At 72.7% G+C, this 56629-nt stretch carries 49 protein-coding genes (2 of these 49 only partly in view); 33 read left to right on the top strand and 16 right to left on the bottom strand.

Features of this window, described 5'->3' with window-relative positions:
* The 12 genes from N4G63_RS25030 to N4G63_RS25085 form a co-directional block, all read left to right on the top strand.
* Window positions 1–473, top strand: the end of a protein-coding gene (locus N4G63_RS25030) for an L-idonate 5-dehydrogenase (protein ID WP_260789692.1). It extends 553 nt beyond the left edge of the window; 473 of the gene's 1026 nt are visible here — the last part of the coding sequence; the start codon falls outside the window, past its left edge; it ends in the stop codon at window positions 471–473.
* 78 nt (window positions 474–551) lie between these two features.
* On the top strand, window positions 552–1334 hold the full coding sequence (locus tag N4G63_RS25035; RefSeq protein ID WP_260789693.1) for an SDR family oxidoreductase: 783 nt from the start codon (window positions 552–554) through the stop codon (window positions 1332–1334).
* Between the two features lie 25 nt (window positions 1335–1359).
* Window positions 1360–2223: a fumarylacetoacetate hydrolase family protein gene (locus tag N4G63_RS25040; RefSeq protein ID WP_260789694.1), complete on the top strand. Its 864-nt coding sequence runs from the start codon at window positions 1360–1362 to the stop codon at window positions 2221–2223.
* Between the two features lie 21 nt (window positions 2224–2244).
* A complete protein-coding gene (locus N4G63_RS25045) occupies window positions 2245–3774 on the top strand; it encodes a D-arabinonate dehydratase (RefSeq protein WP_260789695.1) in 1530 nt (509 codons plus the stop codon).
* Window positions 3775–3880: 106 nt separating this feature from the next.
* Window positions 3881–5017 (top strand): Ldh family oxidoreductase, encoded by a 1137-nt coding sequence (locus N4G63_RS25050; protein ID WP_260789696.1) that lies wholly within the window; start codon window positions 3881–3883, stop codon window positions 5015–5017.
* A gap of 25 nt (window positions 5018–5042) precedes the next feature.
* Complete coding sequence (locus tag N4G63_RS25055; protein ID WP_260789697.1) at window positions 5043–5291, top strand: SlyX family protein; 249 nt, start codon at window positions 5043–5045, stop codon at window positions 5289–5291.
* A gap of 215 nt (window positions 5292–5506) precedes the next feature.
* Complete coding sequence (locus N4G63_RS25060; protein ID WP_314600282.1) at window positions 5507–6394, top strand: DMT family transporter; 888 nt, start codon at window positions 5507–5509, stop codon at window positions 6392–6394.
* A gap of 249 nt (window positions 6395–6643) precedes the next feature.
* Window positions 6644–8182: a methyl-accepting chemotaxis protein gene (locus N4G63_RS25065; RefSeq protein WP_260789699.1), complete on the top strand. Its 1539-nt coding sequence runs from the start codon at window positions 6644–6646 to the stop codon at window positions 8180–8182.
* A 70-nt stretch (window positions 8183–8252) separates the two neighbouring features.
* On the top strand, window positions 8253–8999 hold the full coding sequence (locus N4G63_RS25070) for a c-type cytochrome (protein WP_260789700.1): 747 nt from the start codon (window positions 8253–8255) through the stop codon (window positions 8997–8999).
* 2 nt (window positions 9000–9001) lie between these two features.
* Window positions 9002–10330, top strand: coding sequence for a c-type cytochrome (locus N4G63_RS25075; protein WP_260789701.1), 1329 nt, complete (start codon window positions 9002–9004; stop codon window positions 10328–10330).
* A 29-nt stretch (window positions 10331–10359) separates the two neighbouring features.
* Complete coding sequence (locus N4G63_RS25080) at window positions 10360–12309, top strand: B12-binding domain-containing radical SAM protein (RefSeq protein WP_314600283.1); 1950 nt, start codon at window positions 10360–10362, stop codon at window positions 12307–12309.
* A gap of 191 nt (window positions 12310–12500) precedes the next feature.
* Window positions 12501–13532, top strand: a complete 1032-nt coding sequence (locus tag N4G63_RS25085; protein ID WP_260789702.1) for a catalase family peroxidase — start codon at window positions 12501–12503, stop codon at window positions 13530–13532.
* A gap of 49 nt (window positions 13533–13581) precedes the next feature.
* Here N4G63_RS25085 and N4G63_RS25090 read toward each other — a convergent pair whose 3' ends face one another.
* The 7 genes from N4G63_RS25090 to N4G63_RS25120 all read right to left on the bottom strand — a co-directional run bounded on the left by N4G63_RS25090 (window position 13582) and on the right by N4G63_RS25120 (window position 22169).
* A complete protein-coding gene (locus N4G63_RS25090) occupies window positions 13582–14076 on the bottom strand; it encodes an anthrone oxygenase family protein (protein WP_260789703.1) in 495 nt (164 codons plus the stop codon).
* Window positions 14077–14132: 56 nt separating this feature from the next.
* Window positions 14133–14732, bottom strand: a complete 600-nt coding sequence (locus N4G63_RS25095) for a Crp/Fnr family transcriptional regulator (protein ID WP_260789704.1) — start codon at window positions 14730–14732, stop codon at window positions 14133–14135.
* 84 nt (window positions 14733–14816) lie between these two features.
* Window positions 14817–15707: a maltose ABC transporter permease MalG gene (malG, locus tag N4G63_RS25100; protein WP_260789705.1), complete on the bottom strand. Its 891-nt coding sequence runs from the start codon at window positions 15705–15707 to the stop codon at window positions 14817–14819.
* A 33-nt stretch (window positions 15708–15740) separates the two neighbouring features.
* Complete coding sequence (malF, locus tag N4G63_RS25105) at window positions 15741–17378, bottom strand: maltose ABC transporter permease MalF (RefSeq protein ID WP_260789706.1); 1638 nt, start codon at window positions 17376–17378, stop codon at window positions 15741–15743.
* Complete coding sequence (gene malE / locus N4G63_RS25110; protein WP_260789707.1) at window positions 17375–18574, bottom strand: maltose/maltodextrin ABC transporter substrate-binding protein MalE; 1200 nt, start codon at window positions 18572–18574, stop codon at window positions 17375–17377. The genes malF and malE overlap by 4 nt, the downstream gene beginning before the upstream one ends.
* Complete coding sequence (locus N4G63_RS25115; RefSeq protein ID WP_260789708.1) at window positions 18571–19746, bottom strand: ABC transporter ATP-binding protein; 1176 nt, start codon at window positions 19744–19746, stop codon at window positions 18571–18573. The genes malE and N4G63_RS25115 overlap by 4 nt, the downstream gene beginning before the upstream one ends.
* Window positions 19746–22169, bottom strand: a complete 2424-nt coding sequence (locus N4G63_RS25120; RefSeq protein WP_260789709.1) for a beta-galactosidase — start codon at window positions 22167–22169, stop codon at window positions 19746–19748. Before N4G63_RS25120 ends, N4G63_RS25115 begins: the two co-directional genes overlap by 1 nt.
* A 477-nt stretch (window positions 22170–22646) precedes the next feature.
* On the opposite strand from N4G63_RS25120, the gene N4G63_RS25125 reads away from it, so the two are divergent.
* The 5 genes from N4G63_RS25125 (at window position 22647) to N4G63_RS25145 (ending at window position 30769) form a co-directional block, all read left to right on the top strand.
* Window positions 22647–24779: a beta-galactosidase gene (locus N4G63_RS25125; protein WP_260790207.1), complete on the top strand. Its 2133-nt coding sequence runs from the start codon at window positions 22647–22649 to the stop codon at window positions 24777–24779.
* Window positions 24780–25182: 403 nt separating this feature from the next.
* On the top strand, window positions 25183–27864 hold the full coding sequence (locus tag N4G63_RS25130) for a TonB-dependent receptor (protein WP_260789710.1): 2682 nt from the start codon (window positions 25183–25185) through the stop codon (window positions 27862–27864).
* A gap of 61 nt (window positions 27865–27925) precedes the next feature.
* Window positions 27926–29179 carry a glycoside hydrolase family 53 protein gene (locus N4G63_RS25135; RefSeq protein WP_314600284.1) on the top strand — a complete coding sequence of 418 codons (1254 nt, stop codon included), beginning with the start codon at window positions 27926–27928 and terminating at the stop codon, window positions 29177–29179.
* Window positions 29180–29273: 94 nt separating this feature from the next.
* Window positions 29274–30305: a LacI family DNA-binding transcriptional regulator gene (locus N4G63_RS25140; protein ID WP_260789712.1), complete on the top strand. Its 1032-nt coding sequence runs from the start codon at window positions 29274–29276 to the stop codon at window positions 30303–30305.
* Entirely contained in the window at window positions 30302–30769 is a 468-nt protein-coding gene (locus tag N4G63_RS25145; protein ID WP_260789713.1) for a GNAT family N-acetyltransferase, read from the top strand. The genes N4G63_RS25140 and N4G63_RS25145 overlap by 4 nt, the downstream gene beginning before the upstream one ends.
* A 4-nt stretch (window positions 30770–30773) precedes the next feature.
* Here the strand turns inward: N4G63_RS25145 and cadR are convergent, their stop codons facing one another.
* Entirely contained in the window at window positions 30774–31178 is a 405-nt protein-coding gene (cadR, locus tag N4G63_RS25150) for a Cd(II)/Pb(II)-responsive transcriptional regulator (RefSeq protein ID WP_260789714.1), read from the bottom strand.
* A 137-nt stretch (window positions 31179–31315) separates the two neighbouring features.
* Between cadR and N4G63_RS25155 the strand changes: the two genes are divergently transcribed.
* From N4G63_RS25155 to N4G63_RS25185, 7 genes are all read left to right on the top strand, one after another.
* Window positions 31316–31963, top strand: coding sequence for a cation efflux transmembrane domain-containing protein (locus N4G63_RS25155; protein ID WP_260789715.1), 648 nt, complete (start codon window positions 31316–31318; stop codon window positions 31961–31963).
* Between the two features lie 26 nt (window positions 31964–31989).
* The gene (locus N4G63_RS25160; protein ID WP_260789716.1) at window positions 31990–32445 is read left to right on the top strand and encodes a hypothetical protein; all 456 of its coding nucleotides are present in this window, start codon (window positions 31990–31992) and stop codon (window positions 32443–32445) included.
* Between the two features lie 164 nt (window positions 32446–32609).
* Entirely contained in the window at window positions 32610–34007 is a 1398-nt protein-coding gene (locus N4G63_RS25165) for a TolC family protein (protein WP_260789717.1), read from the top strand.
* 47 nt (window positions 34008–34054) lie between these two features.
* Window positions 34055–34663, top strand: coding sequence for a hypothetical protein (locus N4G63_RS25170; RefSeq protein ID WP_260789718.1), 609 nt, complete (start codon window positions 34055–34057; stop codon window positions 34661–34663).
* A gap of 131 nt (window positions 34664–34794) precedes the next feature.
* Window positions 34795–35871 carry an efflux RND transporter periplasmic adaptor subunit gene (locus tag N4G63_RS25175; protein WP_260789719.1) on the top strand — a complete coding sequence of 359 codons (1077 nt, stop codon included), beginning with the start codon at window positions 34795–34797 and terminating at the stop codon, window positions 35869–35871.
* A gap of 10 nt (window positions 35872–35881) precedes the next feature.
* Window positions 35882–39016 (top strand): efflux RND transporter permease subunit, encoded by a 3135-nt coding sequence (locus tag N4G63_RS25180; protein WP_314600285.1) that lies wholly within the window; start codon window positions 35882–35884, stop codon window positions 39014–39016.
* 107 nt (window positions 39017–39123) lie between these two features.
* Entirely contained in the window at window positions 39124–39525 is a 402-nt protein-coding gene (locus N4G63_RS25185; protein WP_314600286.1) for a hypothetical protein, read from the top strand.
* Between the two features lie 42 nt (window positions 39526–39567).
* Here the strand turns inward: N4G63_RS25185 and N4G63_RS25190 are convergent, their stop codons facing one another.
* Window positions 39568–40077, bottom strand: coding sequence for a diguanylate cyclase domain-containing protein (locus N4G63_RS25190; protein WP_260789723.1), 510 nt, complete (start codon window positions 40075–40077; stop codon window positions 39568–39570).
* 76 nt (window positions 40078–40153) lie between these two features.
* On the opposite strand from N4G63_RS25190, the gene N4G63_RS25195 reads away from it, so the two are divergent.
* Complete coding sequence (locus N4G63_RS25195; RefSeq protein WP_260789724.1) at window positions 40154–41170, top strand: Gfo/Idh/MocA family protein; 1017 nt, start codon at window positions 40154–40156, stop codon at window positions 41168–41170.
* 194 nt (window positions 41171–41364) lie between these two features.
* Here N4G63_RS25195 and N4G63_RS25200 read toward each other — a convergent pair whose 3' ends face one another.
* Window positions 41365–42735, bottom strand: coding sequence for an iron-containing alcohol dehydrogenase (locus N4G63_RS25200; RefSeq protein WP_260789725.1), 1371 nt, complete (start codon window positions 42733–42735; stop codon window positions 41365–41367).
* 48 nt (window positions 42736–42783) lie between these two features.
* On the opposite strand from N4G63_RS25200, the gene N4G63_RS25205 reads away from it, so the two are divergent.
* A complete protein-coding gene (locus N4G63_RS25205) occupies window positions 42784–44958 on the top strand; it encodes a DUF8754 domain-containing protein (RefSeq protein WP_314600287.1) in 2175 nt (724 codons plus the stop codon).
* A gap of 104 nt (window positions 44959–45062) precedes the next feature.
* Window positions 45063–46172, top strand: coding sequence for a response regulator (locus N4G63_RS25210; RefSeq protein WP_260789727.1), 1110 nt, complete (start codon window positions 45063–45065; stop codon window positions 46170–46172).
* A gap of 24 nt (window positions 46173–46196) precedes the next feature.
* On the opposite strand, the gene N4G63_RS25215 is transcribed toward N4G63_RS25210, so the two are convergent.
* Window positions 46197–46988, bottom strand: a complete 792-nt coding sequence (locus N4G63_RS25215) for an IclR family transcriptional regulator (RefSeq protein WP_260789728.1) — start codon at window positions 46986–46988, stop codon at window positions 46197–46199.
* Window positions 46989–47107: 119 nt separating this feature from the next.
* On the opposite strand from N4G63_RS25215, the gene N4G63_RS25220 reads away from it, so the two are divergent.
* The 3 genes from N4G63_RS25220 (at window position 47108) to N4G63_RS25230 (ending at window position 49628) form a co-directional block, all read left to right on the top strand.
* Window positions 47108–48115 (top strand): tetratricopeptide repeat protein, encoded by a 1008-nt coding sequence (locus tag N4G63_RS25220; RefSeq protein WP_260789729.1) that lies wholly within the window; start codon window positions 47108–47110, stop codon window positions 48113–48115.
* A gap of 80 nt (window positions 48116–48195) precedes the next feature.
* A complete protein-coding gene (locus N4G63_RS25225; protein WP_260789730.1) occupies window positions 48196–48618 on the top strand; it encodes a VOC family protein in 423 nt (140 codons plus the stop codon).
* 29 nt (window positions 48619–48647) lie between these two features.
* The gene (locus N4G63_RS25230) at window positions 48648–49628 is read left to right on the top strand and encodes a 2-dehydropantoate 2-reductase (RefSeq protein WP_260790208.1); all 981 of its coding nucleotides are present in this window, start codon (window positions 48648–48650) and stop codon (window positions 49626–49628) included.
* Between the two features lie 43 nt (window positions 49629–49671).
* On the opposite strand, the gene N4G63_RS25235 is transcribed toward N4G63_RS25230, so the two are convergent.
* The 3 genes from N4G63_RS25235 to N4G63_RS25245 all read right to left on the bottom strand — a co-directional run bounded on the left by N4G63_RS25235 (window position 49672) and on the right by N4G63_RS25245 (window position 52399).
* The gene (locus N4G63_RS25235; RefSeq protein ID WP_260789731.1) at window positions 49672–50379 is read right to left on the bottom strand and encodes a glutathione S-transferase N-terminal domain-containing protein; all 708 of its coding nucleotides are present in this window, start codon (window positions 50377–50379) and stop codon (window positions 49672–49674) included.
* A 78-nt stretch (window positions 50380–50457) separates the two neighbouring features.
* Complete coding sequence (locus N4G63_RS25240) at window positions 50458–51741, bottom strand: MFS transporter (protein WP_314600288.1); 1284 nt, start codon at window positions 51739–51741, stop codon at window positions 50458–50460.
* On the bottom strand, window positions 51734–52399 hold the full coding sequence (locus tag N4G63_RS25245) for a MarR family winged helix-turn-helix transcriptional regulator (protein ID WP_314600289.1): 666 nt from the start codon (window positions 52397–52399) through the stop codon (window positions 51734–51736). The genes N4G63_RS25240 and N4G63_RS25245 overlap by 8 nt, the downstream gene beginning before the upstream one ends.
* A 104-nt stretch (window positions 52400–52503) precedes the next feature.
* Between N4G63_RS25245 and N4G63_RS25250 the strand changes: the two genes are divergently transcribed.
* Window positions 52504–53070: a PaaI family thioesterase gene (locus N4G63_RS25250; protein ID WP_260789733.1), complete on the top strand. Its 567-nt coding sequence runs from the start codon at window positions 52504–52506 to the stop codon at window positions 53068–53070.
* A 122-nt stretch (window positions 53071–53192) separates the two neighbouring features.
* Here the strand turns inward: N4G63_RS25250 and N4G63_RS25255 are convergent, their stop codons facing one another.
* Window positions 53193–54107: a site-specific integrase gene (locus N4G63_RS25255; protein ID WP_314600290.1), complete on the bottom strand. Its 915-nt coding sequence runs from the start codon at window positions 54105–54107 to the stop codon at window positions 53193–53195.
* Window positions 54108–54440: 333 nt separating this feature from the next.
* Between N4G63_RS25255 and N4G63_RS25260 the strand changes: the two genes are divergently transcribed.
* Entirely contained in the window at window positions 54441–54773 is a 333-nt protein-coding gene (locus N4G63_RS25260; RefSeq protein ID WP_260789735.1) for a hypothetical protein, read from the top strand.
* On the opposite strand, the gene N4G63_RS25265 is transcribed toward N4G63_RS25260, so the two are convergent.
* Entirely contained in the window at window positions 54774–55739 is a 966-nt protein-coding gene (locus tag N4G63_RS25265) for a LysR family transcriptional regulator (RefSeq protein ID WP_260789736.1), read from the bottom strand.
* Window positions 55740–55850: 111 nt separating this feature from the next.
* Here N4G63_RS25265 and N4G63_RS25270 point away from each other — a divergent pair, with 111 nt between their 5' ends.
* On the top strand, window positions 55851–56629 hold the 5' portion of the coding sequence (locus N4G63_RS25270) for a tripartite tricarboxylate transporter substrate binding protein (RefSeq protein ID WP_260789737.1). Its footprint extends 202 nt past the window's final position; the window shows 779 of its 981 coding nt (coding positions 1–779); it begins with the start codon at window positions 55851–55853; its stop codon lies beyond the right edge, outside the window.

The raw sequence follows: 56629 nt of genomic DNA on the forward strand, positions 1-56629 counted from the left end.
TGACGGCGCTGGCCGCGCGCCTGGCCGGCGCGGCGCGCGTGATCGTGGCCGATGTGCAGCCGCGCGCGCTCGAGGTGGCGCTGCAGTGCGGTGCCGACGAAGTGCTGCGCAGCGACCAGGTCGACATCGCGGCCTGGGCCGATGTGGCCGAGGTCAGCCTCGAGTGCGCCGGCCACCCCGGTGCGCTGCTGAGCTGCCTGACGGTCACCCAGCGCGGCGGCCGCATCATCCAGGTGGGCACGCTGCCCGACGAGATCGCGTTTCCGGCCAACAAGATCATGGCCCGCGAGCTGGACTACCGCGGCGTGTTTCGCGCCCACCTGGCCTTTGACTGGGCGGTGCAGGCCATCCGCAGCCGGCGTGTGGATGTGCGCCCGCTGATCAGCGCCCAACTGCCGCTCAGCCGTGCGCAAGAGGCCTTCGACCTGGCACTCGACAAGACCCGCAGCACCAAGGTGCAGCTGGTGACCTGACCCACCCGCCGAAGCGCCGGCGTCGGCTGGGCTGCTTCGCCGACCTGCCCTGACTTCCACGCTGGAGACCCCGATCCCATGACCACGACCCAGCCCGGCCGCCTGGCCGGCAAGACCGCCCTCGTCACCGCCGCCGGCCAGGGCATCGGCCGCGCCACCGCGCTGGCCTATGCGGCCCAAGGTGCGCGCGTGATCGCCACCGACATCAACACCGCGCTGCTCGACAGCCTGGCCGCCGAGCTGGCGGGCCTGGGCCCGGGCCACGCCGTGCAGCGCCTGGATGTGACCGACCCCGAGGCGATCCGCGCGCTGGCCCAGGCCCACCCGCAGGTGAACGTGCTGTTCAACGGCGCGGGCTTTGTGCACGCCGGCAGCGTGCTGCAGTGCACCGAGGCCGATTTCGACATGGCCGTGACGCTGAACGTGCGCTCGATGTTCCGCACCATCCAGGCCTTTGCACCGGCCATGCTGGCGGCCGGTGGTGGCGCCATCGTCAACGTGGCCTCGGTGGCCGGCAGCATCAAGGGTGCGCCCAACCGCTTCATCTACGGCACCACCAAGGCGGCCATCATCGGCCTGACCAAGGCAGTGGCGGCCGACTTCATCACCCAGGGCGTGCGCTGCAACGCCATCTGCCCGGGCACGGTGGAGTCGCCCAGCCTGCGTGACCGCATCGCCGCCCAGGCCGCCGCCAGCGGCCAGACGCTTGCGCAGGTGGAGGCCGCCTTCGTGGCCCGCCAGCCCATGGGACGCCTGGGCCAGGTGAGCGAGATCGCCGCGCTGGCGGTGTACCTGGCCAGCGATGAATCCTCCTTCACCACCGGCACGGCCCAAGTCATTGACGGCGGCTGGAGCAACTGACCTCTCTCGACAGAAAGCACCGAGCATGAAACTCCTCCGCCACGGCCCGCGCGCCAACCCCAAACCCGGCCTGCTCGATGCGCAGGGCCAGGTGCGTGACCTGTCGGGCCTGATCGGCGACATCACGCCGGCCACGCTGTCGCCCTCGTCGCTGGCGGCGCTGGCCAGCATGGACGCCGCCACGCTGCCGGTGGTGCCGCAAGGCGAGCTGCAGGTGCCGTTCACCGGCATGAGCAAGTTCATCGCCATCGGCGTGAACTACGCCGACCACGCGGCCGAATCCAACCTGCCCATCCCGGCCGAGCCCATCGTGTTCCAGAAGACGGTCGAAAGCGCCGTGGGCTGCAACCACCCGGTGGTGCTGCCCAAGGGCTCGGTGAAGACCGACTGGGAGGTCGAGCTGGGTGTGGTGATCGGCAGCCGCGCGCGCTACGTGGCCGAGGCCGATGCGCTGCAGCATGTGGCCGGCTACTGCGTGATCAACGACGTGTCCGAGCGCGAGTACCAGATCGAGCGCGGCGGCACCTGGGACAAGGGCAAGGGCTGCGACACCTTCGGCCCCATCGGCCCCTGGCTGGTGACCGCCGACGAGGTGGGTGACCCGCAGAACCTGGCCATGTGGCTGGAGGTGAACGGCCATCGCTACCAGAACGGCAACACCAAGACGATGATCTTCTCGGTGGCCAAGATCGTGGCCTACGTCAGCCAGTTCATGACCCTGAACCCCGGCGACGTGATCACCACCGGCACGCCGCCGGGCGTGGGCATGGGCGTCAAGCCCAACCCCGTGTTCCTGAAGGCCGGCGACGTGATCCGCCTGGGCATCGAGAAGCTGGGCGAGCAGCAGCAGACCGTGCACGCCTGGGATGCGGCCCTGATCGACCGCTGACCGCACCGCAAGGCATCGCCCATGAGCACCGGTCCCGTGATCCGCATCCATGCCGATGACAATGTCGTCATCGCGCGCCAGCAATTGGTGGGCGGCCTGGCGCTGCCGGCCGAGGGCATCACCGTGGCCGGCCTGGTGCCGCCAGGCCACAAGCTGGCCACGCAGCCCATCCGGCAGGGCCAGCCGGTTCGGCGCTACGGCCAGATCATCGGCAGCGCCACGCGCGACATCGCGGCCGGCGAGCATGTGCACACGCACAACCTGGCCTTCAGCGCCTTCGAGCGCGCCCACGAGCCTGGCGCCGCGGCCACGCCCACCGCCTATGAGGCGGCGCCGGCCAGCTTCATGGGCATCGTGCGCGCCGATGGCCGCGTGGCCACGCGCAACTACATCGGCGTGCTCACCAGCGTGAACTGCTCGGCCACCGCGGCGCGGGCGATTGCCGACCACTTCCGGCGCGACATCCGACCGGAGGCCCTGGCCGACTATCCCAACGTCGACGGTGTGGTGGCGCTGACCCACGGCATGGGCTGCGCCACCGCCAGCGACGGCGAAGAACTGCAGGTGCTGCGGCGCACGCTGGGCGGCTATGCCCGGCACCCCAACTTTGCCGCCGTGCTGGTGGTGGGCCTGGGCTGCGAGACCAACCAGATCCAGGGCCTGATCGCGCAGGAAGGCTTGCAGGAGGGTGCGAAGCTGGCCGCCTTCAGCATTCAAGACACCGGCGGCACGGCCAAGACCGTGGCGCGTGGCATCGAACTGGTGAAGGCCATGCTGCCCGAGGCCAACCGCGTGACGCGCCAGCCGGTGCCGGCCCGTCACCTGGTGGTGGGCCTGCAGTGCGGCGGATCGGACGGCTACAGCGGCATCAGCGCCAACCCGGCGCTGGGCGCCGCGGTGGACCGCCTGGTGCGCCACGGCGGCACCGCCATCCTCAGCGAGACGCCCGAGATCTACGGCGGCGAGCACCTGCTCACCCGCCGCGCCGTGAGCGCCGAGGTGGCCGCCAAGCTGCTGCAGCGCATTGCCTGGTGGGAGGCCTACACCGCGCGCAACCAGATGCAGATGGACAACAACCCCTCGGCCGGCAACAAGGCCGGCGGGCTGACCACCATCCTCGAAAAAAGCCTGGGCGCCATCGCCAAGAGCGGCACCACCAACCTGGTGGACGTGGTCGAGTACGCGCAGGCCGTCACCGCCCAGGGCTTCGTGTACATGGACACGCCGGGCTATGACCCGGTGTCGGCCACCGGCCAGGTGGCCGGCGGCGCCAACCTGATCTGCTTTACCACCGGGCGCGGCTCGGCCTATGGCTGTGCGCCCAGCCCGAGCCTGAAGCTCTCGACCAACAACGCGCTGTACACGCGCCAGGCCGACGACATCGACATCAACTGCGGCGACATCGTCGAGGGCGCCGAGACGGTGGACCAGGCCGGCGAGCGCATCTTCCGCATGATGTTGGCGGCGGCTTCGGGCGAGAAGACCAAGAGCGAGCTGCACGGCTACGGCCAGAACGAGTTCGTGCCCTGGCAACTCGGCGCCGTGATGTGACCCGACAGCACCCGGCCTCGCAGGTCTGCGAGGCCACCCGCCGGGCGGGTGGGCCGGCCGGCTTCGGGCGGCCCAGCGCGCGTCCGGCCCTTCTTCGATCAGCCTCATGAGCCATCCCATTGCTGCCGGGTCGATCCCGGTTCAACACGACACGCTGCGCACCTGGGCCAGCGCCTGCCTGCAGGCCGTGGACATGCCGCCCGACGACGCGGCCGAGCTGGCCGACAGCCTGGTGCAGACCAGCCTGTGGGGCGTGGACAGCCACGGCATCGCCCGGCTCACCCACTACCTCGACCGGCTGAGCCGCGGCTCGATCAAGGCCAGGCCGCAGCTGCAGATCACCCGCAGCGGGCCGTGCACGGCCCAGGTGGCGGGTGATGCCGGCCAGGGCATCGTGGTGGCGCACAAGGCCAACCGCCTGGCCATGGAGATCGCGCGCGAGAACGGCATCGCGGCCGTGGGAGTGAACGATTCGTCGCACTGCGGCGCCATCGGGCTGTACACCCGCGCCGCGGCACGCCAGGGCTTCGTGGCCTTCGCGTTCACGCATGCCGACAGCATTGCGGCGCCGCACGGCGGCACGCGGCCCTTCTTCGGCACCAACCCGATCAGCATCGCGTTCCCCCGGGCCCGGGCCGGCGCCGAGCCGCCTCAAGACGGCCCGGTTCCCCTTGGGGGGCAGGCGCAGGGCGCCGTGGGGGCTGACCTCTATGGTGAACCCACCTGCCTGGACATGGCCACCACCTCGATCCCCTGGAACCGGGTGATGAACGCCCGGCGCGAGGGCCACCCGCTGCCACCCGATGTGGCCATCGACGGCCAGGGCCGGCCCACCACCGATGCCGACGCCGCCATCGCCGTCACGCCGCTGGGCGGCGAGCAGTACGGCCACAAGGGCTATGCCATGGCGCTGATGGTCGACCTGCTGTGCGGGCCGCTGAACGGCGCACCGTTCGGCGCCCACATTCCGCCGATGTTCAAGGATCTGGACGCGCCGCGGCGCATCGGCGCGTTTTTCATCGTCATCGATCCGGCACGCTTTGCCGGCGGCGCGATGCTGGCCGCCGTGGTGGCGCAGCTGGCCGGCGAGCTGGCCGCCGAGCCCGGCAGCCCACGTTTGCCCGGCGACCCCGAGCGCGACCATGATCGGCAGCGCCGCGCCCAGGGCATTCCCATCGAGCCGGCGCTGGCCGAGCAGATGCGCGCCTGGAGCACGCGGCTGGGCGTGACGCCGCCGCTGTAGCCCGCGCATCGTGTCCAATCGGGCCATGCCCGACGATCTGACCGACCTGACCGACCCCATTGACCCCACCGACCACCGGCTGACCGAGCTGGAGATCAAGCTCAGCTACGCCGAAGACGCGCTCGACCGCCTCAACGAGGTGATCGTGCGCCAGCAGACCCAGATCGACGCCCTGGTGCGCGAGGTGCTGTCGCTGCGCAGCCAGGCGGGCTCGGCCGATGCGGGCAGTGGCGCGATGCGCAGCCTGCGCGACGAGTTGCCGCCGCACTATTGAGTTGCCGCCGCACTATTGAGTTGCCGCCGCACGACTGAGCCGGTGGGCGGGGCGGCGGGCCGAGCGCGCGCACGGCCGGCTGTCCCCGGGTTGACTGCGCACCAGGCCCTCGATCACCGACGCTCGGCGCTTTGCTGTCCGTGGCCGCGCAGGCGGCCTGCCCTGTGCCTGTGATCACCCTTGCCACGCGTTGGCGCAGCCTGTCCGAGCGGGCCGTGCGGCGCACCGCCCACTGGAGCCCCACCACCCGCGGCCTGCTGTGGGTCAGCAGTTCGGGCCTGATCTTCAGCATGCTCAATGCCGTGATGCGCGGGCTCACGCAGCAGGTCGATCCGTTCCAGGCGCAGTTTCTGCGCTACTTCGTCGGCCTGCTGGTGCTGCTGCCGGTGGTGTTGCCGGCCGGCTGGGCGGCCTATCGGCCCAAGGACGTGACGGCGCAGTTCACCCGCGGTGCGGTGCACACCCTGGGCCTGGGCCTGTGGTTCATGGCCTTGCCGCGCATTCCGCTGGCCGACATGACCGCCATCGGCTTCACCGGGCCGATCTTCATCATGATCGGCGCGTGGCTGGTGTTCCACGAGCCCATGCGCTGGGAGCGCTGGCTGGCCACGCTGCTGGGCTTTGGCGGCGTGCTGATCATCGTGGGGCCCAAGCTGTCGGGCTCGGGCGGGGTGTGGCACCTGGTGATGCTGGCCTCGGCGCCGGTGTTCGCAGCCTCGTTCCTGCTGACCAAGGCCATGACCCGGCACGAGAGCGCGGGCGTGATCCTCGTCTGGCAGTCGATCAGCGTGTCGGTCATCAGCCTGCCGCTGGCCCTGTGGCACTGGCAGTCGCTGAGCCTGGTGCAGTGGGGCCTGTTCGGGCTGTGCGGCGTGCTGGGCAGCGCGGGCCACTACTGCCTGACCCGCGGTTTTGCCGCGGCCGACATCTCGGCCACGCAGTCGGCTCGGTTTCTCGACCTGGTGTGGTCGGCGGTGATGGGCTGGCTGCTGTTTGCCGATCTGCCCAGCGCGGCCACGCTGCTGGGCGGCAGCGTGATCAGTGCCGCCACGGTGTGGCTGGCGCGGCGGGAATCCCTGCGGCGCCAAGGCGCCGCAACTTAGGCAGGCCGGGCGCCAAGGCGCCGCAACTTAGGCAGGCCGGGCGCCAAGGCGCCGCAGCTTAGGCAGGCCGGGCGCCTTGGCTCCCTGGCCGCCTGGGCCGTGCGCTAGTTCACGGTCTGGCCGGTGTGTGCACTCCATGCCGGCGATCGGGGGGCCGAAGACAAAGCCATGGATCGTCCACGGCGCAAGGGCAGTTGCGCGCTGGTGAGACCGATCACGCCTTGTCGTTCAACGTTTGAAAGCCTTCTCATGTCCTTCACTGCCCATTGGCGCATCGGTCAGCGTCTGGCGCTGGCCTATGGCCTGATCGTGGCCCTGCTGCTGGCCGTCACCGCCGTCACGCTGCCGCAGCTGGCGTCCACCCAGGCGGCCACGCACAGCCTGGTGACCGAACAGGCCGAACGCCTGGCCCTGGCCAACGAGTGGCGCGAAGCCATCGCCACCAATTCGCAGCGCGCCCTGGCGCTGGGCCTGAGCGCCGACGAGAGCCTCAAGGAACACTTCGCCGACAAGATCAAGGCCACCAGCGCCCGCACCAGCGAGGTTCAGAAGCGCTACGCCGAGCTGGAGACCACGCCCGAAGGCCGTGCCGGCCAGGAGCGCCTGGCCGAGGTGCGCAAGCGCTACCTGGCCACCCGCGACGAGATGCTGGCCGCGCGCGGCGATGCCTCCAAGCTGGCCCAGACCGGCGCCAGCTTCAAGAAGATCGCCGAGGAGTACATGGGCGTGGCCACCGATGTGGTCAAGTTCCAGCAAGAGCGCGCCAAGGCCATGGGGGCCACGGTGGACCAGGCCATCGTCACCGCGCGCAGCGTGTTTCTGGGCGCGGTGCTGCTGACGGTGGTGCTCTGCGTGGTCTCGGGCCTGCAACTGGCGCGCTCGCTGGCCGCGCCGCTGGGCCAGCTGCAGGCCTCGGCCCAGCGCATTGCCGACGGTGACCTCAGCGAAAGCCTCAACACCACCGGCGAGCGCAGCGAGCTGGGCCGGCTGCACGACGCCATGGCCAGCATGCAGTCGGCCCTGCGCCGGCTGGTGCAGCAGGTGCGCGAAAGCAGCGATTCGATCCGCATCGCCAGCACCGAGGTGGCCTCGGGCAACACCGATCTGAGCCACCGTACCGAGTCGACGGCCAGCAATCTGCAGCAGACCGCTTCGTCGGTGCAGCAGCTCACCGGCACGGTGCGCCAGAGCGCCGACACCGCCGCCGAGGCCAACCGCATGGCCGACAGCGCCCACCACGTGGCCCGCCAGGGCGGCGAGGCGGTGCGCAGCGTGGTCGACACCATGGCCGGCATCCAGGAGTCGTCGCGCAAGATCGCCGACATCATCGGCACCATCGACGGCATCGCCTTTCAGACCAACATCCTGGCGCTGAACGCGGCGGTGGAAGCCGCCCGTGCCGGTGAGCAGGGCCGCGGCTTTGCCGTGGTGGCCGGTGAGGTGCGCACGCTGGCGCAGCGCTCGTCGGCGGCCTCGCGCGAGATCCGCGGGCTGATCGATTCGTCGGTGCAGCGGGTCGAGCAGGGCACGCGCGCCGTCGAAGGCGCCGGCCGCACGATGACCGAGATCGTCACCGGCGTGCAGCAGGTGGGCAGCCTGATCGCCGAGATCAGCGTGGCCACCCGCGAGCAGAGCCAGGGCCTCGACGTGGTCAACCAGTCGGTCGCCGCACTCGACCAGGCCACGCAGCAGAACGCCGCGCTGGTGGAAGAAGGCGCCGCCGCCGCCGAAAGCCTGCAGGAACAGGCTCAGCGCCTGCACGCCCTGGTGGCCGACTACCGCGTGTGAGCCGGCGCGGCACGCCGGCCACGCCGCGTGGCGGCAGGCTACAGTGCCGCGGCCGATGAACGCCCTGCCCATGCCCCGTCTGCTGGCCGCCCTGGTGGCGGCCTTGGCGTTTGCCTGGGCCTTGGCGTTTGCCTGGGCCATGGCGCCGGGCCTGGCGGCGGCGCAGCCGGCCGCTGCGTCGCCACCGCTCGACTCGATGGCGCGCCGGGTGATGGCCTGCACCGCCTGCCATGGCGCCGAGGGCCGGGCCGTGGGCAGCGCCTTCGTGCCGCGCATCGCCGGCAAGCCGGCCGGCTACCTGCACCGGCAGATGCTGAACTTTCGCGACGGCCAGCGCCGTCATGACGGCATGGCCCGCCTGATGGCGCCGCTGGGCGACGCCTACCTGGGCGAGATCGCGCAGCATTTCGCCTCGCTCGACCTGCCCTGGCCGCCACCGGCGCCGGTGGCCGCCACGCCGGCCCTGCTGGCGCGCGGCGAGCAGTTGGTGCGCCAGGGCGACGCCGCGCGCCGCCTGCCGGCCTGCACGGCCTGCCATGGCAGCGCTCTCACCGGCCTGGCGCCGGCCGTGCCGGGCCTGCTGGGCCTGCCGCAGGCCTATGTGAGCGCGCAGCTGGGCGCCTGGCGCGCCGGCACGCGGCGGGCACTGGCGCCCGACTGCATGCACCAGGTGGCGCAGGCGCTGCACGCCGACGAGGTGGCGGCGGTGGCCACCTGGCTGGCGGCACAGCCGATGCCGGCCGATCACCGCGCCGTGGCCGCGCTGCCGGCACCGATGCCGCTGCGCTGCGGCGCGGCACCCGAGCCGGCGCGTTGAGCATGGCCGGCCATCGCCCTCATCGTTACCGTCACCCTCTGCGCGGCCGCCTGGCCGTGCTGGGCGCGCTGCTGGCCGTGCTGCTGGCCACCGCGGCCGCGGCCGTGGCCTGGCTGGACCGCCTGCCGGCCGAGCCGGCCACACCCGCCGCCGGGCCGCCGCCGGCCGATGCCGCCACGCTGGCCCGCGGTGCGGCGCTGGCCCGGCTGGCCAATTGCGCCGGCTGCCACACCGCCCCGGGGGGGGCCGCCTTGGCCGGGGCCCGCGCCCTGGCCACGCCCTTCGGCACCGTGTTTGCCGGCAACCTGACGCCCGACCCGGCCACCGGCCTGGGCCACTGGAGCGCCGACGACTTCTGGCGCGCACTGCACCATGGCCGCGGGCGCGATGGCCGGCGGCTGGTGCCGGCCTTTCCGTACACCAGCTTCACCCACATCGGCCGGGCCGACAGCGATGCGCTGTTCGCCTGGCTGTGCGCGCAGACGCCGGTGGCGGCAGCGCGCCCGCCGCACGCCCTGCGCTGGCCCTTCGGCAGCCAGCCGGCGCTGGCGGTGTGGCGCGTGCTGCACTTCCGCCCGGCCGAGGCCGCGGCAGCCCCGGCGCCCGGCCCCAGCGCCGAGCGGGGTGCCTGGCTGGTGCGCGGCCCTGGCCATTGCGCCGAATGCCATGCCGCACGCAATGCGCTGGGCGGCCGCATCCAGCCCGAGGCGCTGCGTGGCGGCCTGATGCCGATGGGCGACTGGGAGGCGCCGGCGCTGGCCTGCCTCACCGCCCGGCCCGGAGCCGAGGGCAGCGGCCCGCCCGATGCCGCGCGCAGCGCTGGCCTGGTGAGCCTGCTGCGCACCGGCCGCCATGGCCCCGACAGCGTGGCCGGCCCGATGGCCGAGGTGGTGCTGGCCAGCACCCAGTACTGGCCCGAAGACGATCTGCGCGCCGTGGCTGCCCACCTGGCCCGCCTGCCCTGCCCGGGGCCCGCCGAGCGCCCGGCCCCGCCCAGCCCCCTGAGCGACGAGCGCCGCGCCCTCGGCCAGCAGCTCTACACCCGCCACTGCGCCGATTGCCACGGCGCGCGCGGCGAGGGCGTGGCCGGCATCTACCCGGCGCTGGCCGGCAACCGCAGCGTGAACCTGCCCACCGCGCTGAACCTGGTGCAGGCGCTGCGGCATGGCGGCTTTGCGCCGGCCACCGCCAGCCACCAGCGGCCGCATGGCATGCCGCCGCAGTTTCTCAATGACGACGAGATGGCTGCCGTGGCCAGCTGGGTGCGCCAGGCCTGGGGCAACCAGGGCCAGCCGCTGGGCTGGCTGGAGGTCTCGCGCGTGCCGCGCTGAGCGGCGGCCGCGGCACCGACAATCGCGCCATGTCCGTGCCCGTGCCGCCTGCCGCCCCGCCATCGCCGATGCGTGTGCTGTCGCTCATCGCCCCGATGACGCAGCTCAACACGCCCTACCCGTCCACCGCGTACCTCACCGGCTTTCTGCGCAGCCAGGGCCTGCATGCCCAGCAGGATGACCTGGCCCTGGCGCTGGCCCTGGCGCTGCTGTCGCCCGGCGGGCTGGAGGCCCTGCGCGCCGAGGCCGAGGCCCAGGCGCCGCGCCAGCGCACGCCACGTGTGGCCCGCTTTCTGGCGCAGTTTGCGCGCTACCGCGCCGCCATCGGCCCGGCGGTGGCCTTTCTGCAGGGCCGCGACGGCACGCTGGCGCAACGCATTGCCGGGCGCGAGTTCTTGCCCGAGGGCGAGCGTTTTCGCAGCCTGGACGTGTACGACGACCCCGACGGCGGCGACCCGATGGCCTGGGCCTTTGGCGCGCTGGGCCAGACCGACCGCGCCAAGCACCTGGCCACGCTGTTTCTGAACGACATCGCCGATGTGGTGAAGGACGCCGCCGACCCGCGCTTCGAGTTCGTGCGCTACGCCGAGAGCCTGGCGCAAAGCCAGGCCAGCTACGAGCCGCTGGCCCAGGCCCTGGCCGCCGCGCCCACGCTGGTCGACCGCCTGCTGCACGATCTGGCGCTGGCCAGCATTGCGCAGCACCAGCCCACACTGGTGCTGCTGAGCGTGCCCTTTCCGGGCGCGGCGTATGCGGCGCTGCGCATCGCGCAGACCATCAAGGCGCAGCACCCGCAGATCTGCATTGCGCTGGGTGGCGGCTACGTCAACACCGAGCTGCGCGAGCTGGCCGATCCGCGCATCTTCGACGCGGTGGACTTCATCACCCTCGACGCCGGCGAGCGCCCGGTGCTGGCGCTGATCGAGCACCTGCAGGGCCGGCGCGGCCCGCAGCGCCTGGTGCGCTGCTTTCGCCGCAGCGCCGATGGCCAGCGCGTGGAGTACGTGAACTGGCAGGAGCCCGACATCCCGTTCGAGCAGACCGGCACGCCCACCTGGGACGGCCTGCCGCTGCAGCGCTACCTTTCGCTGCTGGACATGCTCAACCCCATGCACCGGCTGTGGAGCGACGGCCGCTGGAACAAGCTCACCGTGGCCCATGGCTGCTACTGGAAGAAATGCAGCTTCTGCGACGTGGGGCTCGACTACATCGGCCGCTACGAGGCGGCCAGCGCCGAGCTGCTGGTTGACCGCATCGAGGCCGTGGTGGCCGAAACCGGGCAGACCGGCTTTCACTTCGTCGACGAGGCGGCGCCGCCCAAGAGCCTGAAGGCGCTGAGCGCCGAGCTGCAGCGCCGCGGCACGGCCATCAGCTGGTGGGGCAACATCCGCTTCGAGAAGAGCTTCAACCGCGAGCTGGCCCAGGCCATGGCCGACAGCGGCTGCATTGCCGTGACCGGCGGGCTCGAGGTGGCCAGCGACCGCCTGCTGCAGCTGATGAACAAGGGCGTCACGGTTGACCAGGTGGCCCGCGTGACCCGGGCCTTCAGCGAGGCCGGCATCCTGGTGCATGCCTACCTGATGTACGGCTTTCCCACGCAGACGGTGCAGGAGACGGTGGACGCGCTCGAGTACGTGCGCCAGCTGTTTGCCGAGGGCTGCATCCAGAGCGGGTTTTTCCACCGCTTCGCCTGCACCGTGCATTCGCCGGTGGGGCTTGACCCGGCAGCCTATGGCGTGCGCCTGCAGCCGCTGCCCATGCCCGAGGGCGGGCGCGTGTTCGCGCGCAACGATGTCGGCTTCACCGACCCCACCGGCACCAACCACGACCAGCTGGGCGTGGGCCTGCGCAAGGCCATCTACAACTACATGCACGGCATCGGCCTGGACGAAGACGTGCGCGCCTGGTTCGACCACCCGGTGCCCAAGGCGCGGGTGGCGCGCAACCGCATTGCGCGCGCGCTGGGCGAGACGGGTTGATGTGCGGCTGGCCTGAAAGCCTGGTGGTTTGAGCGCCGACAGGCCGTGGAGCGCCGCGCTGTAAGGATTGCGCCGCCCCAGCGACTGGGCAGGGCACGTGGGCCGAGATGGCCGCCGCTGGCCAAGGCCGGCGGCGGGCAGCGGCACCACGGCCGAAGCACCCATGCACCCTGTCAACCCAGCGAGCAGCCATGTCCAAGACCCAGCCCCTCCTTTCCGCCCTGGCCCTGGCCAGCACCGCGCTGTGCCTGAACGCCCAGGCGCAGATGGCGGCCGATGCCGCCAGCCAGGCCGCGGTCGATCCGAGTGCCTTTCTCAACCAGTTCGAGGCCAGCTTCGGCAAGTTCGAGGGCTACCGCCGCTCGGGGGCCAAGGGCATCTGCGCCACGGGCGAGTTCGTCGGCACGGCCGAAGCGCGCGGCCTGTCCACCGCCACGGCCTTCAGCGGCCGGCCGGTGCCGGTGCTGCTGCGCTTCTCGGTGGGCGGCGCCAACCCCAAGGCGGCCGACAACGCGAAGTCGCAGCGCAACATGGCGCTGCAGTTCAACCTGCCCGGCGGCGAGGTCTGGCAGATGGGCAACATCTCGGCGCCGGTGTTCGGCGCGGTCACGCCGCAGCAGTTTCTGGGCCGCCTGGCCTCGCTGCAGCCCGATCCGGCCACCCGGATGCCCGATGCGGCCCGGGTCAAGGCCTTTGCCGATGCCAACCCCGAGGTGCTGCTGCAGGGCCGGCACTTTGCGTCGCAGCCGGTGCCGGCCAGTTTTGGCACGGTCAACTACTGGGGCGTGCATGCCTTTGCCTTTGTCAATGCCAGCGGTGCGCGGCAGTTCGGCAAATGGGTGTTCGAGCCGGTGGCCGGCGTGCAGGGCCTCAGCGACGACGAGGCCAAGGCCAAGGGCCCGAACTTTCTGTTCGACGAGCTGCGCCAGCGCGTGAAGGACGGTACGGTGGCCTTCCACTTCAACCTCGAGCTGGCCCAGGCCGGTGACCGCCTCGACAACGCCACCGTGCCGCTGCCCGAAGGCCGGCCCAAGCTCCGGCTGGGTGTGCTGAAGCTGCTGAGCGTGGCCCCGGACGCCGGTGGCGAGTGCCTGAACATCACCTTCAACCCGATGGTGCTGCCCAAGGGCGTGGAGCCCTCGGCCGATCCGATGCTGGCCGCGCGTGCGGCGCCCTATGCCGTGGGCCTGGGGCGCCGGCTGAGCGAGGGTGCCAAGCAATGAGGCCGGGGCCATAGCGCCAGGCAACAGTGCCCGGCCTCAGCGCCCGGCCTCAGCGCCGGGCACGCCAGCACAGCGCGGCCAGGGCCAGCGCAAAGAGCGTGGCGCTGCAGGCGGCGCGCCAGGCGTTGGCGCGGTTCCAGGCGTCGCGGGTGGCGGCCCAGTCGGGCGGCAGCGTGGCGGCCGTCCACGACTCGGTCAGGTGGTTCAGCGGCAGGTTGACCTGCCGCGTGAACAGCACGATGCCCAGCGCATAGGCCAGGCCGATGCCGGCCACCAGCCACCACCAGGCCGGGCGCTGGCGCCAGGCATCGGCCAGGGCCAGCAGGCACAGCAGCGGCGGGCTGAAGAAGAACGCAAAAAACAGCGCATGCCGCACGTTGCGGTTGAAGCCCGACTGCACCAGCGCGTAGGTGGCGCCGTTGAGCTCGCGGGTGGCCAGGTTGACATTGGCCGAGTAGGTGCCAAAAAACCCGGCCATGATGCCCAGGCTGAACACCGCCAGGGCCAGGCCGGCCCAGGCCAGGAGGTGGGTGGCGCGCTGCATGTGCTGCTCCGTTGACTGCGATGGCGCCACTGTGCCGGCCCGGCCGGCGTGGCGCCTTAACCCGGGTTCAGGCGGCGGCGGATGCGCGACAGCGCGACATCGGTGATGCCCAGGTACGAGGCCAGGTGCCGCAGCGGCAGGCGCGACAGCCACTCGGGCCGCTGCGCGCACAGCGCCTGGTAGCGCTGCGTGGCGGTGCATTGCAGAAACTGCTGCTCGCGCCGCATCTTGTCATCCAGCAGCGCGGCCAGGGTGCGGCGCTCGAGTGCCTGCCAGGCCGGCCAGCCCGGTGCCTCGGTGCAGGCCTGCTGCCAGGCGGCGGCCGGCACGGCCCACAGCTGCGTGGGCTCGACGGCCTCGATCCAGAAATCCACCGCTTGCGTGGCCAGGGTTGGCGTCAGCGGCCACAGCAGCGCGCCATCGAGAAAGAAGTTCTTGTTCGAGGCCTGGCCCTGGCGGTCGAGGTAGTACAGGCGCAGGCCGCCGCGGGCCACCCAGTACAGGCAGGTCCAGTGCTCGCCGGCGCGCAGCAGCGGGGTACCGGCGGCGCACTGGATCGGGCGCGCAGCGGCCGCCACGGCCTGGGGCGCCGCGGGCAGCTCACCCAGCAGGGTGTGCAGATGCTGCTGCAGCGGCGTGGCCAATGGGGTGGTCATTGGGGTGGCCAATGGGGTGGTCAATGGTGTTGGACTGGGCGTGGGCACCGGCGCGGACATGCACCGATGCTGCCAGAGCCGCCATCACGATTTGACGCCGCCGGCGGTGAGGCCGGCCACCAGCCAGCGCTGCATCAGCAGGAACATCAGCGTGAGCGGAATGCCGGCCAGCAGGGCGGTGGCGGCGAAGTCGCCCCACAGGTAGCGCTGGTTGAACAGGAACAGCCGCGAGCCCACCGCCAGCGTCAGCTGCTGTTCGTCGTGCAGCAGCACCGAGGCCAGCGGGTACTCGATCATCGCGCCCAGAAAGCCCAGCACGAACACCACCGCGATCACCGGCCGCGCCAGTGGCAGCAGCACCAGCACAAAGGCCTGCCAGCGGCTGGCGCCGTCCACCACGGCGGCTTCTTCCAGGTCTTCGGGCACGCTCTCGAAGTAGCCCTTGATCAGCCAGATGTGCTGGGCCACGCCGCCGCAGTAGGCCAGCACCAGGCTCCAGTGGCTATTGAGGCCCAGCCAGGGCAGCCACTCGCCCAGGCGGTCGAAGATGGCGTACACCGCCACCAGGGCCAGCACCGCCGGAAACATCTGCAGCAGCAGCATGCTGGTGAGCGTGAACTGCCGGCCGGCAAAACGCAGGCGGGCAAAGGCATAGGCCGCTGTCAGCGACAGCAGCAGCCCGGCCGTGGCGCTGGCCAGCGCCACCTTCAGCGAGTTGGCAATCCACTGCAGCACCGGAAACGGCGGCGGCACCAGGCGGCCCTGGGCGTCGAAGACCGGCAGGCCCAGCGCCAGGCGCCAGTGCTCGAAGCTGATCTCGCGCGGGATCAGGCTGCCGCCGGCAAAGTTGCCCGGCCGCAGCGAGATCGACACGATGCTCAGCAGCGGCGCCAGGCTCAGCGCGATGAACAGCAGCAGCGCCAGGTGCAGCGCCAGCAGGCGCCAGCGTTGCGAGGCCTTTTGAACCATGGGCATGCGGGGTTCTCCTGGAAGGGGCGCGCGGGCGGCTCAGCGGCGGGCGCCGAACAGGCGCAGGTTCACCACCGCCAGCAGCGCGACGATGGCAAACACCAGGGTGGAGATGGCGCAGGCCAGCGCGAAGTTCTGCCCGCCATCGGAGAACGCGATGCGGTAGGTGTAGCTGGCCAGCAGGTCGGTGGCGCCCACCGGCACATCGGTGTCGAGGTAGTCGGGGGCGCCCTCGGTGAGCAGGGCGATCAGCGTGAGGTTGTTGAAGTTGGTCGCGAACGAGGCGATCAGCAGCGGCGCCATCGGCCGCGCCACCAGCGGCAGCGTGATGCGGCGCAGGTTGTCCAGCGGGCCGGCGCCGGCCATCGCCGAGGCTTCGTACAGGTCTTCGGGGATGGCCTTCAGCAGGCCCATGGCCAGGATCATCATGTACGGGTAGCCCAGCCAGGTGTTGACCACCAGCACCATGCTGCGGGCCAGCGTGGCGTCGCTGAACCAGCCCGGGCGGATGCCCAGCAGCAGGTCGAGCACCAGGTTGATCTCGCCCAGGTTCTCGTTGAACAGGCCGCGGAAGATCGGGATCGAGATGAAGGCCGGCACCGCATAGGGCAGGAACAGCGCCACGCGGTAGAAGGCCTTGCCGCGCAGCGCCTCCCAGTTCAGCGCCACCGCCAGCAGCAGGCCCAGGCCGAAGGTGAGCAGGGTGTTCAGCGCGGCGAAGGCCAGGGTCCAGGCGAACACGCGCGCAAAGGGCCCGAAAAAGCGTGCGTCGCCGAAGATGCGGCGGTAGTTGTCCAGGCCCACCGCGGTGCGAAAGCCCGGTTCGAGCGCGCGGCCTTCGGCGTCACGCCACTGGCCGGCGGCGTGGTCGGCCCGCACCGGGCGGCCATCGGTCAGGTCGCGCAGCGTGGCCGCGTCGATGCGCTGGTAGCGCGGCGACTGGTCGGACACCCGGTGCAGGCTGGCCAGGCGCCAGGCCAGGCCGTCGGGGCTGTGGAAGTCGAGCGCCTGCAGCGCCGGCAGGCGCGCCACCAGCTCGCGCGCGGTCAGTGCGCGGCCGCGGGCGGTGTCGTCGGGGCCGGCTTCGCGCAGCGCGATGCGCGGGCGTGCGGGCGGCGCGGCGGCCGCCAGGGCGGCGCCGGGCTGCGCGAGGGCACGGTCGGCGCCCTGGGCCGTGGCCTCGAAGGGGGCGCTGACCCAGGCGCGGCCATCGTCGCCGTGCAGCCAGGCCTGCAGCGGGGCGTCGGGCGCCGGGCCGGTGCGGTGCAGCGCGATGTCCATGCCCAGGCCGCGGCTGTCGGTGCGCTCGAGCAGCACGCGGGTGGCGCGGTCGAAGTCGAGCAGGTGCTGCGAGCTGTAGTTGGTCAGGCCGATGGCCACCGTGAAACCCATCGGCAGCACCACGAACACCAGCACCGCCAATACGCCGGGCAGCACGTAGCGCCAGGCCTGCAGGCGGCGCATGCACTGCACCATCAGCAGCAGGCCGGCGGCCAGCAGCAGGCCCAGGGCCCAGCCGGGCTGGCGCAGGCGCCACATCTGCTGGGCCAGGCCCAGCAGGCCCAGCACGGCGCTCAGGGCCAGTGCATGCAGCGCCAGTGCGCTCCAGCGGCTGGGGTCGGCCCAGTGGCCTCGGGGCGCCTGCCCGTTGGGCTGGCGCGCTTTGGCGGGCCTCATGCGGGGCCTCCACCGGCCACGCGGCGGGCGGCGCGGCCCAGCGCGTCGGTCACGGTCTCGCGGCCCTGGGTGACGCTTTGCACCGCGGCGTTCATGGCGCTCCAGTAGCGGCTCATCTCGGGGATGTTGGGCATGGGCTCGCCCACGCTGGCGGCGGCCATGGTGCCGCTGACCAGGGCGTCGCCGCTGCGCAGCTGCTCGGCCAGTGCCAGGTTGGCCGGCACGCCCAGCGGCACATGCGCATGCATGGCGCGCAGGCCGGCTTCGCTGATCAGCCAGTGCTCGATGAACTCGGCCGCCAGCACCGGCTGGCGGCTGGCGGTGGCGATCATCGCGCCCAGCACGCCCACCATCGGCCGGCCGGGCTGGCGCTGGATGCCGGGCAGCGGCGCCGCGGCCACGCGCAGGCCGCTGCGGCGCAGGTTGTTCCAGGCCCACGGGCCGTTGATGGTCATGGCCACGCGGCCTTCGTTCATGGCCGCTTCGCTTTCGGCATAGGTGGCCGTGCGGGGCACCAGGCCTTCGTCGACCAGGCGCTTGAGCAGGCCCAGGCCACGCTGCGAGCCGGCATGGGCGACGCCGTTGTCGGCGGCGTTCCAGCTGCCATCGGCGCGGCGGGCAAAGGCATAGCCGCCACCGGCCGAGACCAGGCCGTAGGCGTAGTAGAACTCGTTGTAGGGCCACATGATGGCGCGGCGGCCGCTGCTGCGCAGGCGGCGGTCGATGGCGAACAGCTCATCCCACTGGCGTGGCGGCTCGGGCACCAGGTCGAGGTTGACCAGCAGGGCCACGCTCTCGATGGCGATGGGCCAGCCCCAGATGCGGCCGTTCAGCCGCCAGGCCGACCAGGCCAGCGGCGAGATCGCATCCAGGGTGCGGCGTGCCGGGGCCACCGGCCGGATCAGGCCCGAGGCGGCCCAGCCGCCGGCGCGGTCATGGGGCCAGATCCAGATGTCGGGGCCCTTGCCGGCGGCCGAGGCCTGCTCGAACTTGGACACCGCGCCTTCCGGGTGATCCACCCGCACCGGCACGCCGGTGTGGCGGGTGAAGGCCTCGGCCATGCGGGCGATGCCCTCGTAACCCTTGTCGCCATTGATCCACACCACCAGCGGCGCTGGGGCCTGGGCGCGCAGGCCGGGGGCCAGGGCCAGGCCGCTGGCGGCCAGGCTGCCCTGCAGTGCCAGGCGGCGTTTCATGCGGCGGCGCCGGTGTGGGGGGCCAGCAGCGGCACCGCCTCATCGTCGGCGTTGAACAGGTGCACACGGGCCAGCGGCGCTGCCAGGTGCAGCACCTCGCCCGGCTGCGGCGTGCCCGGGCCGTCGCCGCTGCCCGGCAGGGCCAGCACCAGCTCGGTGCCCGGGCCCTCCAGGTACAGCAGCACCTGGTCGCCCAGCAGCTCGCGCCACTGCACGCGCGCCGCCAGCGGCTGCAGGTGGCCGGGCAGGCCGTCGGGCGGCACGGGGCACAGGTGCTCGGGGCGCAGGCCCAGGGTCACGGCCTCGCCGTCGGCCAGGTGCTGCGGGTTGTGCGGCAGATGCAGGGTCTGGTCGTTCGGCAGCTGCACCTGCACGCCCAGCGCATCACGCTGGCGCACCCGGGCGGGCACGAAGTTCATGCGTGGCGAGCCCAGAAAGCCGGCCACGAAGCGGTTTCTGGGGCGCAGGTACAGGTCCATCGGCGCGCCTTGCTGCGCCACGCTGCCGCGGCGCGCATCGGCGGCGGCCAGCGGCTGCAGCAGCACCATGCGGTCGGCCAGGGTCATGGCCTCGACCTGGTCGTGCGTGACATAGATCGACGCGGCGCGGCCCTGGGCGCGGTGCAGGCGGGCGATTTCGCGCCGGGTCTGCTCGCGCAGGCCGGCATCGAGGTTGGACAGCGGCTCGTCGAACAGGAACACGCCGGGCTGGCGCACCATGGCCCGGCCGATGGCCACGCGCTGGCGCTGGCCGCCCGACAGCTCGCGCGGCTTGCGCGCCAGCAGGTGATCGATCTGCAGCAGGCGCGCCACCTCGGCCACGCGCTGCTGGCGCTCGGCCGCCGGCGTGCCGGCGATGCGCATCGCAAAGCCCAGGTTGTCGGCCACGTCCAGGTGCGGGTAGAGCGCGTAGCTCTGGAACACCATGGCCACATCGCGCTCGCTGGGCGCCAGCTCGTTGACGCGCTGGCCGCCGATGCGCAGCTCGCCGCGGGTGATGTTCTCGAGCCCGGCCACCATGCGCAGCAGGGTGGATTTGCCGCAGCCGCTGGGCCCGACGAAGACGCAGAACTCGCCGTCGGCAATCTCCAGGCTGACATCGCGCACGCTCTCCACCGGCTGCTGCGCGCTGCCGTAGGCCTTGCCCAGGCGGTCGAAGATGAGGCCGGCCATCAGGCGCTTTCGCTGGCGCTGGGCGCGGGCGCCAGCAGCCGCAGCTGGCGTTCGAGCGACAGGCTGGCCTGGGCGATGCCGGCGCCGGCGATGCGCGCGCCCGGCTCCAGAAACACCGGCAGCTGCGCATCCAGCGGCAGGATGCTGACTTCGATGCGCGGGCGGTGGCCCTGGCCCAGCCAGCGGTGCAGGCCGATGGTCCACGGCGAGCCGTCGCCGAAGCGGTCGTCCACCAGCACGCCGTCGACCCACAGGCGCGCCACGTCGCCATGCCACTGCAGCTGCAGCCAGGCGCGCTCGCCGGCGGCCGGCTGGCAGGCCAGGTCGTCGGGCAGCGGCAGCCGCCAGCGGCCGGCCTGGGCGTGGTGGGCTTCGTCGGGCACCAGGGGCACCGGGCCGTCGCGCCAGGCCACCGGCGGGCCCCAGCGCAGCGGCGCGGGCGCGCCGGGCGGCTGCAGGCAGGACGGGGTCAAGGCCCAGGGGCCGGCAGACGGATCGGCGGGCCAGTGGCGCACCGCCCAGCCGGCCTGGCCCGCTGGGTCGGCGCTCATGCCGGGCAGGGTGAGTTCGTCGGCCGGCCACACGGCCAGCTCGGCGGCCTGGTGGCCGGCGCGCAGCAGCACCGGGCCGTCGGCCGGCAGGCTGGCCAGCGGGTGGCTGCTGCGCAGCAAGCGGTCGCGGCCCTGCCAGTGCAGGTGCTGGCAGCGCTCGGCGTCGGCCTGGGGCAGCAGCAGCAGGCGGTGGCGGCGGCCAGCGGCATCGGTGGCGATCAGCAGGGCCGGCGCGGCCAGCGCGGGGGCATGGGCCAGCGTGCCGCCGGCGCAGGGCTCGGCGGCCAGCGGGCCGTGGTCGAGCGTGGCCAGGCCCTCGGCGTCGAGCACGATCTCCAGCGGCACGCCCGGCAGGGCCACCAGCACCAGCACCTCGCTGCCGTCGCTGTCTTGCCAGCGGGTGAAGGGTTGCAGCGTGGCGTGGCGCAGGCGCGCGGCGCCCAGGCGCAGGCCCAGCGGCCACACGAAGGCCATGCCGGGCTGCAGGTGCAGCGGCTGCTTCAGCGGCAGGCCCAGCGCGGTGCCGGCGTCGGTTTTCAGGCTCAGCCGCAGCGGCTCGCTGGGCGGCAGGGCATGGTGGCGCACATGGTGGTTGAAGAACAGGAAGCCGTGCAGATCGGCGCCCTGCGCCCCCAGTGCGCGCAAGGCCACGCGCGGCAGGCGGCGGTCGGCCGGATCGAACGGGCCGGTCTCGGGCAGCACCGCCGGCAGGGGCGCGAGCTGGTCGCCGAAGGCGGCGCACAGCTGGTGCAGCAGGCGCAGCCGGCCCCAGGCCGGCCGCACCTGGCCGTACTGGCCCAGCGGCGCCTGGAAGTCGTAACCCCATTGCGGCACGTCGTTGGGATAGCCGGTGGCCTGGGTCTCGTTCAGCGGCCCGGTGGGGCAGACCGGGTTGGTGCCGCCGTGGTACATGTAGTAGCCGTACAGGTTGGCGCCTGAGCCGATCTGCACCAGCGCGGTGGCGTAGGCATCGTCGGCGGTCACCACCGGGCGGCGGTGGTAGCTCTGGTGCATGCCGCCACCGGCCTCGGCCAGGCAGAAGGGGTAGCGCGCCGGGTCGATCAGGCCCTGGGCCGGCGTGCCGTCGACATTGCCCATTTCGCCGATCACCCGCCGGGTGTTGAACAGGAACACGCCCGACGGCGGCAGCGGCTCGCGCGAGCCCTGCCAGAAGCCGTCGGCATAGGCGCCCGAGACCGGCAGCACCTCGCGCGCCGGGATGTCGAGCGTGGGCCATCCGGTCACGGTGTACAGCGGCACGGTCAGGCCGGCCATCACGGCCAGGCGCTTGAGCTCGGCAATGTGCTCGGCGCCGCAGCCGGGGCCCTGGCTGCCGTATTCGTTCTCGATCTGCAGGCCGATGACCGGGCCGCCGTCCTGCCACAGCAGGCCTTGCACCTGCCAGCCCACCTGGGTGTACAGCGACTGCACGCGGGCCAGATAGGCGGGGTCGTTGCAGCGCAGCGGGCCGCCGCCGGCCACCAGCCAGCGCGGAAAACCGCCATGCCGCACCTCGGCATGCACCCACGGCCCGGGGCGCAGGTAGACCATCAGGCCGGCTTCGTGCGCCAGCTGCACAAAGCGGCGCAGGTCGCGCTGCCCATCCCACTGCCACTGGCCGGGCTGCGGCTCGTGGTGGTTCCAGATCACGTAGCTGGCCACCACGGTCACGCCGCCGGCGCGCAGCTTGGCCAGCTCGAGCGGCCACTCGTCGGCCGGGCAGCGGCTGTAGTGAAACTCGCCCATGATCGGCAGCCAGGGGCGGCCATCGAGCTCGAGGCCCTGGCTGTGCACGGCCAGGCTGCGCCCGGGGCGGCCATGGTGGCCCAGGTTGAGGAAGTCGCGCTCGGGCGGCTCGGCTTGGGCCGGCACACGCAGGGTCAGAGAAGAGAGAGGGCTCAAGAGCGGCTTGGATTAAACGATTAAGTCTCGCAAATTGCACTCCGCCGAGACCGGGCTGGCAATCAGGGAAAGTCCCTGGGTGGGGCCAGACATTGTCGCATTCTCCTCGTACGACAGCGTCTGGCGCGGGCCAGTGCGCAGGCCGGGCCGGGCGCCGACGCGGGGGCATCGGTTGACAAGGCGGTTCGCGATTGCGTCCAATCCAAGTTAAGCGATTAAATGATGCACATGGACAAGCCTGAACCTCTGCCTGACACGGCCGCGCAACTGCCCGGGGCCCAACAGACCGGCGTGCAACCGACCGGCGTGCAACCGACCGGCGTGACTCAGCCCGGGGCCCCGCATCCCGGCGCCCAGCCGCCCGGTGCTCACCAGCCCGCCACCGAGGCCCCGCTTACCGCCCAGCCGGCCGCGCCGGGACTGGCGCCTGAAACGGCCTTGCCGCCCCTGTCGCTGGGCGTCTGCTACTACCCCGAGCAGTGGCCCGAATCGCGCTGGGCCGCCGATGCGCGCGCGATGCGCGAGCTGGGCCTGCAGACGGTGCGCATTGCCGAGTTCGCCTGGTCGCGCATCGAGCCCGAGCCGGGCCGCTTTGACTGGGCCTGGCTCGACCGCGCGATCGACACGCTGGCCGCCGAGGGCCTGAAGGTGGTGCTGGGCACGCCCACCGCCGCCCCCCCGGCCTGGCTGGCGCTCGACCATGGCGATGTGCTGCCGCTCGACGCGCGCGGCCGCGCCAAGGGCTTTGGCTCGCGCCGGCACTACTGCTTCAGCAGCCCGTCGCTGCATGTCGCCACGCGGCGCGTGGTGGAGGCCATGGCGCGGCGCTACGGCGCGCACCCGGCGGTCATCGCCTGGCAGACCGACAACGAATACGGCTGCCACGACACCACGCTGAGCTACAGCCCGGCGGCGCTGGCGGCGTTCAGGCGCTGGCTGGCCGAGCGCTACGGCACGGTGGCGGCGCTCAACCAGGCCTGGGGCACGGCCTTCTGGGGCCTGCAGCTGCGCAGCTTTGACGATGTGGGCTTTCCGGTGGGCCTGCCGGCGCCCGCGCTGCCGGCGCACGAGATCGACTGGCGGCGCTTTGCCTCCGACGAGGTGCTGCGCTTCAACCGCCTGCAGACCGGGCTGCTGCGCCAGCACGCGCCGGGCCGGCCGCTGCTGCACAACTTCATGGGCCTGTTTGCCGATTTCGACCACCATGCGATGGCCGACGATCTGGATGTGGCGGCCTGGGACAACTACCCGCTGGGCCACACCGAGGTGGCGCCCTTTCTCGACGAGGACGAGCGCCTGCGCTGGGCGCGCACCGGCCATCCCGACCTGGCGGCCTTTCACCACGACCTGTACCGCGGCATCGGCCGCGGCCGGATGTGGGTGATGGAGCAGCAGGCCGGCCCGGTGAACTGGGCGCCGTGGAACGCCCTGCCCCAGCCGGGCATGGTGCGCGCATGGACCTGGGAAGCCTTTGCCCACGGCGCCGAGCTGGTGTCGTACTTCCGCTGGCGGCAGCTGCCCTATGCGCAGGAGCAGCTGCACTCGGGCCTGCACCTGCCCGATGGCCGCCGCGACAGCGGTGCCGACGAGGCCGCGCAGGTGGCCAGCGAGCGCCACGCACTGCTCGCGGCACTGGCCGGCGAGGCCGGCCTTGCCCGCCCGGCCATGGCCGCGGCGCCCGGGGCCGCTGAAACCCGGGCCGCTGCCGCCGATGCCGCCGCTCAGGCCCTGGCCACGCAGCCGGCGCGCGTGGCCTTGCTGATCGACTACCCCTCGCTGTGGATGGCGCAGATCCAGCCGCACGGGGCCGACATGGCGCCGCTGGGCCTGCCTTTTGCCTACTACTCGGCGCTGCGCCAGCTGGGACTGGACATCGACCTGATCGGCCCGCAGACCGAGCTGTCGGGCTACGCGCTGGTGGTGGTGGCCGGCATGCTGCATGTGGACGACGCACTGGCCGCGCGCTTGACCGCGGCCCAGGCCGTGGTGGTGCTGGGCCCACGCACCGCCAGCAAGACGGCGCACATGGCGATCAGCGATCCGCTGCCGCCCGGGCCGCTGGCGGCGGCGCTGCCGATGGCCCTGCGTGGCGTGGAATCGCTGCGCCCCGGACTGCGCGTGGCGCTGGTGCCTGGCGGCGCCGGTGGCGGTGGCGGCGGTGGCGGTGGCGGTGGCGGTGGCGGTGGCGAAGGCCAGGCCGCGTCCCATACCCGGCGCTGGCGCGACCTGCTCGAGCCGCAGCGCGACACCCAGGTGCTCGACCGCCACGCCGATGGCTGGCCGGCCCGCCTGGCCCGCGGCCGCTGGCAGGCCCATGCCGGCGTGGTGGATGCGGCCACGCTGCAGCGCTGGCTGGCCGATGCCGCCCGCCAGGCCGGCCTGGCCCCCCAGGCCTTGACGGCCGGCGGCAGCGGCCTGCGCCTGCGCCGCCGCGGCCGCTGGCAGTTCGCGTTCAACCACGGCCCGGGCACGGCCAATGTGCCGGCCCCGCCCGATGCGGTGTTTGCGCTGGGTGGCCGCGCCCTGCCACCCGCCGGCGTGGCGGCCTGGCTGTTGCCGGAGCCGGCGTCCATGGCCTAGCCACGGCGGCTGACTCGGCCGGCCTCGGCGGCTGCAAGGGCTGGCGCCAAGGCGGTTCGGGCCGGGTCCCGAAATGGCCTGGACTGGGCTTGGATCGGGCCCGAACAAGGCCCGGACAAAGCTCGGACAAGGCCCCGGTGAGTGCCCCGGTCAGTGCCTCAAGAGAGCGCTCGATCCGGCCGCGCCGGCCGCCTGTTGGGCGCCAGCGCCACACAGCCGGGTATGCCCCGATACGCAAGCACCGCCACAGGCCAACAATGCGCAAAAGCTTAAGCGATTAAGCCGCGCCAAAAATCAAACCGATACCCAAGGATTGCAGGTGCAGCCTGCAACAAGGCGATTCATCCGGCTGCCGCTGGATGAATCGTTTGACCCGTTCGACCACGACCCCACGGAGACCCGCATGCGCCAATCCCTTCCGAGCCGTCCCCTGCGCCTGAGTCTGCTGATCCACGCCATCTGCTGCCTGCCGGCGCTGGCCGGCGCGCAGACCGCCAGCACCACGCCGCCGGCCGCGGCAACCGCGGCCACCGCGAGCACCACGGCAACGGCCGGGCCGGACGCGGCGTCGGCGCAAAGCGTCACCGTCACCGGCATTCGCGCGGCCATGCGCAGCGCGCTGCAGAACAAGGAAAACGCCACCGGCCAGGTGGAGGTGATCGCCGCCGAAGACATCGGCAAGCTGCCCGACACCACCATTGCCGAATCGCTGGCCCGCCTGCCCGGCCTGGCCGCCGGGGTCGACCGCGGCAACGCCAGCCAGGTGGTGGCGCGCGGCCTGGGCCCGCGCTTCATCGGTGCCACGCTCAACGGCCGCGAATTCGCCACCACCGAGCCCGACCGCGCGGTGCGCTTCGAGATGTTTCCCAGCGAGTCGATCTCGGGCGCCACGGTCTACAAGACCCAGCAGGCCGACATCGTGGAAGGCGGCATCGCCACCACCATCGATCTGCAGACCGTCTCGCCGCTGGCCCACAGCGCGCGTGCGGCCTCGCTGAAGGCCGACGCGGTGTACTACCAGCTCAGCAGCCAGATCGATGGTGCCAAGAAGGTGGCGCCGCGCCTGGGCGGCATCTACATCGACCAGTTTGCCAACCGCACGCTGGGTCTGGCCATCGCCTTCAGCCATTACGACCAGCCCTCGGTGGAAGACAGCCTGCGCAACTGGGGCTTCAACGAGAACAACAACGACCCCGCGCTGGGCAAGGAGTCCTGGGGTTTCCAGCACAAGGTCAAGCGCGGCACCAACACCCGCTCGTCGGTGCTGGCCAAGCTCGAGGCACGGCCCGGCGCCGACTGGCTGCTCAGCGCCGACCTGTACCACGCGCGCTCCAAGATCGACGAGCCCGAGCTGTACCACACGGCCGACACCGGCAACTGGAACGGCTGGCGCAGCGGCAGCTTCAGCCAGGTGCAGCGCGACAACGGCTACATCACCGGTGCCACGCTGGCCGGCGCCTCGGTCAACACCATCCAGGGCCTGTGGCAGCAGGACATGCGCAACCTGGCCGGCGGCCTGAACGCCAAGTGGAAGCGCGGCGCCTGGTCGCTCGAGGCCGATGTGGCCAGCTCGCGCGCCGACCGCGACACGCTGTGGTCGGCCGTGGCCCTGAACCTGCCCGCCAGCGGCGCGCTGAGCTGGAACTTCGCCCGCGACCAGTGGATGAACTACAGCTTCAGCCAGGACACCGGCAACCCGGCCGGCTACGCCGGCGCCATCTCCGAGACCTGGGGCCCCACCTACAGCGGCCGGCTGAAGGATGAGCTCGATTCGCAGCTGCTCACGCTGAGCCGCAAGGTCGACGGCAGCCCGCTCAGCAAGCTGAGCGTCGGCCTGCGCGCCACGCAGCGCGAGAAGGGCTACGAGCAGGTGTCGTGGAACTACGGCAGCAATGCCAGCATCACCGCCGCCGACCTCAGCCGCGTGCAGGTGGACGGCCGCCCCGACTTCGTGGCCCTGCAGGGTGATTTCCGCGCCGCGGTGGCGCGGCTGTTCGGCGCCTCGGCGCTCAGCGCCGCCGGCCGCAGTGCCACCGACAGCGATCTGCGCGACCGCAACTGGCGCGCCGCCGAACGCAATCTGGCGCTGTTTGTGCAGGGCGATTTCAGCGGTCAGCTGGGCGGCCTGGGCTGGCGCGGCAATGCCGGCCTGCGCGTGGTGCAGACCGAGCAGACCGGCTACGGCATGTCCTGGCTGCCCGGCGCCAGCACGCTCACCGCGGTGTCCGACGGCCTCAAGCACACCCGCGCCCTGCCCAGCGCCAACTGGGTGCTGAGCCTGGACGAGCGCGACGTCAACCAGCTGCGCCTGGGTCTGGCGCGTGCCATGTCGCGTGCGCCGCTGGATGTGATGAGCGCGGCACAGACGATCTGGATCGACAACAGCGGCCCGCAGCCGGTGGCCCGCATCTCGGGCGGCAACCCGCGCCTGAAACCGATGATGGCCGACCAGATCGACCTGACCTTCCAGCGCTTCTTCGCCAAGGGCGGCCTGCTGTCGGCCGGCCTGTTCTACAAGAAGGTGTCCGACTACATCGGCATGAGCAGCGTGGCCGGCACCTGGGGCGGCCAGCAGGCCTTCTTCACGCAGCAGATCAATGCCGGCAAGGGCCATGTCTCGGGCCTGGAGCTGGTCTACCAGCAGGCCTTCAGCACCCTGCCCGAGCCCTGGAACGGCCTGGGCGTGTTTGCCAACTACACCTACACCCGCAGCAGCATCCAGGAGAACGGCGACGCCTCGGGCGCCAGCTTCCGGCCCATCGCCACCAACGGCCTGATGAAGGACAACGGCGGCCTCACGCTGTGGTACGAGCGCCAGGGCTTCGAGGCGCGGCTGGCGGTCAACCACCACAGCGCCTACAACCGCGCGCCCACCTGGGACTCGACCCGCTTCCAGATCAACGGCGCCGAGACCTGGGTCTCGCTGAACCTGTCGCAGAAACTCACCGACCAGTGGCAGCTGCGCTTCGGCGTCGAGAACCTGGGCAACCAGACCGTCACCTACACCGACCCGCTGAACCCGGTGAACCAGGAGAACTTCCGCTTCGGCCGCCGCATCAACGTGGGCGTGAGCTACAAGCTCTGAGCCGGCACCGGCTGCCTCTGCCACTTACCCCCCGCCCACTGACGCCCGGACGCACCCCACCATGACCCTCAACCGCCGCCAGCTGAGCCTGGGCCTGGCCACGGCCGCCTGGCTGCCGGGCCAGGCCAACGCCAACGCCAACGCCAACGCCTGCCCACCCGCCGTCACCCAGCATGCGCGGGGCTTCATCGTGGGCGCCGATGTCTCGATGCTGGAGGCGGTTGAGCACGGCGGCGGGCGTTTTGCCGATGCCCAGGGCCGCCCGGCCGAGGCGTTGGGGCTGCTGCACGGCGCCGGCTTCGACTGGGGCCGGCTGCGCCTGTGGCACACCCCGGTGAACGCCGACGATGTGCGCGAGGGCGAGCGCCTGGTCTCGCGCCGCGGCGAGCCGGTGGGCGGCGGCAGCAACGACCTGGCGCTGACCATCCGCCTGGCCCGGCGCCTGCGCCAGCAGGGCATGAAGTGGCTGCTCGACATCCACTACAGCGACTTCTGGGCCGACCCCGCCCACCAGCGCAAGCCGCAGGCCTGGCGCACGCTCAGCGGCACGGCGCTGGCCGACGCGGTCCAGGCCTACACCACCGAGGTGCTGCTGCGCCTGCACGAGGCCGGCGTGACGCCCGACATGGTGCAACTGGGCAACGAGATCAACGGCGGCATGCTGTGGCCCGACGGCAAGACCTGGCGCGAGACGCCCGACGAGGCCATCGGCGGCATGAGCGGCTTTCTGGCGCTGATGGCCGCCGCGGTGCGCGGCTGGCAGGCCGCCGAGGCGCGCATCGGCCAGCGTGTGCCGGTGATGGTGCACCTGGCCCACCAGGGCGACGGCCGCAGCCGCGAGACCTTCGAGCGCATGTTCGATGCGCTGCGCGACAGCGGCGCGCGCATGGATGTCATCGGCCTGAGCTGGTACCCCTATTTCCACGACGACCTGGCCAGCCTGCGCGCCAACCTGCAGCACCTGTCTGCCCGCTACGGCAAGCCGCTGGTGGTGGTGGAAACCGCCTACGGCTGGCAGCTCGATCACCCGGTGGGCGGCGCGGCGATCTTCAACGCCGAGGCCCAGCGCAAGTCGGGCTACCCGGCCACGCCGGCCGGCCAGCAGGCCCTGCTGCAGGACGTGGCCCGCGCCGTGGCCGACACGCCGCAGGGCCTGGGCGTCTTCTACTGGGAGCCGGCCTGGCTGGCCGTGCCCGGTGCGGGCTGGCGCACCAACGACATCAACGGCTGGGCCAACCAGACGCTGTTCGATGCCCGCGGCCGCGCGCTGCCGGGCCTGCAGGCCCTGCGCGCCGCGGCACCACGCTGCCGCTGAACGCCCGGGGCCGCCCCTGCGGCCGCCCCGGCCGGCCTGGCGCAGTGGCGCGGGTAACATGCCGCGCCCGCCTCCCCCTACCCACCCCCATTGCATGACCACCCTCGTTGACGTGGCCCGCCAGGCCGGCGTGACCGCCGCCACCGTCTCGAACGTGATGCGCGGGCGCGGCAAGGTGGGCGAGGCCACCCGCGAGCGCGTGCTGGCCGCCGCGCGCGAGCTGGGCTACCGGCCCAACCTGATGGCCCGCGCACTGGTCGAAGGCCGGCCATCCACCATCGCGCTGATGGTCAGCAGCATCGCCAACCCGTTCTACCCCGAGTTCGCGCTCGAGGTCGAACGCGCGGCGCGGCGCCAGGGCTACTTTCTGCTGGTGTGCAACACCAACGACGACCCCGAGCAGGAGCGCGCCTACCTCGACGCCGTGGGCGGTGCACTGGCCAGCGGCGTGATCGTGATGAACGCCGATTTCGTGGATGCCGACGAGCTGATCGCGCTGCGCCAGCGCGGCATGCCCATGGTGCTGGGCATGTGGGAGCGGCCGCAGGAGCCGCCGCCCATCCCCAGCATCGCGGTCGACATGGAGCAGGCCGGCGTGCTGGCCGCCGAGCACCTGCTGAAGCTGGGCCACCGCCAGTTCGGTGCCATCGTCGGCAGCGAGGCCAGCGGCAACCACCGCTGGCGCTTTCGCGGCTTCGAGCAGACCCTGGCGCGCGCCGGCCTGCCGCTGCCGCCGGCCCAGGTGCGCTACGGCCGCGACAGCATCGACGACGGCCGCAACGCGGCGCACAGCCTGCTGGCCGCCGTGCCCGGCATCACCGCGGTGTTTGCCAGCAACGACCTGCCGGCGCTGGGCGTGCTGCAGGCGGCGGTAGACCTGGGCATCGAGGTGCCGGCCGAGCTGTCGGTGGTGGGCGTCACCGACATCCAGCTTGCCCACCAGATGCGCCCGGCCCTGACCACCATCGCCGTGCCCACCGCCGATGCCGCGCGCCTGGCCGTGCAGCTGCTGCTCGACGAGATCGCGCAGCGCGGCGACGGCCCGGCGCCGATGCTGGTGGCCGAGCCGCCGCGTCTGCTGGTGCGCGCCACCACCGCCAAACCACGCCGCGAGCGCCAACCATGACCCCGCCCTCCTCCTCGCCGCTGCTGCGCACCGCCGTGCCCGCCGATGCCGCCGCCTGCGTGCTGCTGCGCGGCCAGACGCGTGAAAACGCGGTGTCGGTCGAGCGCCTGCGCAGCCTGGGCATCACGGTGGACAGCTGGGCGCAAGACATCGCCGAGGGGCGCCTGTGGGGCGTGATCGCCGAAGGCCCGGCCGCCACGATGCACGGCTACTGCTTTGGCGACTGCGCCAGTGGCGAAGTGGTGGTGCTGGCGCTGCGCCCCGAGGCCGAAGGCGCCGGCCTGGGCCGCGCCCTGCTGCAGGCCGTGGTGCAGCAGCTGCGCGGCCAGGGCCACGCGCGCCTGTTTCTCGGCTGCGCCAGCGATCCGGCCGTGCGCTCGCACGGCTTCTACCGCCACCTGGGCTGGCGCAGCACCGGCCGCATCGACCGCCTGGGCGACGAAGAGCTGGAACTGCTGGACTGAGAGCTCAGGCCTTGCGCGCCGCCTGCGCCAGTCCATGCAGGATGCCGCAGTGCGCCGCGTCGCGCCCGCTGTCGCACAAGGCACGCAAGGCCTTGAGCTGCTTGTCCAGCTGCCTGAGTTCGCGCAGCCGCGTGGCCACCTCGGCGATGTGGCGGTCGAGCAGGCCGTTGACATCGGCGCAATGGTCGTCGGGCGAATCCTTGAAGCGCAGCAGCACGCGGATCTCGTCCAGCGCCATGTCCAGCGAGCGGCAGTGGCGGATGAAGGCCAGCCGCTCGGCATGCGCCGGGCCGTAGATGCGGTAGTTGCCCTCGCTGCGCGCCGGGGCGGGCAGCAGGCCTTCGCGCTCGTAGTAGCGCAGCGTTTCCACCGGCACCTGGTGGGCCGCGGCCAGTTCACCGATCTTCATGGCGGCGCATTCTCGCGCCGCCAGGCCGGCCGCAGCTGCCGCGCCCGATTGGCCCCGGCGCGGCATCCGCGTCGCTTGACTCTGAACTGGCTGCAGGGTTTCCAATGGCGGCATCGCATCCTGGGAACACGCCCACCATGAGCCAGTCCTGCGGCAGCCACGGCGGCTGCCAAGCTCCGCCCGCGGCCCGCAACCCGCGCTACCGCCGCGTGCTGTGGCTGGCGCTGTGGATCAACCTGGCCATGTTTGCCGTCGAGCTGGCGGGCGGGCTGCGCGCCGGTTCGGTGTCGCTGCTGGCCGATGCGATCGACTTTCTCGGTGATGCCGCCAACTACGGCGTCTCGCTGCTGGTGCTGGGCATGGCGCTGCAGTGGCGCGCCCGCGCCGCCCTGTTCAAGGGCCTGTGCATGGGCGGCTTCGGCATGTTTGTGCTGGGCCGCGCGCTGTGGGCGGCGCTGAACGGCGACACGCCCGAGCCGATCACCATGGGCGCCATCGGCAGCCTGGCCCTGGTGGCCAATGTGGCCGTGGCCTGGATGCTCTACGCCTGGCGCGAGGGCGACGCCAACATGCGCTCGGTGTGGCTGTGCAGCCGCAACGACGCCATCGGCAACCTGGCGGTGATGGGCGCCGCGCTGGGCGTCTTCGGCACCGGCCGCGCCTGGCCCGACCTGCTGGTGGCGCTGGTGATGGCCGGCCTGGCCCTGAGCGCCAGCCGCGCGGTGCTGCGCCAGGCCGTGGGCGAGTTGCAGGCCGGGCCGGAGCAGGCCCCGCCGCCGGCCTGAACCCCACAGCTGCTAGACTTTTTGCCATGCGTCGCTGGTTCGCGATCCTTCTGCTGGCCTTGTTGCCGCTCCAGTTCAGCTGGGCGGCGGTTGCGGCGTACTGCAGCCACGAAGCCACGCCGCAGGGGCCGCACATCGGCCACCACGAACACCACCACGAGCACCACCACGAACTCCAGCCCGATCTGCGGCTGGATGCGTCGGCCGGCGCCCTGGCCGATGCCGCATCGGGCAGCCCCGCCGCCAGCCATGGCGCTGCCAGCGAGGGCACTGCCGCCGGCGCAGCATCGGATGCGGCCACGCTGCCCGGGCTTGATCTCGACTGCGGCCATTGCCATGGCGCCTCGGCCGGCCTGCCGGCCCCTGCAGGCGCCTGGCTGCCGGGCGCGCTGGGCTCACGCCCGCCGCCCCCGGTGGCAGGCGCCCTGCCCTGCCCGGCGCCGGTGCCGCCTGAACGGCCCCAGTGGCCGCCCCTCGCCTGATCGGCGAGGCGGGTCTGCACCCTTTCTGACCCCGGTTCGCGCCGCGGCGTCCACCGGCCCTGGTTCGACACCAGCGCCGGGGCGCCGGGCCCGACGCACGGCCGCCGTACCCGGCCGCGTGCTCGCCGATCTCCCGTGTGCTGTTGAGCCCTCTGGAGCATCGGATGTTTTGCCACCCCCTTCCTCTCACGGCGCCCGGCCGGCGCCACTGCGCTGCCGCCTGGGCGCTGGCCGCCGCAGCGCTGCTGGCCCTGGCGCTTGAACCCGCCGGAGCGCAGACCACCGTCGGCCCCCCCGCGGCCAGCGCCGCGGCAGCCGCCGCGCCCGCGGCCAGCGCCTTGCCACTGACGCTGCGCCAGGCCTTCGACCAGGCCTGGGCGCGCCAGCCCGAGGCCCAGGCCTTGGCGCATTGGCGCGAAGCGGCCAGCGCCCAGGCCCGCGCGGCCCGCGCCTGGACGCCCGAGCCGGTGGCGCTGGCCGTGGCCGGCAGCAGCGACCGCTTCACCGGCCAGCAGGGCGCACGCGAGCTCGAGCTGGGTCTGGCCGTGCCGCTGTGGCGCCGCGGCGAGCAAGGCCGCAGCCAGGCGCTGGCCGAAGCCGAGGCGCAAGCGCATGAAAGCCGCAGCCAGGCCGCCCAGCTGCGCCTGGCCGCCGCGCTGCGCGAGGCCTGGTGGGCCTGGCAGCGCAGTGGCCTCGAGCGCAGCGCCGCGCGTGCCCAGCACGGCGCGCTGCAGCGCCTGGCCGCCGATGTGGCGCGGCGCCACCGGGCCGGCGCGCTGGCCCGCGCCGACCAGCACCAGGCCGATGGCGCCCTGGCCGCCGCCGAGGCCGCCCTGGCGCAGGCCGAGGCCGCGCAGCAGGAGGCCGCGCTGCACCTGGCCGCGCTGGCCGGTGTGGCCCTGCCGGAGCTGGACCGTGCCGGCGCCGCGCCAGCGGCCCTGCCCGAGCCCGAGCCCGAGCCGGAGCCGCAATCCGCGCCCGCCCTGCCAGCGGCCCCGGCCCGCGCGCCGGACGCCCTGGTGCCCAGCCCCGGCCACGCCGAACTGCGTGCGCTGAACGACCGTCGCCAGCTGGCCGGCGCCACGCTGGCGCTGCTGGCCACGCAAGGCCGCGCCAGCCCCGAGTTGACCGTGGCCACCCGCCACGAGCGCCCGGGCCATGGCCTGCCGTACCAGCAAAGCCTGAGCATCGGCGTGCGTCTGCCGCTGCAGGCCGACCCGCAGCAAGCGGGCCGGCTGGCCGCTGCCCGCGCCGAGGCGCAGGCGCTGCAGGCCCAGCTGGCGCTGGATGCCGCCCGCCTGGCGGCCGAACAGGCCGCGGCGCGCGTGCGCACCACCGGCGCCCAGGCCCAGCTGGCCGCCGCCGAGCGCCGCGCCCGGCTGGCGGCCGAAACCCGCGGCTTCATCGACCAGGCCTTCCAGCTTGGCGAGGCCGACCTGCCCACCCGGCTGCGGGTGGAGGCCGAGGCGGCCGAAGCCGGCCTGCAGGCGCAGCGCGCGCGCATCGACCTGGCCGCCGCCGTATCGGCCTGGCGCCAGGCGCTGGGCCTGCTGCCGCCATGAACCACGCCACCCGCCAGCGCGCCCCCCTTTCATCAGGACTCTTCACCATGACCCCCTTCACCCGCCTGACCCGCCGCGGCCTGGCCGCCACGCTGCTGGCCGGCAGCCTGGGCACCCTGGCCGACGCAGGTCATGACCACGGCCCGGCCCAGCCCGCCGTGGCTGGCGCCGCGCTGCCGCGTTTTGCCGCGCAGTCCGATCAGTTCGAGCTGGTGGGCGTGCTCGATGGCCGCCGGCTGAACCTGTACCTCGACCGTTTTGCCGACAACGCGCCGGTGCCCGGTGCGCGCATCGAGCTCGACCTGGCCGGCAGCCGCCACAGCGCCCAGCCGCAGCCCGACGGCAGCTACACCCTGCTGTTGAAGGCCGCGCCCGCACCGGGCCTGCTGTCGGTGACCGCCACCGTGAGCCTGGGCGCCGAGGTCGACCTGCTGGCCGCCGACCTGGACGTGGGCGCGCCGGCCCATGCCCACGGGGCTGAGCCGGGGCCGGGCGGCTGGTTCACGCCCGCCCGGCTGGGCGGGGCGCTGGGCGCCGTGGGCGCAGGGCTGGCCCTGGCCCTGGCCCTGCTGCTGAACCGGCTGCGTCGGCGCCTGGCAAGCACGGCGCCGGGCGCCGCCGCCGCGCCCGCCGGCACCGTGGGAGAGTCCGCATGAGCGCCTGCGCCCAACCAGGCCGGTCCCGGCCCGCACCCCGGCGGGTGGCTGCGCCGGCCGTGTGGCCGCCTGTGTGGCCGCCTGTGTGGCCAGCCGGCCGCAGGGCCGTGCGGCGCGCGTTGGCCCTGCTGATGCTGGCCGCCGTCGCCACGCTGCCGGCCCAGGCCGGGCCGGGCCACGAGCATGGCCCCGCGGCGCCGGCCCCCAGCGCCAACGGCCCGCAGCGTCTGGCCGACGGCAGCGTGTTCCTGCCCAAACCGGCGCAGCACCAGCTGGGCGTGCGCACCCTGCTGACCGAGGCCGCCGAGCTGCCGCGCACGCTGGCGCTGAACGGCACGGTGACCATGGACCCCAACGCCGGTGGCCGGGTGCAGGCGCTCCATGCCGGGCGCATCGAGCCCGGCCCGCGCGGTCTGCCCCAGGCCGGGCAGGCGGTGCGCAAGGGCGAGCTGCTGGCCCATGTGCTGACGGCCGTGGCGCCGCTGGAGCGCGCCGGCCAGGCCGCCCAGCTGGCCGAGCTGCGCGCCGCGCTGGCGCTGGCCCACAAGCGCCTGGCGCGCCTGCAGCTGCTGGCCGACACCGTGCCGCGCAAGGACATCGAGGCCGCCGAGAGCGAGGCCGCCAGCCTCGAGCAGCGCATCGCAGCGCTGGGCAGCGGCCTGGCCGCGCGCGAGGCGCTGGTGGCGCCGGTGTCGGGCGTGATCGCCTCGGCCCAGGTGGTGGCCGGCCAGGTGGTCGAGGCGCGCGAGCTGCTGTTCGAGATCGTCGACCCCGGGCGCCTGCGCATCGAGGCCCTGGCCTTTGATCCGGCGCTGGCGGCCGAGGTGGCCGGCGCCTGGCTGGCGCTGGGCGATCAGCGCGTGCCGCTGGTGTTTGCCGGCGCTGCCCGCAGCCTGCGCGACCAGGCCCTGCCGCTGGGCTTTCGCGCCCAGGGCGCGGCGCTGCAGGCCCTGGCGGTGGGCCAGCCAGTGCGGGTGTTCGTGCACACGCGCAGCACCGTGCGCGGCATTGCCGTGCCGGTGGCTGCGCTGATGAAGAGCCCGGCCAACCAGAGCATCGTGTGGGTCAAGACCGCGGCCGAGCTGTTTGCGCCGCGCGTGGTCATGGTCGAGCCGCTGGACGGCGTGCGCGTGGCCGTCACCGCGGGGCTGCAGCCCGGCGAGCGCATCGCCACCCAGGGCGCGGCGCTGATCAACCAGATCCGCTGAGGGCGCCGCGATGTTCAAGTGGCTTCTCGAGCACAGCCTGGCCAACCGCCTGCTGGTGCTGCTGACCGGTCTGGCGCTGATGGCCTATGGCGCATACACGCTGTCGCGCACGCCGGTGGACGTGTTTCCAGACCTCGACAAACCCACGGTCACGCTGATGACCGAGGCCGGCGGCATGGCCGCCGAAGAGGTGGAGCAGCTGATCGGCCTGCCGCTGGAGGCGGCCGTCAGCGGCCTGCCGGGGGTGGAATCGGTGCGCTCCACCGCCTCGGCCGGCCTGTCCTTCGTGTACCTCACCTTCAACTGGCAGACCGACATCTACCGGGCGCGGCAGCTGGTGTCGGAGCGGCTGGCCACACTGGAGACCAGCCTGCCCGCCGGCGTGGTGGCGCACATGGGGCCGGTCAGCTCGATCATGGGCGAGATCCTGCAGATCGCGATCCCGCTCGACCCCGCGCGCATCAGCCCGATGGCGGTGCGCGAGTACGCCGACTGGGTGCTGCGCCCGCGCCTGCTGTCGGTGCCCGGCGTGGCCCAGGTGATCCCCATCGGCGGCGAGGTGCGCCAGTTTCAGGTGCAGCCCGACACCGCGCGCCTGGCCGCGCTGGGCGTCACCCACGATCAGCTGGTGGCGGCGCTGAAGGGATTTGCCGCCAACACCTCGGGCGGCTTTCTCGAGCGCAATGGCCGCGAGGTCCTGATCCGCCACCTGGCGCGCGCGCCCGATGGCAGCACCGGCGCGCTGGACGAGCTGAAGAACCTGGCGCTCGGCGCCCGCGGCGGCCAGCCGATCCTGCTGCGCCAGGTGGCCGAGGTGAGCTTTGCCGCCGCGCCGCGCCGCGGCGATGCCGGCTTCGAGGGCCGGCCGGCGGTGATCCTGGGCATCCAGAAGCAGCCCGGCGCCGACACGCTGGCGCTCACCCGCAGCATCGAGGCGGCGCTGGGCGGCCTGCGCGTCTCGCTGCCGCCGGGCATGGACGCGCCGCGCGTCACCTTCCGCCAGGCCAGCTTCATCGAGGCCTCGATCGGCACGCTGCAAGGCAAGCTGCTGGGCGCCTCGCTGGTGGTGGCGCTGATCCTGTTCTTCTTTCTCGGCACGCTGCGGCCCACGCTGATCGCGCTGACCGCGATCCCGGTGTCGATCTGCATCACCGCGCTGGTGTTCCACTACTTCGGCCTGTCGATCAACACCATGACGCTGGGCGGCCTGGCCATCGCCATCGGCGGCCTGGTGGACGATGCGGTGGTGGATGTGGAGAACATCATCCGCCGCCTCAAGGCCAACCGCGCACTGCCGGCGGCGCAGCGCCTGGCACCGCTGGCGCTGGTGGCGCGGGCCTCGCTGGAGGTGCGCTCGGGCATCCTGTATGCCACGGTGCTGATCGTGCTGGTGTTCCTGCCGCTGTTTGCGCTGCCGGGCCTGGAGGGCCGGCTGTTCGTGCCGCTGGGCGTGGCCTTCATCGTCTCCACCCTGGCCTCGCTGCTGGTGTCGGTGACGCTCACGCCGGTGCTCAGCCTGTGGCTGCTGCCGGGCATGCAGAACCTGGCGCATGGCGACACGCGCGTGCTGCGCTGGCTGAAGGCGCGCTACGCCGTGGCGCTGCGCGGGGTGCTGGGCCGCCCGCGTGCGGCGCTGGCCGCGGCAGCGCTGGCGGTGCTGCTGTCGGCGGCGGCGCTGCCCTGGTTTGCCACCAGCTTCTTGCCGCCCTTCAGCGAGGGCACGCTGCTGATCGGGCTGCGGCTCAACCCTGGCATCACGCTGGACGAGTCGTCGGCGCTGGCGCGCCAGGCCGAACGCCTGGTGCGCCAGGTGCCCGAGGTCACGCATGTCGGCCGCCGCAGCGGCCGGGCCGAGCTCGACGAGCATGCCGAGGGCGTGCATGTCAGCGAGCTGGACGTGGGCCTGAAGCCCAGCGCCGAGCTGCGTCGCAGCATGGACGAGATCCGTGCCGACATCCGCGCCCGGCTGATCAATCTGCCGGCGGCGCTCGAGATCGGCCAGCCGATCTCGCACCGCATCGACCACATGCTGTCGGGCGTGCGCTCGCAGATCGCGATCAAGATCTTCGGCGAGGATCTGGACGCGCTGCGCGGCCAGGCCGAGACGCTGCGCGCGCGGCTGGCGGGCATTGCCGGCCTGGCCGACCTGCAGGTCGAGAAGCAGGTGCTGGCGCCGCAGATCCGGGTGCTGGTGGACAGCGCGGCGGCGGCGCGCCACGGCCTGCCGCCCGCGCAGGTGCTGGCCACGCTGCAGGGCCTGGTGGCGGGCGAGACGGTGTCGCAGGTGGCCGAGGGCGGGCGGCGCTTTGCGCTGGTGCTGCGCCTGCCCGAAGCCGCGCGCGGCGCCGAGGGCCTGGGCCAGCTGATGATCGGCACGCCGCTGGGGCCGGTGCCGCTGTCGCGCCTGGCCCGCATCGACGAAGGCGACGGCCCCAACCAGATCAGCCGCGACGACGGCAAGCGCCGCATCGTGCTCTCGGCCAATGCCTCGGGGCGGCCGCTGTCGGAGGTGGTGGCCGACATCCGCCGCGTGGTGGCCGACACCCGGCTGCCCGAAGGCGGCTTCATCACGCTGGGCGGGCAGTTCCAGGCGCAGGAGCAGGCGTCGCGGCTGATCGGCCTGCTGTCGCTGCTGTCGCTGGGCCTGATGTTCGTGGTGCTGCACCAGCGCTACCGCTCGGCGGTGCTGGCGCTGCTGGTGATGGTGAACGTGCCGCTGGCCCTGGTGGGCGCGGTGATCGGCCTGGCCTGGTCGGGCCAGCCGCTGTCGGTGGCCGCGCTGGTGGGCTTCATCACGCTGGCCGGCATCTCGCTGCGCAACGGCATCCTCAAGCTCAGCCACTACCTGCACCTGATGCGCCACGAGGGCGAGGCCTTCGGCCTGCCGATGATCGTGCGCGGTTCGCTCGAGCGCCTGAGCCCGGTGCTGATGACTGCGCTGGTCACCGCCTTTGCGCTGGCGCCGCTGCTGTTCGAGGCCGAGCGCCCCGGCACCGAGATCCTGCACCCGGTGGCGGTGGTGATCTTCTCGGGCCTGGTCAGCGCCACCCTGCTCGACACCCTGCTGACGCCGGCGATGTTCTGGCTGTTCGGCCGCCGCCCGGCCGAGCGCTGGCGGCAGACCGAACCGGCCGAGCCGGCCTGATGGCCGGGTCGCCTGATCGCCTGATGGCCTGATTGCCTGATCGCCTGATTGCTGCCAACGACTCCCCTTCACGCGTGCCCGACACGCCCTGACGAAAGACCTTGAACATGACCCCCATCGCCTGGCTTCGCGCCCTCACCCTGACCCTGGCGACCACCGGCGCCGCACTGGCCGCCGACAAGGCCCACGGCCCCGGCCACCACGACCACCAGCCGCAGCACGGCGGCGTGGTGGTCGGGGGGCGCGAGTTCGACCACGAGCTGGTGGCGCGGCCCGAGGCCATCCGCCTGTACGTGCGCGGCCATGGCCAAGCGGTGAACCTGGCCCAGGCCAGCGCCCGCCTGGTGCTGCTGAACGGCAGCGAGAAGCAGGAGGTGACCCTGCTGCCGGCCGGCGGTGACCGGCTCGAGGCCACCGGCAGCTTCAAGCTGGGTGCCGGCACCAAGGCGGTGGCGGCGCTCACCATCGGCGGCCGCGCGGCCGGCACGGTGCGCTTTGTGCTGAAGTAAGGCGCTGCCGGGCGGCTGCGGGCCGCGTGGCCCATGGGCTGGTCAGCCGGTCAGCCGGTCAGCGGCGCCGTGTCGGCACGGCGCGGCGCCGCCCACCTGGCGGTTCTGGCCTTCCAGCTCGAAGGGGCGGCCCACGGCGGCCAGCACCTTGTCGCCCACGCTGCGGGCGATGGCGGCATCGCACACACCGGTGAGCAGAGTCGCGAACTCGTCGCCGCCCAGGCGGCACACCAGGTCGGTGTCGCGCACCGCGCGCTGCAGGCGCCGCGCCACACCCTGCAGCAGCTGGTCGCCGGCGGCATGGCCCAGCGTGTCGTTGACGGCCTTGAAATGGTCGAGGTCGATGTACAGCAGCGCCAGCTCATCGCCTTCACCCTGCAGGCGCTCCTGCTCGCGGCGCTGCATCGTGGTGTCCTGGCTGATGCCCACGAAGCCGTCAAACACGCCGTCCAGCTTGATCGGCAGGCAGCTCAGCGCCAGCCAGGTGGTGCCCTCGGGCGTCGGGTAGTCGAGCACGAACTCCACCGCCTCGCCGGCAAAGGCCTGCTTCATGAACGGCCGGCCCCGGCCCCGGCGCCGGCCCTGGCACCAGCCCCAACCCCGGCGTGAACGATGCGATCATGGCCGCATGAACTCTTTCGCATGGGGCCTGGTCGGGCCGGGCCGCATTGCCCACACGTTTGCCGAGGTGGTGCAGCAGCGCGCCGGCATGCACCTGCACACGGTGCAGGGCCGCGATGCGGCGCGCGCCCAGGCCTTTGCCGGGCAGTGGGCGCGGCCGGGCCGGCCGGTGCCGCAGGTGGCCGCCAGCCTGGCGCAGATGCTGGCCGATCCGGCCATCGACGGCGTCTACATCGCCACGCCGCATGCCCAGCATGTGCAGGCCATCGAGGCCTGCCTGCTGGCCGGCAAGCCGGTGCTGTGCGAGAAGCCGCTGGTGGCCACGCAGGCCCAGGCCCAGCGCGTGGTGGCGCTGGCCCAGGCCCGCGGCGTGTTCTTGATGGAGGCGCTGTGGACGCGCTTTCTGCCGCTGTATGCCGGCGTGCGGCAATGGCTGGCGGCGGGCGAGATCGGCGCGGTGCAGCATGTGCAGAGCAGCTTCTGCTTTGCTGCCAACCCCGATCCGGCCGGCCGCATGTGGAACCCGGCACTGGCCGGCGGCGCGCTGCTCGACCTGGGCGTCTACAACCTGGCGCTGAGCCGCTGGGCGCTCGAAAGTGCGCCCGGCAACTGCCCGCCGCTGGCCCGCCTGCATGTGGATGGGGCGCTGGCCGCCACCGGGGTGGATCGGCGTGTGGCCGGCACCCTGGTGTTCGAGGGCGGCGCGGTGGCGCAGTTCGTCTGCGCGGGCGACGGCAAGGGCGAAAACGCGTTGTCCATCCAGGGCGAGCGCGGCCACATCCGCGTGGCCGAGCCTTTCTGGGGGGCCACCCAGGCCACGCTGCAGCGGCCCGGCGAGCCGGTGCTGACCCTTGATCGCCCGCACGAGATCAACGGCTTCGAGGGCGAGATCGACGAGGCCGTGCGCTGCGTGCGCGCCGGCCTGGGCGAGAGCCCGGCCATGCCGCTGGCCGAGACCCTGGTGCTGGCCGGCTGGATGCAGGAGATCCGCCGCCGTCTGGGCGTGGTCTACCCCTTCGACTGACAAGGTGGGAATGAACCTGCTGCGCGGGCCCATGGCGGCGCTGCGCGACTCGCCGTGCGGGTGTGCGGCTGCTTTGCTCGAGCCACCCTGCGCCCGCTCGCGACGGTTCCTTCACACCCTCTGAGCAAGCGCCACCGAGCCCGCTGCGCGGGCAGCTGGCGCCAATCGCCCTGAGCCTGCGCGCGACGCCCCGCTCAGCCCTTGTCGGCGGCCGGCGCCCGGCGCCGGGCTGGCGTGCCAGCGGTCTTGGCCGCCGCCTTGCGGGCCGGCGGCCGCTTGGTGGCGTGGGGCGTGGCAGGTGGCGTGGCGGGTGGCAGCACGCTGCGCAGCAAGGCCTCGCAGGCCAGCTGGGTCATGCGCCTGGGCACCGGGTACTGGGTGTCGGCCTCCCAGCAGGCGGCGCGGGCCAGCGCCGGGATGTCGGCCTCGCGCAGCGCCGCCAGCGTGCGCGGAATGGCCACCGCGTCGCACAGTGCCTGCACGCCGTCGATGAAGCGCAGCGCCAGCGTGGCCTCGGTGTCGTGGCCGTCATTGACGCCGTCGTCCAGGCCCACGGCACGGGCCAGCGCGGCCAGCGGCGCCGCGGCCTCGGCCTGGCAAAAGCGCAGCACGGCCGGCAGCATCAGCGCGTTGGCCAGGCCGTGGGGCGTGTGATAACGCCCGCCCAGCTGGTGCGCAATGGCGTGCACATTGCCCACGCTGGCGCGGGTGAAGGCCAGGCCGGCCCAGGTGCTGGCCAGAGCCATCTGCTCGCGCGCCTGCAGCTGACGGCCGTCGTCGAAGGCCGGCTTCAGCCAGCGCCAGATCAGCACCACCGCGGCGCGGGCCAGGCGGCTGGTGTGCGGCGTGGCCCACTGGCTGATGCTGGCCTCGATGGCGTGGGTGAGCGCGTCGATGCCGGTGGCGGCCGTTACCGCGGGCGGCAGGCCCACCATCAGCAAGGGGTCGAGCGCGGCCATCTCGGGCACGATGCGGGTATCGGCCACCACCCGCTTGCGCCCCCCTGCGCCGGGGTTGCCGGGCTCGCCGGGCTCGGAGATCACCGCGGCCACCGTGACCTCGCTGCCGGTGCCGGCCGTGGTGGGCACGGCGTAGAGCGGCGGCGGGCCGTGCTGGCCCTTGAAGTAGCCCACCAGCTCGGCCGGCGGCCGGCCGTTGGCGGCGGCCAGGCCGATGACTTTGGCCGCATCCATCACCGAGCCGCCACCCACGGCGACGATGCCGTCGCAGCCTTCGCCCAGGTAGCAGGTCACGCCGGCCTCCACATCGGCCACCGGCGCGTCGGCCCGCACCGCGTCAAACACCACCAGCGGCACGCCGGCGGCGGCCAGGGCCTCGCACAGCGCCTGGGCGAGGCCGAGGCGGGCCACCTCGGCGTCGGTCACCAGCAGCAGCTTGCGGTGGCCGAAGGCGGCAATCGCCTGGCCCAGCCGGGCCGAGGCGCCGGCACCCACCAGCAGCAGCGGCTGCGGGATCGGCACCCGTTTTGTCACCACCCCGGCCGCGCGTTTGAGCCGGGGCAGGCCAAGGCTGCGGGCCATGTCGCTGATCAATTCGGGAAACATCGGCCGGCTCCATCATCTTGACTTTGGCCAGTTTGCCCAAGGACAACCATGACGAACGTGATCGGCATCAGTCTCGGTGCGCGGCGCCACGACTTCGAGCTGCGCACCCGGCTGCTGGGTCAAAGCCTGCAGGTGCAGCGCGTGGGCACCGACGGCAGCCTGACCCAGGCCACGAAGCTGCTGAAGTACTGGGACCGCCATGCGCAGGCCATCGGCCTGGGCCTGGTGAAGGACAGCGCGCGTTTCGGCGCGCAGCGCGAGATCGACGCCGACCTGGCGCGCCTGGCCGGCGTGGCGCAGCGCGTGCCGGTGACCACCGGCGCGCGGCTGTCGGAGATTCTTCTCGAGTGGTCGCTGCGCCATGCGCAGACGACGCTGGGCCACTACTTCGACAACGCCAACGTGCTGTTCTTCTCGGGCCTGGCCCACCACCGCCTGGCCATGGCCATGCAGGAGTACACCGAGAACCTGCTGTTCGCCGACCCGCTGATGCAGCTGGGCGTGCCCAAGATGCTGACCTCGCTCGACGCCCTGGGCCTGTACGCCAGCGGCGCGCACTGCGTGAGCGACTGGCGCCCGCCGCGCCTGATGAGCGGCCCGCTGCTGCGCCAGTGGACGCAGTTCGTGCTGCGCAAGGCCATGGCGCGCGCCAGCGTGGTGGTGGCGCCGGTGCACGAGCTCGACGGCTTCGGCCTCGAGGAGCTGGCCGGCAAGACCTTGATCACCACCACCGTCAACGACGAGCGCCTGGCCCGCTTCAAGGCCGCCGGCGTGCACCTGGTGATCGACGCCGCGCCGTTGTGCGAGGGCCAGGTGATCGACCCCGCGCTGCTCGACGCCATGCTGCTGGCCGCCACCGGCAAGGCGCCCGACGAGATCGCCGACGACGACTATCTGGCCATGCTGGCCGACGAGGGGCTGCAGCCGCGCCTGCTCTACCCCAACGGCTTCCAGCGCACCAACCGCTTCGCCTTCGTGATCCACCCGCTGTCGCAGGAGTACTTCAAGAAGGTCAAGCCGATCGAGCTGCTCAGCCGCGTCTCGCCGCCGCTGCTGATGGACTCGCTGGAAAAGGTGATGGCCTATGCGCCGCCCTTCGTCTACAGCAAGGTCGAGGGCATTCGCAGCCCCACTGGCGTGGCCTGCGAGGGCTGGCTGATCAGCGTGGGCGGCACACCGCGCGAGATCATGAACCACCGGCCCGAGTTCACCTACCGGCGCCTGCTGGCCGCCGCCGACATGGCCAAGAAGCTGGGCGCGCAGATCATGGGCCTGGGCGCCTTCACCAAGGTGGTGGGCGATGCCGGCGTCACGGTGGCCCGCCGCGCCTCGCTGCCCATCACCACCGGCAACAGCTACAGCGCCTCGGGCGCGCTGTGGGCCGCGCACGATGCCCTGCTGCGCATGAAGCTGCTGCCGCGGCCGCGCGGCAAGGGGCGGGTGAAGTTCAAGGCCATGATCGTGGGCGCCACCGGGGCCATCGGCGCGGCCTGCGCGCGGCTGATGGTGCGCGCCGCCGAAGAGGTGACCCTGGTCTCGCCCGAGGCCGCCAAGCTGCTGGCGCTGAAAGAATCCCTCCTGCTGGAGACGCCCGACGCCCGGGTGGTGCTGTGCGCCCAGGCCGACAGCCACATCGCCGACATGGACATGATCGTCACCGCCACCTCGGGCGCCGGCAAGAAGGTGCTCGACATCATGAAGGTCAAGCCCGGCTGCGTGATCACCGACGTGGCCCGCCCGCTCGACCTGCCAGCCAGCGAGGTGGCCAAGCGCCCCGACGTGCTGGTGATCGAAAGCGGCGAGATCCGCCTGCCCGGCGAGGTGCAGATGAAGAACATCGGCCTGCCCCGGGGCGTGGCCTACGCCTGCCTGGCCGAGACCATCGTGCTGGCGCTGGAGGGGCGCTTCGAGAACTTCACCGTCGGCCGCCAGATCGAGTGGGAGAAGGTGCGCGAGATCTACCAGCTGGGCCTCAAGCACGGCATGCAGCTGGCGGCGATCTCGGGCGTGAACGGCGTGTTCAGCGATGAGGACATCGCCCGCGTGCGCACGCTGGCGCTGGCGGCGCGGGCGGCGGCGGCCAAGGCGCCAGCACCGGCGGCACCGGCCGCACCGGGCGCCGGCGGTGCCCTACCGCCCGTGGTGGCGCCGTTTGTCAAGCCCGTCCGGCGCCGTTCCAGCGCCCGGACAACGCGGGCGCGGGCCGTTTCTTCCGGCGATTGAGCTGCAGCCGGCCGGGCCATGATCCGTGCAAACGGACGACGGGGTGACACGTGCTGGTACTGGATGCTGCGACGGGATGGATGGTGGGGGGCGCCGCAGGCGGCGTGGCCCTGATCGTGGGCTTGATGCTGGCCGCCGCACGGCGCCGCCGGGCGCGTGCCGCGGCACGCACACCGGGCGAGCTGAGCGTGCCTGACCTGCGCTGGCCCGCGCGTGCTGACACCAGCGCCACGGGCGCTGCACCCACGGCCGACGCACTGCAGGCCGCCGATGCACCGGCCGAGGCCGAGGCCGTGGTGGAGGCCCCGGCCCGGCCCACGCCGGCACCGGCACCGCTGGCGGCCAGCTACCCCGATCTGCGCGAGCGCACACCGGCGCCGGCGCAGCGCTCGTCCGACCAGATCCGCGCCGAGATCGCCGCGCATGCCGAACGCCTGGCCTCGGCGCGTGCCGCCCGGGCCCAGCGCAACAGCGCCGAGGCCGCGGCCCGCCTGGCGGCCGAGCGCCCGTCCGCGGCGGCGGCGATGGACTTGTCGCTCGACGACCTGCGCGCCGACGACGGCCCGGTGTTCGACCCGACCCGCAGCACGCCCTGGCAGCGGGTGGCCGAGTCGGTGGCGCGTGCCCGGGCTGGCGAGGCGTCGACCAAGGGGGCCACCGAGGCCCTGCGCGCCGCCGTGGCCTCGGGTGGCGACACCACCACCGTGCCGCGGCCGGCCTCGGTGCGGCCGAGCGATTTCATGGTGCGCACCGCGGTGCCGCGCATGCCGCCCATCGACCCGGCCGAGCTGCGCGCCCGCCCGCGCCGCATCCTGATCGCCGACGATGCCCGCGTGGTGCGCGTCAAGCTGCAGCGCCTGCTGCAGGCCCAGGGCTGGCAGGTGACCGAGGCCGCCGATGGCGACGCCGCCCTGCAGGCGCTGGAGGCCGAACGCCCTGATCTGGTGATCACCGATGTCGACATGCCCGGCTGCAACGGCTTCATGCTGACCCGTGCGCTGCGCGCCCGGCCGGCCACGGCAGATGTTCCGGTGGTGATGATCACCGCCGCCGACGACCAGCACCGCGACGAGGCCATGCGTGCCGGCGTGACCGTGCTGCTGGGCAAGCCCTATGGCGAGGCCGCGTTGCTGTCGCACCTGTGCCGCCTGATGGGCCTGCCGCCGGTGCCGCCGGTGGCCACCACCCGGCCGGCCGAGCTGGCCACGGCCTGAGCGGGCCCGGCCAGGCCGCGCCGTTCAGCCCGGCGCCGTCCGGTAGCCCAGGCGCAGCGAGATCGACGCGGCCGCGTCGCGCAGCTGGCTGGCGATGCTGCCGTCCCAGCGCACATCGATCGCCGCCGATGGCGCAATGATCACCATCGCCAGCACCATGCTGCCGCGGTGGTCGAACACCGGTGCCGCCAGCGCGCTGACGCCGGCCACCACGCCGCCCTCGGTACGCGACAGGCCTTGCGCACGCACCTCGGCCAGCACGCCGCGCTCGAACTGCGGCCACGGCGGCAGGCTGTCGCCGCGACGCTCGGCGTCGTAGAAGGGCCGCACCTGGGCCTCGGGCAGATGGGCGGCAAAGGCCCGGCCCGACGCCGTGCCACCGATCGAGAACACCGTGCCCTGGCGCATGTTCACATGCACCGCGGCGGGCGATTCGGCCAGCCACACGATGGTGGGCCCGGCCGTGCCCCACACCGCAATGGCCAGGGTGTGGCCGGTGGCCGCCGCCAGCTCATCCAGCAAGGGCGCGGCCATGCGCACCGGATCAACCTGCTGCAGGCTCATCAGACCCAGCTGCAGCGCCAGCGGGCCCAGGCCGTAGCGGCCGCTGGCCTTGTCCTGCTCCACCAGGCCGATCTTGCCGAAGCTCACCAGGTAGGGGTGCGCCTTGGCGGCCGCCATGCCGGCGGCGGCAGCCAGATCCTTCAAGGCCATTGGCCGGCCCTGGTGCGCCAGCGCGCGCAGCAGCTGGCCGCCAACCTCGATGCTCTGGATGCCACGCTGCTCGTGTTCGGGTTTGGGCTCGGTGGCGCTCACGGCGGTTTGATGCACTTAGGGGGTGGACGGTGTCAGCGCGCATTGTCGTCGGCGCGTTGGGCACATCGCGCGGCTGTCGCGCGGATCAAGGCGGCGGCCGCCGCAGGAGCATCGGGCCCATGGGGATTTTTTGCGCGCCGGCTGGGCGTTGGGCGGGCTGTGTGGGCGTGCTGGCGGGCCTGCTGGCCGCGCCGGCGCAGGCGCAGTTTTTTCGCGACGCGGCGCTGCAGCGCCTGGCCGACGGCGACCGCATCGCCGAGCTGGGCCAGGCCGCGCTGGCCCGCGTGGCGGCGCGTGCCGACGACGCCCAGGCCGTGCTGGGCCTGGCCGTGGCCGCCCTGGCCAGCAACGAAGCCGCCACCCGCGAGAAGGCGCTGCAGCACGCCCAGGCCTGCATCAAGGCCCAGCCCCAGGCCGCCGAGTGCCAGTACGCGCTGGGCTCGGTGCTGGGGGTGCATGCCATGAGCCAGGGCATGGTCACGATGGCCGCCCAGGCCGGCCAGGTGAAGGAGGCACTGGCCGAGGCCTTCCGCCTGTCGCCGCAGTGGTACCCGGCGCGCGGCGCGCTGGTCGAGTTCTACCTGCTGGCCCCCGGCATGCTGGGCGGCAGCAACGCCCGCGCGGCCGAGCTGGCGCGCACGGCGCCGCGGCCCGAGCAGGTGCGGGCGCTCGAGGGCCGCGTGGCGCTGGCCGATGGCCGGCTCGAGCAGGCGGCCAGCCTGCTGCTGGAGATTCCGGCCGGCGGCGACAGCGCGGTGGCCGACGACATGCGCCAGTGGGCCGGCCTGGTGGGCTACCAGTGGCTGCAGAAGGACCAGCCGGCCAAGGCCCGGCCGGTGTTCGAGCGCCTGCTGCGCGACCAGCCCGACTGGGCCACCGGCGGCTACGGCCTGGGCCGCGTGCTGGCCTTGCAGGGTCAGCATGCCGAGGCGGTGCGGGTGTACGAGCAGGTGCGCATGCTGCGCGGCGCCGCACAGCTGCCCATCGACTACCGCCTGGGGCAGTCGTACGAATCGCTGGGCCAGGCCGAGCCGGCCCGCGCCGCCTATGGCCGCTACATCAAGCGCGGCGTGGGCCAGCCCAAGCAGCTGGACGACGCGCGCAAGCGGCTGGCGCTGCTGGGCTGAGCAGGCACAGCGGGCCGGGCTGAACAGCCCGGCCGGTGGCGGCAGAATCGGGCGCTTCAGCCACCCGACCGATGCCGCCCATGTCTGCCACTGCGCTGTTCCACCTGGCCTTTCCTGTGCATGACATCGCCGAGGCGCGCCGCTTCTACGGCGGCCTGCTCGGCTGCCCCGAGGGCCGCAGCAGCGAGGCCTGGGTGGATTTCGACTTCTACGGCCACCAGGTGGTGGCCCACCTGAGCCCGGCCGAATGTGGCCACCGCGCCACCAGCCAGGTTGACGGCGACGACGTGCCGGTGCGGCACTTCGGCGCCATCTTGCCGATGGCCGACTGGGAGGCGCTGGCCGCCCGGCTGCAGGGCGCCGGCACACGTTTCATCGTGGCGCCGCATGTGCGCTTCAAGGGCCAGGTGGGCGAGCAGGCCACGATGTTCTTTCTTGATCCCAGCGGCAATGCGCTCGAGTTCAAGAGCTTTGCCGACATGAGCCAGGTGTTCGCCAAGTGAGCGCGGCCTGGCCGGCAGGCGGCGCGCCGGTGCGCGTGGCCGTGGTGGGCGTGGGTGCCATCGGCGGCTTTGTCGGCGCCCGGCTGGGGCTGCTGCCCGAGGTTCGCGTCAGTGCGCTGGCCCGCGGCGCCACCTTGCAGGCGCTGCAAAGCCACGGCCTGCGGCTGCGCATGGGGGGCGAGATGCTCAGCGCACCGGTGCTGGCCAGCGCGCATGCGGCCGATCTGGGGCCGCAGGATCTGGTGCTGATCGCCGTCAAGGGCCCGGCCCTGGCCGCAGTGGCACGCGACATCGCACCGCTGCTGGCCCCGCACACGCTGGTGGTGCCGGCCATGAACGGCGTGCCCTGGTGGTTCAGCCAGGCCTTGCCGGTGCTGGGCGGCCAGCCGCTGGCGGCGGTGGACCCGCAGGGCCGCATTGCCGAGGCGATTCCGTTCGCGCAGGTGCTGGGCTGCGTGGTGCACGCCAGCTGCCTGACCGAGGCCCCGGGCCTGGCGGCGCATGTGATGGGCCGCGGCCTGATCGTCGGCGAGCCGCTGGGTGGCGCCTCGGCCCGCGCCGAGGCCGTGGTGGCGCTGCTGCAGCGGGCGGGTTTCGAGGCCACGCTGGCCGCCGATGTGCGCCTGGATGCCTGGTACAAGCTGTGGGGCAACATGACCATGAACCCGATCACCGCGATCACCGGGGCCACGGTCGACCGGGTGCTTGACGACCCGCTGACCCGCCAGCTGTGCAGCCAGGCGATGGCCGAGGCCCAGGCCGTGGGCGCGGCCATCGGCTGCGGCATCGGGCAGACGCCCGAAGACCGGCACCAGATCACCCGCAAGCTCGGCGCGTTCAAGACCTCGATGCTGCAGGACGTGGAGGCCGGCCGCGCCCTCGAGCTGGACGCGCTGGTAGGCGCGGTGCACGAGATCGCCCAGCGCGTGGGCGTGGACACGCCCTTCATCGGCGCGCTGCTGGGCCTGGCCCGCCTGCGCGGCCAGGTGCTGGGGCTGTACCCGGCCTGAGCGTTGGTGGCGGGCCTTGCCGCTGCGGCGCGGGGGCGCCCGTTCAGGCCGGGCGTGCGGGGATGTGGAGGCCGCGTTGCACGGCCGGCCGCGCCAGGAAGGCGGCCACCACGCGCTGCACTTGGGCAAAGTCGGCATAGCCCACCAGATCGGCGGCAGCGTAGAAGCCGACCAGGTTGTTCACCCAGGGCCAGATGGCGATGTCGGCCATGCTGTAGTCGGCGCCCATGATCCAGTCGCGGCCGTTCAGGCGCTGGTCGAGCACGCCAAGCAGGCGGTGCGATTCGGCCACGTAGCGGTCGCGCGGGCGCTTGTCGTCGAAGTCTTTGCCGGCAAACTTGTGAAAGAAGCCGAGCTGGCCAAACATCGGCCCCACACCGCCCATCTGGAACATCAGCCACTGGATGGCTTCATAACGCACCGCCGGCGCGGCCGGCATCAGGCGACCGGTCTTGTCGGCCAGGTACAGCAGGATCGCGCCCGATTCAAACAAGGCCAGCGGCTGGCCGCCCGGACCGTCGGGGTCGAGGATGGCCGGGATCTTGTTGTTCGGGTTGAGCGACAGGAACTCGGGGCTCAGCTGCTCGTTGCGGTCAAAGCGCACCAGGTGCGGCTCGTAGGGCAGGCCCAGTTCTTCCAGCGCAATGCTCACCTTCACGCCATTGGGCGTGGGCAGGGAGTACAGCTGCAGCCGGTCGGGTTGGGTGGCGGGCCACTTGTGGGTGATGGCAAAGGTGGACAGGTCGGCCATGGCGGTTGGGAGGGGATGAGTGGGCGGGTTGCGATGCCATTGTGGCCAGCGCCGGGCTTGGCCCTGCGCAGGGCAAGGTCAGGCGGGCTGTGCTGTTGCTGCGGCGGCAGGCGCCGGGGGGTGTTCGCGGATCGGCAGGTGCAGCAGGGCGGCGGCCACCGCCAGTGCCGCGTCGGCCCACCACATCCATTGGTAGCTGCCGCTCAGCTCGAAGGCCTTGCCACCCAGCCAGGCGCCGAGAAAGCCGCCGATCTGGTGCGTCACCATCACCAAGCCAAACAGCGTGCCCATGTGGGCCGGCCCGAAAAAGCGTGCCACCAGCCCGGCCGTGGGTGGCACGGTGCTCAGGAAGGTGAGGCCCATCACCGCGGCAAACACCAGCATCACGGTCTGGGTCTTGGGCGCCAGCACAAACAGCAGCACGGCCAGTGCGCGCGTGGCGTAGATCAGCGACAGCAGGCGCTTCATGGGCCAGCGGCCCTGGCGGTAGCCGATGGCCCAGCCGATGCCCAGGCTGCCGACGATGTTGAACAGACCGAGCACTGCCAGCGCCCAGGCGCCCACCTCGGGCGGCAACTGGCACGCGGCCACCACGCCGGGCAGGTGCGTGGCCAGAAAGGCCACATGGAAGCCGCAGACGAAGAAGCCCGCGGCCAGCAGGCGGTAGCTGGGGTCGGCCAGGGCCTGGGCCACGGCCTGGCGCGTGCTCTGGCGCGGGGCGGCGCCGGAGCTGGCCTGCTGAACGCCCTGGCCACGCAGCACCCAGGCGGCCGGCAGGGCCAGCAGACTCAGCACGGCCAGGGTGTGCACGGCGGCCATCCAGCCGGCCGCCGCGGTGACGGCCTGGGCCAGGGGCGCAAACACGAACTGGCCGAAGGAGCCGCCGGCGTTGACCACACCGGTGGCGAAGCCGCGGCGCTCGGCCGGCACCAGGCGCGTGGTGGCCGACATCAGCACCGAGGGGCCGGCCATGCCGGCGCCGCCGGCCGCCAGCACGCCAATGGCCAGGATCAGCCCGGGCGTGCTGTGCATGTGCGGGATCAGCGCCGTGCCGGCGGCCACCAGCAGCACGCCGCACACCAGCACCCGGCCCGGGCCGACGCGATCGGCCACCATGCCGGCCACCGGCTGGGTGAGGCCCCAGCACAGCTGGCCAAAGGCGAAGGCCAGGCTGATGCTGGCCAGGCCCAGGCCGGTGTGGCTGTTGATGGCGCCGAGAAACAGGCCCATCGACTGGCGTGCCCCCATGGTCAGCGCAAAGGTGCCGGCGGCGGCCAGCAGCACCCAGGCCAGGGCGGGCAGCGGCCTGGCGACTGCGGCGTCGGGTGCGGCGGCGGGTGTGCGCGGTGCTGCCTCAGACATCGAGTTCTCCTGGGTTGCGGGCTGGCCGCGGCGCAGCGCTTGGGCTTGGGCTTAGGCTTGGGCTTGGGCTTGGGCTTGGGCTTGGGCTTGGGCTTGGGCTTGGGCTTGACGACGCGGCGGCCGGCGCGCCGCGCGATGGCTTGCGTCCAGGGGCTGCGCTCGACGCGGTGCGGGCCAGCGCTTCGTCTTGCGCCGGGTCGGGGCCCATCAGGCGCATGCAGTCTTCCAGCAGCGCATGCAGCTGGGCCACGCGTTCGGCGCCGATGCGCTCGTTGAATCCCAGCTGGGCGGCCTTCCAGGCGCGTTTGGCCTCGTTGCGCTTGGCCAGGCCCTCGGCCGTGAGCGAAAGCAGGCGCGAGCGGGCGTCGGCGCCGGGGCCCATCAGCACCCAGCCTTGGGCGATCAAGGGCTGCAGATTGCGGGTGAGGGTGGACGGCTCGAGGCCCATGTGCTGGGCCAGCACTGCCGGCTGCACCGGCGCCAGCGCAGCGATGTGGCTCAGCAGCGAGTACTGCGAGGTCTTGAGTCCGGTGCGGGGCAGCAGGTGGTTGTCGTAGAAGCGGCTGACCACGCGGTCGGCCTGGCGCAGGCGGAAGTTGCTGCAGCCTTGCGGGGTGGCGGGGTCGGCTGCGCCGGGCGGTTTGCGCTGCTGGGGCATGGCGGGTTCCTGGGCAATGCCGTTCCGGCGGGCAAAGCCCGGCATGCGGCGTGGCTTATCAGTGTATCTACAATGAATGTATCTGCAACTGATCAGGTGATGCCATGAACCGTTCGAAAGACCTGCCGCCCGAAACGCTGGAAACCCTGGCCCGCTGGGAGGCCGACGAGGCCCGCGTGCGGGGCCTGCTGGCCGAACCCGGCGTGGCGCGCCGCGAGCAGCTGGCCGGCATGACCGGCATGGACATGTTCGAGGCCATCGGCAGCGGCTGCCTGCCCTCGGTGCCGATCGGTGCGGCGATGGACTTCTGGCCGGTGGCCTACGAACGCGGCCAGTTCGTCTTTCAGGGGCGGCCGAGTGCACGCTTTTTGAACCCGCTGGGCACGATCCACGGCGGCTGGATCGCCACGCTGCTGGACTCGGCCGTGGCCTGTGCCGTGCACACCCTGCTGCCCGCCGACACCAGCTACACCACAGCCGAACTGAAGGTGAGCTACGTGCGTGCGCTGACGCTGGACGTGCCGCTGGTGCGCGCCGAGGGCAAGGTGATCAACAGCGGCCGCACCCTGGGCTTTGCCGAGGGCCGCCTGGTCGGGCCCGATGGCCGGCTGTATGCCCATGCCACCACCACCTGCGTGGTGCTGGGCGGTGGGCGCGCCAACGGCACCTGACAGTGGCCATGGGCCAGGGCCTATCGGTTCGGGCCCTGGTGCGAACCGGTGTGCCGGCCCGGTGGAAGGCGCCCCAAGTTGGATCGCACGCCGGGGAGGCATGCGCCGGTCATACGGATGCGTCACTCGGGCGCGTCGTGCGCGCGCTGCTGGGTGCGCAGGTAGCGCTGCATCACTGCCGGGTCGCTCACGCCCAGCCAGGAGGCCACGGTGTCGGGCGCATGACCCAGCGCCAGCTGCCGCAGCGCAAAGCTGTGGCGCAGCCGGAATGATCCGCCCGCGGCACGCGACGGGATGTCGGCATCGGCCAGCACGGCACAGCCAGCCTCGTACTGCGCCACCTTGCCCCAGGGCTTGCCGGTGCGGGTGGAGGGCAGCAGCCAATCGCCCGGGATGCCCAGCTGCGCGCGCAGTCGCAGCCAGGCGGCCAGCACGCGCGCCGCCCAGGCCGCCAGCGGGGCCTCGTGAGTGGGGGCATTGCCGTTGGCCGGCACGCGCACCCACAGGCGCTGCGCGCAAGGGCTGCGCGGCGGCCTGATCAGCTCACCGTCGGGGGGCTGATCAGGCCAGGCGAGGTGGGCGCCGGCAGCGGCGTGCCGCAGCGACAGGGCCGCATCCACATCGCGACAGGTGAGTGCCCGGATATCACCTGGGCCCAGGCCTGCACCCAGTTGCAGGGCCGCGGCAGTGACGTTGCGCAGGTCTTGCCAACGCGCCAGGCGGTCGGCACGTGCGAGCTGGTGCTGGCAGCCGATGCTGCGCAGCAGCCGCCGGACTTCGGGCGCGCTGAGGTGCTCGATGGTCTCGTTGTGGCGTGGCAAGTTGGCCAGGCGCACCTCGGGGCGGGCGGCCAGCAATTGATCGGCGGCGGTTCCGCCCCTGGGTGCGGTTGCGGACCAGGTTTGCACCCGACGCACCAGGCTCATCAGCCGCCAGGCATAGCGCGGCGTGAGCGATTCGCCCTTGGGCAGCATGGCCTCGCGCGCGGCCACAAAGGCGCCGAGCGCCACGCTGTCGAGCTGGGCCAGATCGCGCACAGGCGGTACTTGCCCCAGACACCAGTGCACCAGGGCGCCCCACATGGCCGAGTAGACGGCCTGCGATGAAGGGCGGTGCAGGCGCCCCAGTCGATGCTCTTCGGCGAGCCAGCGATCGAAAGTGGATTGAATTTCAAACATAAATGAACTAACGGCTAAACAGCACTTAACTACTTCGGTCAACACCACGACCCAGCAAAGAGCATAGAACAAACCCGGCCGTTAGTTCACTTGTTCGTGGTCGCCTTCGCCCACTCCCTCTTGAATCTGGCGCCATCGCCAGCAACTATCCAACAGCCGCTGCCTCTGTCCGGCGTTTCGCCCGCCCCCGCCATGCCCAGCACCCGCCCGAACCCACCGACCCTGCCGCCTGCCCTGCAGTCACTGGCCGCGATGGCCTTGCTGCTGGAGAAGCTCGAGCGCCAGCCGCGCAAGGCCAGCGCCACGCAGTACCGCCAGGTGGCCGCCCAGGTGCAGCGGCTGCTCGGCCAGGCGCAGCCCGGGCCGGCTTTCGAGCAGCTGCTGCAAACCCTGCCCGCGATGGCCGAGCTCTACGAGAACCTGCACTACGCACACGCCGGACTGTGCCGCGCGCCGCTGCAGCCCGCCCTGGATGCCGAGCTGTCGGCCGGCGCCGCCATCCGGCGCGCCCGCGGCATGGCCTGATCAGCGCACGGCGGCGCGGCCGGCCGCCGCCTGCGCCACCTCGCGCAGACAGCCGATGAACTGCTCGGCCGCCGGCGCGCGCAGGCGCCCGCGCAAGGTGATCAGGCCCACCGGTGGCAGCTCGATCGGCACCGCCACCGGCAGCACCTTGGCCAGGCCCATCGCCGCAAAGTGTTCGGCCACCGAGCGCGCCCAGAAACCCACCGCACCCAGGTCGCACAGGCCGCTCAGCGTCACCAGAAACGAGGCCGTCTCGATCACGTCGGCCGGCGGCTGCAGCCGGTGCTTGTAGAACAGCTGGTTCAGCTTGATGCGTGACGAGGCCCAGGCCGGTGGCATCACCCACGGCAGGCCGGCCAGATCGGCCCAGCGCACGCGGCTGCGCCCGGCCAGCGGGTGCTGCGGCGCCACCACGATGCACATCGCCTCGGCGTAGAACGCCTCGGTTTCCAGGTCGGGCGCGGCATAGCCGGGCTCCAGCCGGCTGACCAGCAGATCAAGCTCGCCCTCGCGCAGGCGCGGCAGCAGCCGGGTCAGGTCGCCCTCTTCCACGGCCAGCGTGGTTTGCGCCGAGCGCGCCTTCATCACTGCCACGGCCTGCATCAGCAGCACCGGTGTGGCCACCACCATCGCGCCCACCCGCACCCGGCCGGCCGCGCCGCTGGCCACGGCCTGCAGCTCTTCGCGCGTGCGCTCGAGGTCGGCCAGCACCGAGCGCGCAAAACGCACCACCGTCGCGCCATACGCGGTGGGCTCGGTGCCGCGCGTGCTGCGCACGAACAGCGGCAGATCGAACAGGCGCTCCACCTCGACCAGGGTCTTGCTCACCGCCGGCTGGGTCAGCGACAGGTACTCCGACGCCCGGCCCAGGTGGCGAAACTGGTCCAGCGCCAGCAGCAGCTGCAAGTGCTTGAGCTTGAGGTTCGAGCGCAGCAGGCGCTCCACCCGGGCGTCGGTCTTGGTCATGTCAAAAACGGCAACAAGCCTGTCCACTTCTTCATTGGACGGCGATGTTAGGCCAACGCATCATGCGCGCCACTCGGTGCCCAGACACCGCGACCTCCGGAGACACAACCCATGCGCCATCCCCGCCTCACCCGCCGCCAGTTCGGGCTCTCGTCACTGGCCGCCGCCGTGCCCTCGCTGGGCCTGGCCTCCACCTACCCTGACCGGCCCATCACCTTCATCTGCCCCTGGCCCGCCGGCGGCACGGCCGACACGCTGATGCGCGCCCTGTGCACCGCCGCCGCCAAGCCGCTGGGCCAGCCGGTGGTGGTGGAGAACAAGGCCGGCGCCTCCGGCATGCTGGGCCTGAAGGCCCTGGCCAGCGCCAGGCCCGATGGCCACACCATCGGCCAGGTGCCGATCTCGCTGACCCGCTTTGCGCAGCTGGGCACGGTGCAGCTCGATCCGATGAAAGACCTCACCTACCTGGCCCGCGTGTCGGGCCAGACCTTCGGCATCGCGGTGCGCGCCGACAGTCCGTACAAGACACTGAAGGAGCTGGTGGCCGCGGCCAAGGCGGCGCCGGGCAAGATCACCTACGCATCGGCCGGCATCGGCGGCGCCACGCATGTGGGCATGGAGGAGTTCGCGCACACCGCCGGCGTGCAGTTCAACCACATCCCCTACAAGGGTGGTGCCCCGGCGCTGCAAGACCTGCTGGGCGGCCAGGTGGACGCGCTGGCCGACAGCAGCAGCTGGGCACCGCATGTCAAGGCCGGCAAGCTGCGCCTGCTGGGCACCTGGGGCGCGCGGCGCACGGTCGACTTTCCCGACGCACCCACGCTCAAGGAGCTGGGCTGGGACGTGGTGGTCGATGCTCCCAACGGCATCGGCGCGCCCAGGGGCCTGGA

The organism is Aquabacterium sp. OR-4 (assembly GCF_025290835.2).
Taxonomy (GTDB): Bacteria; Pseudomonadota; Gammaproteobacteria; order Burkholderiales; family Burkholderiaceae_C; genus Pseudaquabacterium.

Excerpts from the sequence above, each read along its gene's own strand:
- N4G63_RS25180 (WP_314600285.1), top strand. The coding sequence starts at position 35,882 with ATGTTCAAGTGGCTTCTCGAGCACAGCCTGGCCAACCGCCTGCTGGTG.
- N4G63_RS25190 (WP_260789723.1), bottom strand. The coding sequence starts at position 40,077 with ATGAAGCAGGCCTTTGCCGGCGAGGCGGTGGAGTTCGTGCTCGACTAC.
- N4G63_RS25205 (WP_314600287.1), top strand. The coding sequence starts at position 42,784 with ATGACGAACGTGATCGGCATCAGTCTCGGTGCGCGGCGCCACGACTTC.
- N4G63_RS25170 (WP_260789718.1), top strand. The coding sequence starts at position 34,055 with ATGACCCCCTTCACCCGCCTGACCCGCCGCGGCCTGGCCGCCACGCTG.
- N4G63_RS25035 (WP_260789693.1), top strand. The coding sequence starts at position 552 with ATGACCACGACCCAGCCCGGCCGCCTGGCCGGCAAGACCGCCCTCGTC.
- N4G63_RS25065 (WP_260789699.1), top strand. The coding sequence starts at position 6,644 with ATGTCCTTCACTGCCCATTGGCGCATCGGTCAGCGTCTGGCGCTGGCC.
- N4G63_RS25235 (WP_260789731.1), bottom strand. The coding sequence starts at position 50,379 with ATGGCCGACCTGTCCACCTTTGCCATCACCCACAAGTGGCCCGCCACC.
- N4G63_RS25245 (WP_314600289.1), bottom strand. The coding sequence starts at position 52,399 with ATGCCCCAGCAGCGCAAACCGCCCGGCGCAGCCGACCCCGCCACCCCG.
- N4G63_RS25135 (WP_314600284.1), top strand. The coding sequence starts at position 27,926 with ATGACCCTCAACCGCCGCCAGCTGAGCCTGGGCCTGGCCACGGCCGCC.
- N4G63_RS25165 (WP_260789717.1), top strand. The coding sequence starts at position 32,610 with ATGTTTTGCCACCCCCTTCCTCTCACGGCGCCCGGCCGGCGCCACTGC.
- N4G63_RS25160 (WP_260789716.1), top strand. The coding sequence starts at position 31,990 with ATGCGTCGCTGGTTCGCGATCCTTCTGCTGGCCTTGTTGCCGCTCCAG.
- N4G63_RS25175 (WP_260789719.1), top strand. The coding sequence starts at position 34,795 with ATGCTGGCCGCCGTCGCCACGCTGCCGGCCCAGGCCGGGCCGGGCCAC.
- N4G63_RS25130 (WP_260789710.1), top strand. The coding sequence starts at position 25,183 with ATGCGCCAATCCCTTCCGAGCCGTCCCCTGCGCCTGAGTCTGCTGATC.
- N4G63_RS25225 (WP_260789730.1), top strand. The coding sequence starts at position 48,196 with ATGTCTGCCACTGCGCTGTTCCACCTGGCCTTTCCTGTGCATGACATC.
- N4G63_RS25070 (WP_260789700.1), top strand. The coding sequence starts at position 8,253 with ATGCCCCGTCTGCTGGCCGCCCTGGTGGCGGCCTTGGCGTTTGCCTGG.
- N4G63_RS25220 (WP_260789729.1), top strand. The coding sequence starts at position 47,108 with ATGGGGATTTTTTGCGCGCCGGCTGGGCGTTGGGCGGGCTGTGTGGGC.
- N4G63_RS25145 (WP_260789713.1), top strand. The coding sequence starts at position 30,302 with ATGACCCCGCCCTCCTCCTCGCCGCTGCTGCGCACCGCCGTGCCCGCC.
- N4G63_RS25045 (WP_260789695.1), top strand. The coding sequence starts at position 2,245 with ATGAGCACCGGTCCCGTGATCCGCATCCATGCCGATGACAATGTCGTC.
- malE (WP_260789707.1), bottom strand. The coding sequence starts at position 18,574 with ATGAAACGCCGCCTGGCACTGCAGGGCAGCCTGGCCGCCAGCGGCCTG.
- N4G63_RS25260 (WP_260789735.1), top strand. The coding sequence starts at position 54,441 with ATGCCCAGCACCCGCCCGAACCCACCGACCCTGCCGCCTGCCCTGCAG.
- N4G63_RS25250 (WP_260789733.1), top strand. The coding sequence starts at position 52,504 with ATGAACCGTTCGAAAGACCTGCCGCCCGAAACGCTGGAAACCCTGGCC.
- malF (WP_260789706.1), bottom strand. The coding sequence starts at position 17,378 with ATGAGGCCCGCCAAAGCGCGCCAGCCCAACGGGCAGGCGCCCCGAGGC.
- N4G63_RS25095 (WP_260789704.1), bottom strand. The coding sequence starts at position 14,732 with ATGACCACCCCATTGGCCACGCCGCTGCAGCAGCATCTGCACACCCTG.
- N4G63_RS25195 (WP_260789724.1), top strand. The coding sequence starts at position 40,154 with ATGAACTCTTTCGCATGGGGCCTGGTCGGGCCGGGCCGCATTGCCCAC.
- N4G63_RS25075 (WP_260789701.1), top strand. The coding sequence starts at position 9,002 with ATGGCCGGCCATCGCCCTCATCGTTACCGTCACCCTCTGCGCGGCCGC.
- N4G63_RS25140 (WP_260789712.1), top strand. The coding sequence starts at position 29,274 with ATGACCACCCTCGTTGACGTGGCCCGCCAGGCCGGCGTGACCGCCGCC.
- N4G63_RS25040 (WP_260789694.1), top strand. The coding sequence starts at position 1,360 with ATGAAACTCCTCCGCCACGGCCCGCGCGCCAACCCCAAACCCGGCCTG.
- N4G63_RS25080 (WP_314600283.1), top strand. The coding sequence starts at position 10,360 with ATGTCCGTGCCCGTGCCGCCTGCCGCCCCGCCATCGCCGATGCGTGTG.
- cadR (WP_260789714.1), bottom strand. The coding sequence starts at position 31,178 with ATGAAGATCGGTGAACTGGCCGCGGCCCACCAGGTGCCGGTGGAAACG.
- N4G63_RS25155 (WP_260789715.1), top strand. The coding sequence starts at position 31,316 with ATGAGCCAGTCCTGCGGCAGCCACGGCGGCTGCCAAGCTCCGCCCGCG.
- N4G63_RS25085 (WP_260789702.1), top strand. The coding sequence starts at position 12,501 with ATGTCCAAGACCCAGCCCCTCCTTTCCGCCCTGGCCCTGGCCAGCACC.
- N4G63_RS25055 (WP_260789697.1), top strand. The coding sequence starts at position 5,043 with ATGCCCGACGATCTGACCGACCTGACCGACCCCATTGACCCCACCGAC.
- N4G63_RS25050 (WP_260789696.1), top strand. The coding sequence starts at position 3,881 with ATGAGCCATCCCATTGCTGCCGGGTCGATCCCGGTTCAACACGACACG.
- N4G63_RS25090 (WP_260789703.1), bottom strand. The coding sequence starts at position 14,076 with ATGCAGCGCGCCACCCACCTCCTGGCCTGGGCCGGCCTGGCCCTGGCG.
- N4G63_RS25200 (WP_260789725.1), bottom strand. The coding sequence starts at position 42,735 with ATGTTTCCCGAATTGATCAGCGACATGGCCCGCAGCCTTGGCCTGCCC.
- N4G63_RS25185 (WP_314600286.1), top strand. The coding sequence starts at position 39,124 with ATGACCCCCATCGCCTGGCTTCGCGCCCTCACCCTGACCCTGGCGACC.
- N4G63_RS25115 (WP_260789708.1), bottom strand. The coding sequence starts at position 19,746 with ATGGCCGGCCTCATCTTCGACCGCCTGGGCAAGGCCTACGGCAGCGCG.
- N4G63_RS25240 (WP_314600288.1), bottom strand. The coding sequence starts at position 51,741 with ATGTCTGAGGCAGCACCGCGCACACCCGCCGCCGCACCCGACGCCGCA.
- N4G63_RS25265 (WP_260789736.1), bottom strand. The coding sequence starts at position 55,739 with ATGACCAAGACCGACGCCCGGGTGGAGCGCCTGCTGCGCTCGAACCTC.
- malG (WP_260789705.1), bottom strand. The coding sequence starts at position 15,707 with ATGCCCATGGTTCAAAAGGCCTCGCAACGCTGGCGCCTGCTGGCGCTG.